Origin of the sequence: Pseudomonas sp. B3(2017), assembly GCF_002113595.1 — a bacterium.
Lineage (GTDB): Bacteria > Pseudomonadota > Gammaproteobacteria > Pseudomonadales > Pseudomonadaceae > Aquipseudomonas > Aquipseudomonas ekonensis.
The window spans coordinates 1-57,671 of the sequence record NZ_NEIU01000009.1 but is presented as its reverse complement, the minus strand read 5'-3'; the positions used below and the strand labels follow the sequence as shown (position 1 = coordinate 57,671).

Below are 57,671 nucleotides of genomic sequence, written 5' to 3'. Positions count from 1 at the left end.
CCGCGCCCATCACCACAACGAACTGAGCTTCGGCCTGGTGTACGCCTGGTCCGAGCGTTTCATCCTGCCGATCTCCCACGATGAGGTGGTGCACGGCAAGCATTCGCTGATCGACAAGATGCCCGGCGACCGCTGGCAGAAGTTCGCCAACCTGCGGGCGTACCTGAGTTTCATGTGGGCCCATCCCGGCAAGAAGCTGCTGTTCATGGGCTGCGAGTTCGGCCAGTGGCGCGAGTGGAACCACGATCAGCAGTTGGACTGGTATCTGTTGCAGTATTCCGAGCACCAGGGCGTGCAGAAACTGGTCGCCGACCTCAACCGGCTGTACCGCGAAGAGCCGGCGCTGCATGAGCAGGACGACGTGCCGCAGGGGTTCCAGTGGCTGATCGGCGACGACGCGATCAACAGCGTCTACGCCTGGCTGCGCTGGAGCCGGGACGGCACGCCGTTGCTGGTGGTGGCCAACTTCACCCCGGTGCCGCGCCAGTCCTACCGGGTCGGCGTGCCGTTCGCTGGGCGCTGGAACGAGTTGCTCAACAGCGATTCCGACACCTATGCCGGCTCCAACTACGGCAACGGCGGCGGCGCGTTCGCCGAAGAGGTGCCGAGCCACGGGCAGGCGCTGTCGCTGGAACTGAACCTGCCGCCGCTGGCGGTGCTGATCCTCAAGCCGGAAGGTTGAGCGAAGGTGTCCGGCCAGGCAGTACCGAGGCTGCATGTGCCGGCCTCATCGCTAGCAAGCTAGCTCCCACAGGTTTTGCGGATGTCCACAAGGCCTGCGAACGCCCGAGAACCCTGTGGGAGCTAGCTTGCTAGCGATTGCGACCTGTCAGCCACCGGAGATGTCTGTGGGGCTCACCAACGCATCCGCACACCCAGGCTGCCGATCAGTCCGTTCAGGTCGTTGTCGTCCACATCGCTGCTGTAGTCGGCGCTGACGTACAGGCTGACCGTCGGCGTCATGCGGGCCACCAGGCCCAACCCCAGTTCCACCGTCGATGACTTGCGGCTGCTGCTGATCTTGTCCACCTGATCCAGCGTCACGGTGTTGCCGGTGTACACCGTGTGCCACAGGTTGGTGCGCACGTAGGGTTCCACCGGCAGGCCGTTGAGGTCGTAACTGCCTTTCAAGCGGGCGCCGACCCGGCCGCTCCACGCCGAAATGTCGCTGGAGGACGCGTTGCCCGATCCCGCGTACGGCGTGTCGAGGGTGATGCGCTGGTTGATCAATTGCGCCTGCGGTTCGACCACCCAGTTGTCGGTCAGGCCGATGGGGAATCCGCCCTCGACCGAGAACGTCATCGCGCTGCCTTCGGTGGCCAGGCGTGCCCCTTGCTCGTTGCGGCTGAAGCCGCTGACCCGGCCGCCGCTGGCCGACAGGTCGACGTGCCAGCCTTGGGCACCGGTCAGGCTGTAGTAGGCCCCCAGGCTCTGGCCTTGCAGGTTGAGGGTGTCGCTGGTGGGGTCGGCGAGGGCGCGGCTGGTGACCAGCCCGCCGCCGTTGGCCTGGATCTGTTTGACCCCGCCGATCAGGCCGATCCGTTGGGTGTGGCCGTTGTCGCTTCGCACCGTCAGCACCGCAGGGCCCTTGAAGTCGCCGCTGCCGGGCGTCGCGAAGCCGGGCGAGAGCACATCCAGCTGCGCCTGGCGCGAACTGGCGCCGTACAGCCGGTCCCAGGCGCCGGGGGCCAGGTCTTCGGTGATCAGGTGTTCGCCCTGGCGGTCGGGGCGCGGGTTCAGGCGTTGCGCCTCAGGGGTGACGAGGGTCGCGGGCAAGGTCATGACCGGTACATCCTGGCGATACCACGGCGTGGTCTCGTCCTGCGCAGGGCCGGCCTGCGCCTCCATGGACGAGCACAGCAGGATAGAGCTTGAAAAGGTGCAGAAGGTGATTGTGATCTCATGTGAGGTGAGTGAGGTTTTCATGGAGGTCAACCTTGCTATCGCATGCGCTGTCTCGCCTTGGCGTCTCTCCTACCCCGAATGAGGGGCGACCGAATGGAGCGGGGCGAACCGTGGCCGCCCGTTTTCGCGAGTGTCCGAAGGCCCGCCCCGGGTAGTGATTCCGGGGGTAGTAAGGTAGAGATAAGAAGACCTGCGCCAGTGCGTCAAGAAATTGGACGATAAGCGGTAGGCGCAAAACGGGCGCCACAAGCGATTGTTTAATGTGACTTATATAAGTTCTTGTTTGTGCGGCGTATCGCTCCGCGAGCACCCGCAGAGAGGCGTCCGGACAGCCGACAACCGGTCACCATTCGATGCGCAAGCCGAGGTCGGCGCTCAGTTCCCGGCTGTCATTGCTGTCAATACTGCGGCTGTAGTCGGTGCTGGCGTAAACGGCCACCGACGGCGCCAGCGACACCGTCACCCCCAGGCCCACCTGCGCGGTGGACGCCGCCTGGCGGGTGTCGATGCGGTCGGCATCGTCGAAGGTCACGCTGTCGGTGCCGGCGAACGTGCGCCACAGGTTGGCCCGCAGATAGGGGTGCACCGGGCGTCCCCAGACGCTGCCGTTGCCCTTGAGCCGTACGCCGAGGCGCCCGGTCCACGAATCGTCCGAATGAAACGAAACCCGCGCGACTCCGTCGTCCTGGCTGTCGAGGGCGATGTTCTGGTGGATCACCTGCACCTGCGGCTCGACGGCCCAGCCATCGTCCAGCGCCATCGGATAGCCCGACTCCACCGAGAGCGTCAGGGCGTGGCCGCGGTTGTCCAGTTTCAGGCCCCGGTCGGAGCGGCTGTCGCCCGAGAAGCGGGTGCCCATGGCCACGGTGTCCACGTACCAGCCCTGCGGGTCGAGCAGCGTCCAGTAGAGGCCGCCGCTGTCGCCCTCAAGCCGGACTTTGCCTGCCTGCTTGCCGGATATGCCTTGGTTGAACCCATCGACATCGCCCCGCAAGCGGCTGTGGCCGATGAAGAACCCCACGCGGTGGGTTCGGCCTTCGGCAGAGACCGAGTCCATCAGGTCATGGCCGACCTGGAACCCGGTGAGCGAGCCGTCCAGGCGTGGCGCGACGGTGCCGGCCCACGTGCGGTCGATCTGGTTGCCGTAGGCCCTGGCCCACCCGGCGCCGAACGTGGCGGGTTGCCCGGTGAGGCGTTGGTCGCCCTGGCGCTCGTGGTAGGTGCCCAGCGCGTTGAGGGTCAGGAGCGCGGCAACCGGGGGCAGCACCGACCAGGTCGGCACCTCCGGGCGGTAGAGCGGAATCGGCGCGGCGCCCGGAACGGCGACCGGCAAGGGCACAGGCGTGAACACGGCGGGGGTGCCGGGGGAAGCGGCTGACGCAGTGACCGGTGCCGCGACCGGCACAGGCACCACGGGCACCGACAACGGCGGCAGCGCCGGGTCGGGATTGGGCACGCTGACGACCTGAGGCGCGACCACGGCCGAGCGCAAGTACCAGTTGTTTTCCGTCCCGGCGGTGACGCCGCCCTTGAACAGGAAGTAGTCGTAGGCGCCGGCGGACACCGGGCCGCGCAGGGAAAACGCCGTGTTGTCACTGGTGGCGGTGCCCAGGGCCTGCACCAGCTCGATGCCGTTTTCCCGGGTCAGTGCGCCTGTACCCTGGAGGTTGGTCACCGCGATGACCGTCGTGCCGGTCAGGCTGCCGTTGTTCACCACCAGTCGGTCGCTGGGCGAGCCGTCATCGGCGACCTGGCTTTGCAGCCGCAGTTGGCCGCCGTTGCCGGCATAGTTGCCCTGGATCGTCAGGGTGTCGTCGGTGCGGGTGTTGTCGCGGGTCAGGTCGATGGCGCCGGCATTGTTGACGGTCACGGCCCGTCCTGCGACGGCGGGCGCCACTTCGCCCTGTGCGGCGCTCAGCACGCTGCTGGCGTCGATGTTCAGCACACCGCTGCCGGTTTGCGGGTCGCCCAGCACCAGCCGGGCGGCCGCCAGATCCAGCTGCGAGCCGTTGCTGAGGTTGACCGTTTCCCAATTGACGGCGCGCTGGGCGAGGGCGGTCCGGGTGTTGTCGTAGGTCAGCGTGTCTTGGCCGAGGCCGCCGTCGATGCGCGGCGTCGGGCCGAGGAGGGTGTCGTCGAGGTTGCGCAAGGTCGCGCTGTCGTCATTGTCGCCCATCAGCACCGCGGAACGGATGATCCCGCCGCCGTCCCACAGGAAGCGGTCGTTGCCGAAGCTGGTGCGCACTTCACCGACGATTTCGCCGCCGCTGACGGTCACGCTGTCGTCGCCGCCGCTGACGCTGAGGTTGCCGCCGATGCGGCCGCCGGACACGACGATGGTGTCCCTGCCGAAGCCGGTCACCAGATTGCCCAGGATCTGGCCGCCGGAGAGGTCGAAGACGTTGTCGTCCAGCTTCATGTCGACCCGGCCGATGGTGCCGCCGCTCATGCGGGCGGAGTCGCCGTCCTCGAACGCCCCGGCGATCGTGCCGCCGGTCATCGTGAATTGGTCGTACCCGTCGCCCTGGGCCAGCGAGGCGATGGTGCCGCCGTTCATGATGAACGTGTCCACGCCGCTGTGCTGGTGCACCTCGCCGGTGATCCGCCCGCCGTCGATCTGCAGCACGTTGGCGCCGTCGCCCATGTCGAGGTCGCCCTGAATCGTACCGGACTGCATGAGCACCCGGTCGGCACCGCCGCCGAAGGTGACGTTGCCGGGCACGCTGCCGTTGCCGCCTGTGGGGAATGTCAGGCTGTTGTTGCCGGAAAGGTCGGTGAGCGGGCCGCTGCCGGGGCTGTCGCAGACGTAGCGGTCGTCTCCTTGCGTCGGGCTGAAGGCGCAGGCGGCGAGGGCGCCCTGCGGCAGGAGTGAGGCGAGCCCGATCGAAAGGGCCAGCCGTACGATGGCGTACGGTGCAGGAAAACCGGGCGATTTCATGCCGTATCCCCGTCCATTGGCGCCGGTGGACAGCGCAATGCCTGCACCCTAACAAGGCTTTCCCAAGGTGCCTACTGTCAGGTCTGACAGGTGCGGCGGGGTATCAGATGCGCACCTCCACGGCCAACGGCAGGTGATCCGACAGGTGCGTCCACGGTTTGTTGCCGAGGATCTGCGGGTCATGGCTGCTGGCGTTGCGCAAGTAGACGCGGTCCAGGCGCAGCAGCGGGAAGCGGGCGGGGTAGGTCTTGGCCGGGCGGCCGTGGTGGCGTTCGAAGGCTTCATGCAGGTAGTTGCGCCGGCCCAGGGCGGCGTTGCCTTGCAGCTGCCAGTCGTTGAAGTCGCCGGCGATGATCACCGGCGCGTCGTCGGGAAGGGACTCCAGCAGTTGGCAGAGCAGCTGCAGCTGCAATTGACGATGGCTTTCCAGCAGGCTCAGGTGCACGCAGATGGCGTGCACCGCCGGGTGCCCCGGCACGTCCAGCACGCAATGCAGCAGGCCGCGCCGTTCGGGGCCGGTGATCGAGACGTCGAGGTTGCGGTATTCGCGGATGGGATACTTGGAGAGCAAGGCGTTGCCGTGGTGGCCGTCGGGGTAGACTGCGTTGCGCCCGTAGGCGAAATCGCTCCACATGCTGTCGGCCAGAAACTCGTACTGCGAGGTCGGCGGCCATTCGTTGTAGCGGCTGGAATGGCGCTCATGCTCGCCGACCACCTCTTGCAGGAACACCAGGTCCGCCGACGTGCTGCGCACCGCCTCGCGCAGTTCCGGCAGGATGAAGCGCCGGTTCAGCGCCGTGAACCCCTTGTGCGTATTGACCGTCAGCACCCGCAGCCGGTGGATGGCGGGCGGGTCGGCGGGCTGGACATTGCGGCTGTGACGCTCGGGATCGCTGGACACGTTCGCTCCTCTGAATCATGGCTGCCTGTGCATGCGACTGAGCGCAGGCCAGGCAGTTCATTTTGCCTGCGCACGCCTTCGCGCCGCAGGCGGCTCAGACGAAGACGATTTCGTAGGGCAGGCGCATGCGTTCCAGGATCACCTTGGGCAGCAGCGGCTCCAGGCCCACCGCCGGCTCGCCGTTGAGCTGGCTGGCGTAGGCGTGGGTGGCGTGGCTCTTGCGCGCCACGGTCCAGGTGTCGAGCCGCAGCTTGCGCGCCCGCTGCCAGGGGATCAGCGCATGGTCGCGCTCCGGCCAGTGCCACGCCCAGACCGGCACGTCATGGAACGTGGCACCGGCCCTCTGGGCGGCCTGGGCGCTGGCGCGGCCCACCGCCTCATGGTCGGGGTTGCCGTCTTCGCACCAGGTGCTGAACACCACGTCGCCGGGGCGCAGGTAGCGGCTGATGAAGTCGGTCAGCTGGGATTCGTGCTCGATCAGGGCATTGTCGGCGAAACCGCCGCGCACCCACTTGAGGCTGTGCATCGGCAGGCCGAGGCGGCGCAGGGCCTCGACGCTTTCCTGCGGGCGGAACACGCTCAGGCGTTTCTCCGACCACTGGCGCGAGCCGGGGTGGCTGGCGCTGCCGTCGGTGATCGAGAGCAGTTGCAGGGGATGGCCCAGGCCGCTCAGCAGTTGCAGCAGGCCGCCGCAGGTCACCACTTCATCGCCCGGATGAGGGGCGATCACCACCGCGCGGGCGCCGGCGGGCACCAGGCTTTGGGTGTTGATGACGGGGATGTGTTCGATTTGCGGCGCGCTGTTCCAGATCTGCGCCGGCAGTCTCTGTTCACTCAGGGATAACGGTTTCATGGGTGCTACGTCCTTGTTGTGCGTTGCCCGCAGCCGAATGCGGCGCTTGAAATCCGGGTGCCGTCCGGTCTGTTGAGGCAGTGGGTTGCCGTGCGACGCTCCGAGCCCTGGATTGCCGCGATGCAGAGTATTGCTCAAGAAGCGCGGTTCGTCGCGCTGCAGATCAATCTGATCTGCTTTTTTTTGTCTTGCCTGTGTCGTGTGTCGCAGTTGGCCCCGTGAATCCGGGCGTTTGCTCATTCGTCTTGCTCATGCTGCAGCTCGAACAGCAGCAGCGAGCGGCCGGTGACCGAGTAGCGATGACCGAACGCGAACCGTTCCTGTCCGCGCACCTGCGGCTGGTGGGTGTCGACCAGGCAGATCCAGAAACTGCCTTCAGGCACGTCCGGCAGCGTGAAGTCGACGATGTCGTGGTGGGCGTTGACCACCAGCAGCAACGTCGCATCGCCGCCCTTGCGGCGGATCCCGGTTTCCTGGGCGCGGCCGTCGAGCAGCATGCCCAGGCAGCGGTTGTGCGCGTCGTGCCAGTGTTCGGTGGTCATCTCGCTGGCGTCGGGGGCCAGCCAGGTCACGTCCTTGACCCCGATGTCCTCGTTGTAGTTGCCCACCAGGAAACGTCCCCGGCGCAGGATCGGGTAGGTCAGGCGCAGTTTGATCAGGCGCTTGACGAACTTGAGCAGGGCCTTGCCGTCATCGCTCAGATCCCAGTTGACCCAGCCGATCTCGCTGTCCTGGCAATAGGCGTTGTTGTTGCCGTCCTGGGTGCGGGCGAACTCGTCGCCGGCCACCAGCATCGGCGTGCCCTGGGCCAGCAGCAGGGTGGCGAAGAAGTTGCGCATCTGGCGGTGGCGCAGGGCGTTGATCTCGGGGTCGTCGGTGGGGCCTTCGACGCCATGGTTCCAGGACAGGTTGTGGTTGCTGCCGTCCTGGTTGTTCTCGTCGTTGGCCTCGTTGTGCTTGTCGTTGTAGGACACCAGGTCGTTGAGGGTGAAACCGTCGTGGGCGGTGACGAAGTTCACCGACGCATAGGGCCTGCGCCCGCGCTGGTTGAACATTTCGCCGGAGGCGGTCATGCGGTTGGCGAAGTCGGCGAGCTGGCCTTCGTCGCCTTTCCAGAAGGCGCGCACGGTGTCGCGGAAGCGGTCGTTCCACTCGACCCAGCCCGGCGGGAAGTTGCCGACCTGATAGCCGCCGGGGCCGCAGTCCCAGGGTTCGGCGATCAGCTTCACCTCGCTGAGCAGCGGATCCTGGCGGCAGGCCACCAGGAAGCTGTGGCGTTCGTCGAAGCCGTCGTGGTAGCGGCCCAGGATCGTCGCCAGGTCGAAGCGGAAGCCGTCCACGTGCATCTCGCCGGCCCAGTAGCGCAGCGAGTCGGTGACCATCTGCAGCACGCACGGGTGGCTCAGGTCCAGGGTGTTGCCGGTGCCGGAATCGTTGATGTAGAAGCGCTTGTCGTCGGGCATCAGCCGGTAGTACGAGGCGTTGTCGATGCCGCGCATCGACAGGGTCGGGCCTTGTTCGTTGCCTTCGGCGGTGTGGTTGTAGACCACGTCCAGGATCACCTCCAGCCGGGCTTCGTGCAGGTGCGCGACCATCTCCTTGAATTCGGCGATCTTGCCGCTGGCCAGGTAGCGCGGGTCCGGGGCGAAGAAGGCCAGGCTGTTGTAGCCCCAGTAGTTGGTCATGCCCTTGTGCAGCAGGTGCTGGTCGTTGACGAAGGCATGGATCGGCAGCAGTTCCACCGTCGACACGCCGAGCTTGCGAATGTGGTCGAGCACGTCATCGACCATCAGCCCGGCGAAGGTGCCGCGCACGTTCTCCGGCACCGAGGGGTGGCGCATGCTGAAGCCGCGCACGTGGGTCTCGTAGATGATCGTCTTGTCCCACGGCACGTTGACGCGCTGATCGTGGCCCCAGGTGTGCGCCGGGTCGATGACCTTGCACTTGGGGACGAAGGGCGCGCTGTCGCGTTCGTCGAAACTGAGGTCGGCGTCCGGATGGCCGATGGTGTAGCCGAACAACGCCTCGGACCATTTCAGCTGGCCGATCAGCTGTTTGGCGTAGGGGTCGATCAGCAGCTTGTTGGGGTTGAAGCGGTGACCGTTGGCCGGGTCGTACGGACCGTGGACGCGGTAGCCGTAGATCAGCCCCGGATGGGCGTCGGGCAGGTAGCCGTGGAAAATCTCGTCGGTGTATTCCGGCAGTTCGATGCGTTCGAGCTCGACTTCGCCTGCATCGTCGAACAGGCACAGCTCGACCTTGGTGGCGTGGGCGGAAAACAGGGCGAAGTTGACGCCCAGGCCGTCCCAGGTCGCGCCGAGCGGGAAGGGCCGGCCTTCGCGGATGCGGGTGGGTTCGGTGTGTGTGGCGGGCTCGGTCTGCTTGGGACGGGTCATGCCAATGCTCCTGCAAAACGGGAAGGGGCGGTTCGGTCACCGTCTTCCCTGTGGGAGCGCGCCTGCTCGCGATGGCGTCGTGAATGGCGACATCGGCGGTGGAGGGCCGTCCGCAATCGCGGGCAAGCCCGCTCCCACAGTGATTGGGTCAGTGATCGATACGTCAGGCCACCGGCGGCTTGCGCGGGGCCCGAGGCTTTTTCTCGGTCGCCTTTTCGCCCGGCGGAAGGACTTTGGCGACGCCGGCCGGTTTGGCCTTGGCGGGGGCCTTGGGTTTGGTCGCGGCGGGTTTGCCGGCGGCCTTCGGCGGTTTCGTCGGCGCCAGCGCCTCGGCCTCCGCCAGCTTGCACGCCATCTCCCAGTGGCGCGCTTCCTGGCCTTCGGGTTTGCCTTCGGATTCCCAGATCTGATAGGCGAACTCGCGGATGCGTTTATCGTCGTTACTCATCGCAATGCTCCTGGACTGAACTCATGCTTTAGAAGAGTTGGATAAACAGATTGACCGGGATCTCCCCCAGCGCGGTGCTGACGTTCAGCTCCCTGTTTTTTGTGACTGCCCCGCTTGAGAAAAGTCCCTTCAGGTTTGTTTCCCCGGGGGCGAACGGCAGCATCACCCGGGTGTCGCCCCAACGCAGCGCGTCCACCTGGGGCACGGCACCGTTTTCCAGCAGGGCGGCGCAGCGGACCGGCACCACGATGATGGCCCGCTGTCCCTCATGCTCGCGGGCGAACGCGAGCACGTTGTGCGCCTGGCTGCCCAGCACCTCAAGGGCCTGATAGGAACCCCGGCGAAACAGCTCGGTGTGTTCGGCGCGCCGTTGCAGCGCCTGGGCGATCAACGCCTGCTTGAGGCGCCCGTCGCGCCACTGCGTCAGCAACTGCGCAACCGGCACGTCGGCCTGCAACGCCTGCTCCCGCGCCGGGTAGTCCACCGGCCGGCGGTTGTCCGGATCCACCAGGCTGAAGTCCCAGAACTCGTTGCCCTGATACAGGTCCGGCACCCCCGGCACGGTCATGCGCAGCAAGGTTTGCGCCAGCCCGTTCAGGGCGCCGGCGGCGGCGATGCCGTTGACCGACTTGGCCAGCGCGGTCCGCAGCAGTTCGCCTTCGGGGGCCAGCAGCAGTTGTTCGGCGAAGGTGTGCGCGGCGTGTTCGTAGGGCTCGTTCGGCGAACTCCAGCTGCTTTGCAGCTTGGCTTCGCGCAGGGCCTTGCGTTGCCACTGGACGATGCGCCCGGCGTACTCGGCCATGGACGCGTGATCGTCGAGGTCCAGCTGCAACGGCCAACTGCCGACCAGCGCCTGGTAAAGGATCAGTTCGTCGCCGGACGACGGCACCTGGTCACCGCTGCGCAGGGGTCGGGCCAGGGCGCGCCACAGCTCGACCTGTTCGGCGTACCACGGGCCGCGCTCGCTGATCGCCGCCAGGCGCGCGCGGGTGTCTTCGCCGCGTTTGTGGTCGTGGGTGGCGGTGGTCAGCAGGTTGTCGGGAAAGCTCGCCAGACGCTGTCGGTTCGCCTCGTGGAAGTCGCTGACCGGGGCGCTGAAGCGTTCGGTGTCGTAACCCACGTCGTTGCGCGACAGCAGCACCGCCGAGCGGTACAGCGCGGTGTCTTCCACGGCTTTGGCGGCGGTGGGGGAGGTCAGTTGCTGAAAGCGCACGCAGGCATGGCGCAGGATCTTGCGCGGGCGGCCCCGGGGCCTGCTGCGCCAAGGGTCGCCGCCGAGCCAGCGGGCCAGGCACTCGAGCACCGGCCAATCGCTTTCGCCCAGGCTTTGGCGTGCGCCTTCCAGGGCTTGCCCGAAGAACACCTCGTCGCGGGCCGGACGCCCCAGCGGGCCGATGTAGGTGCGGTACACCGGGAAGTGCACGATCAGCGCCTGCAACGCCCGGCGGATCGAGCCCAGGGTGAGGTCGCGGGTCATCAGGTCGTCCCGCGCCACTTGCAGCAGGGCTTGGGCGACGCTCTCGCAGTCGCTGGCCAGCGAACCGTTGAGGATCTGCTGCCGCGCCAGTTGCGCTTCTTCGGCGAACGCGGCGGGCCGCTCCGTGCGACGCTGCCAGAGTTCGCCGAGCACGTGCTCGCCGGCCGGGTCATGCTGCAGCAGCGATAGCTGGTTCATGAACTCGTAGCCGGTGGTGCCGTCCACCGCCCAGTCGGCGGGCAGCGTTTCGCCGGGGCCGAGGATCTTCTCGACATAGATCGGCAAGCGGCGCCCCGGCGTCAGCCGGTCCAGCCTTCTGCGCAGCTTGCGGCAGTAGCTGCGCGGGTCGGCCAGGCCGTCGATGTGATCGATGCGCAAACCGTCGACCAGGCCTTCGGCGATCAGGCGAAAGATCGTGCCGTGGGTGGCCTCGAACACCGCAGGCCGCTCGACCCGCAGGCCGCCCAGCTCGTTGACATCGAAGAAGCGCCGCCAGTTGATGTCATCGGCGGCGGTGCGCCAGCTGGCCAGCCGGTAGCTCTGGCGCTCCAGCAGGCGGTGCAGGCGGGCGAAGCCTTCTTCGGTCTTCGAGTCGTACAGCGTCAGGTTGCGTTCGATGGCCTGCAGGATCGGCCCGTCGTTCGCCAGTTCCGCCAGTTCTTGCTTGAGCGGGATCGACAGCGAGCGGGCGTCGCTCTGGTAACTGAGCGCCTCGAAACGGTCGGCCAGCGCCTTGAGCCGAGACCGGCGCTCCTCGTCCAGCGATTCGTCGGGCTTGAGCAGTTCGCCGTAGTCGCTGGGGCAGACCGGGAAGCGGTGTTCGTAGTGTTCGACGTGGAAGGCGCCGGCATCGAAGGCCAACGGCAGGGTGGCTTCCTGCAACGCGACGCCGTAGTCGCTGCCCAGGAACGGCAGCAGCAACTGGCCTTCCATCAACGGGTCGGGGGAGTGCCACTGGATGTCGAAGAACTCGCCGTAGGGGCTCAGGCGTCCCCATTCCAGCAGGTCGAGCCACCACGGGTTGTCGCCGCCGCCCACGGCCATGTGGTTGGAGACCACGTCCAGGATCAGGCCCATGCCGTGCTCGCGCAGGGCCGCCACCAACTGGCGCAGCGCCGCTTCGCCGCCGAGCTCCGGGTTGACCCGGGTCGGGTCGACCACGTCGTAGCCGTGCAGGGAGCCGGCCCGTGCGGCGAGCAGCGGCGAGGCGTACACATGGCTGATGCCCAGCCGGGCAAAATAAGGCACCAGCGGGATCGCCTGCGCGAGGGTGAACCCCTTGTGGAACTGCAGCCGCACCGTGGCGCGCAGCGGCCGGGCCGGCGGCGCGCTCATCGGTCACGCTCGGCGGCCTGCAGGCGAGCGCAGGCGAGCAGTTCCAGGCGCCGTGCGGCGTCCGCGCCGTCGAGCAACGCTTCGCCGAGGCCCGGCAAGCGCCTCGACCAGTTGGGGTGGGAGTCGAGGGTGCCGGGCAGGTTGGCTTGCTCGTCCAGGCCCAATGCATCTTCCAACGGCAACAGCACCAGCGGCGCCCGGGTATGGCCGAGGAAACGCACGCTGGCGTCCACCACCTGATCGGCCTCGTGGGATTCCTCGCGAAAGTTCTGCGGATCCTGGCTCAGGGCGGCGCGCAGGCCTTCGCGCTCCCGCTCGCGGTAGCGGCGCCAGTCGATTTCGCCGTTGGCGTCGATCAGCCCCAGGCGCGCGTTCCAGTCGATGTCGCGGCCGTGCCACCAGCCGTTGAGCGTCGGCAGGTCGTGGGTGCTGGTGGTGGCCAGCGCGTTGTCGGGCCAGTCGAGGATCGGCTTGAAACGGGTGTTGTCCTGTTCGAACAGCAGCACGCGCATGCCGAGCATGCCCCGGGCGCTGAGCTTTTCCCGCAGCCCGTCGGGCACGGTGCCCAGATCCTCGCCCAGCACGATGGCCTGATGGCGGTGGGACTCAAGCGTCAGCAGGCGCAGCAGGTCGTCCACCGGGTAGTACAGGTAGGCGCCGTCCGCCGGGGCCGAGCCGTTGGGGATCACCCACAGGCGTTGCAGGCCCATGACATGGTCGATGCGCAGGCCGCCGGCGTGGGCGAAGTTGGCGCGGAGCATGTCGATGAAGGCGCGGAAGCCGTTGCGCACCAGGCCCTCGGGGGAGAATGCGGAGATGCCCCAGCCTTGGCCGCTGCGGTTGAGGATGTCCGGCGGCGCGCCGACCGTCAGCGAGGCGAGCAATTCGTCCTGGAAGCTCCAGGCCTGGCTGCCCGCGCCGTCGGCGCCCACCGCCAGGTCGGCGATCAGGCCAATGCCCATGCCGGCGCTGCGGGCGGCGGTCTGCGCGCGCTCCAGGCCGCGGTGGATCAGCCACTGGCAAAAGGCGAAGTAGCCGATGCGGTCGGCCTGCGCCTCGGCGAACGCCTTCAGCGCCGCGCCTTGCGGGTCATGCCACTGGGGCGGCCATTGGCGCCAGTCGAGGCTTTCGCCGTTGGCGGCGCGCATGGCCTGGATCGCCTCGAACCGGCAGTGGTTCTCCAGCGCTTCGCCGCCGGCATGGCGGAAACTGGCGAAGTCCGGATGCAGCGGGTGCTGGCCGGCGATGAACCCGTCGTACAGGGCCTGCAGCAGCGTTTGCTTGGCGTCGGCGGCGGCCGGCCAGTCGATCAGCGTGAGGTCTTCCAGGTGCCTGAAGCGGTCGCTCAGGCCGCTGCTGTCGATCGCATCGCGCAGGGCCCGCTCGCCCAGGATCATTCCCGGCGCGGCGTACAGGGCATTGAGGAACAGGCGGCTGGACGGCGAATAGGGGCTGTAGCGCCCGGTGTCGGCACTGAACATCGCGTGCAGCGGGCTGATCGCCAAGGCATCGGCGCCGCGTTCGCCGGCCACCCGGGCCAGTTCCTCCAGGGCCTGGGTGTCGCCGAAGCCTCCGTCGCCGGGGCGGCGCAGGCCGTACAGTTGCACGCTCAGCCCCCAGGCGCGGGGAACCGGTTGGTCCACCGCGTCGGCGACGGTGTAGCAGCGCGGCGGCGCCACGGCCAGGGTGAAGCGCTGGCCGGCGATGTGCACGTTTTGGTAGCCCACCGGAACCAGGCCCGGCAGCCGGGCCTGGTCGTCGAGCCTCAGGGACAGGCGTGCGCCGTCTTCAAGGTGGATTTCGCAAGGTGTGTCGGCCTCGAAGTAGCGGGCCAGGTCCAATGGCGTATCGACATCGACGGTCAACAGGGGCGGCAGGCGGCGTTCCTGCTGGCGTTGCTGCAGTTCCAGCAGGCTGGCGTCGATCTCCTGGGCAGTGCCGGCCGGATGGCCGAGTTCGGTGAGCACCGCGCGCAACACCGCCGGGGCGACCTTCTGCGGGCGGCCGTTGGCGTCGATCCAGTCCACGGCGAGGCCTGCCCGGCTGGCGAGGATTTCCAGTTGCGCATCACTCATGCACGCTCTCCGTCAAAGGGGGCAAAGGGGTGGCGGCCGTGAGGCTGACCAGCGCGCAGTGCGCAGGCAGCAGGCCCGGTTCGGGCCACTCGTCGGCGGTTGCCGGGAACAACCGCCGGGCGTCAGGGCGTGGAGGGTTGACCTGCGGCGAGTCGCTCAGGTTCAGGTCGATTCGCAGTTCGCTGCCGTCGCCCAGCCGCCAGCGTGCGCTGACGGCGCCATGGCCGAGTACTTGAGTGCCCAGGGCCTGGGTGCCGGGCAGGTGCGGGATGATGTGCCGGTGACGCAGCTGCAGCAGCTGCCGGTACAGCGCCAGGGTGGCGTGTTGCCGGGGCGTGGCGGTGCCTGCCGGCCGTGGTTGCGAAGCGAGGAAGGTGCGTTCGGCGTTGGGGTCGGGAATCCGCTCCCGTGCGTGCGGGTCGGCGAACGCGCTGAAGGCGGCGAATTCGTTGCGCCGGCCTTCGCGCACAAGTTTCGCCAGTTCGCCGTGATGGCTGGTGAAGAACAGGAACGGCTGTTCGGCGGCGTATTCGTCGCCCATGAACGTCAACGGAATCATCGGCGACAGCAGGAGCAGCACCGTGGCGGCTTGCAGCGCCTTGGGCGCGGCCAATTGATGCAGGCGCTCGCCTAGGGCGCGGTTGCCGATCTGGTCGTGGTTCTGCAGGAACAGCACGAAGGCCGTCGAAGGCAGGTGTTCGCTGGGCTCGCCCCGTGGCGTGCCGTGGCGGGAGATGTCGCCCTGGAACACGAAGCCCTGGCTCAGGCACCGGGCCAACTGTTCGGTCGGGTGTTCGGCGAAGTCGGCGTAGTAGGCGTCGGTCTCGCCGGTCAGGAGTACGTGAAGGGCGTTGTGGCCGTCGTCGTTCCACTGGGCGTCGTAGGCCTCTTCGAGCAAGCTGGCCTGATTTTGTTCGTTTTCCAGGGTCAGCCAGACGTGGCGGGCCGGATCCACCTGCCGGCGCACGCGATGGGCCAGTTCCTGGAGGAAGTCCGGATCCTCGATGGCGTGCACCGCGTCCAGGCGCAGCCCGTCGAAGCGGTACTCAAGCAGCCACATCAGCGCGTTTTCGATGAAGAAGTCCCGCACTTCGCGGCGGCGGAAGTCGATGGCCGCGCCCCAGGGCGTGTGCTTGTCCTCACGGAAAAAGCCCTTGGCGTAGCGGTGCAGGTAATTGCCGTCGGGGCCGAAATGGTTGTAGACCACGTCGAGGATCACCGCCAGGCCATGTCCGTGGGCACTGTCGATCAGGTGCTTGAGCTGTTCCGGCGTGCCGTAGGACGCCTGCGGGGCATAGGGCAGGACGCCGTCGTAGCCCCAGTTGCGCTCACCGGGAAACTGCGCGACCGGCATCAGCTCGATGGCGGTGAAGCCGAGCCCCGCGAGACGTTGCAGGTGCTGCTCGACCTCGGCGAAACCGCCCATGGCGCCGACGTGCAGTTCGTGGATCACCGCTTCGTTCCAGGGCCGGCCGTGCCAGGTGGTGTGCCGCCAGGCATAGGCATGGGGGTCGACCACCACGCTGGGCCGCGTAAGACCACCGTCCTGCGCCCTGGAGGCCGGATCCGGCACCTCCAGTTCGCCGTCGATGCTGAAGCGGTAGCGGCTGCCGGCCGGACACGGGGTCTTGATCACGAACCAGCCGTCGGCCTGGGGCAGCATCGGCAGCGAGCGGCCGCCGTCCAGTTCGACGCTGACGTAGAACGCATCCGGCGCCCACAGGGCGAACTGCGTGTGCCCGGTCTCCAGCAGGGTTGCGCCGTGGGGCCAGGTTTCAAGGGACCGTGACGGCATCGCTGACAACCTCCCTGGTTATTTGTGGCTCGCTTTGCCCAGCGCCTTGGCCACCAATTGCTCGTAGAGTTCGGCGTAGGGCTCGACGGCCTTGCACCAGTTGAACGGCGCGGCCATCGCCCGGCAGCGCATGGCGTTGAGCAGGCCGGGGTAGGCGAACACCTTGAAGGCGCGGCTCAACGCTTCGCGGTAACTGTCGGCCGTGGATTCGTTGAACAGGAAACCCGTGACGCCGTTCTCGATGGTATCGGCCAGGCCGCCGGTGTTGCGCGCCACCGGCAGCGAGCCGAAACGCTGGGCGTACATCTGGCTCAATCCGCAGGGCTCGTAACGCGAGGGCATCAGCAGGAAATCGCTGCCGGCGAACATCCGCCGGGCGTCGGTCTCGTTGAAGCCGATGCGCACGCCGATCCGCCCCGGAAAGCGCAACGCCAGTTCACGCATGGCCTGTTCCTCTTCCGGTTCGCCGCGGCCGATGATCGCGATCTGGCCGCCGTTGCGTACGATGTACTCCGACACCGCCTCGGTCAGATCCAGGCCTTTCTGGTAGACCAGCCGCGAGACCACGGCGAACAGCGGGCCGTCGCAATCGTCCAGGCCGAACAGCTCGCGCACATGGGCTGCGTTGGTCGCCTTGCCGTCCCAGTCGCCGATGGCGAACGGCGCGAACAGGTGCGGGTCGGTCGCCGCGTCCCAGCTCTCGTCGATGCCGTTGGGGATGCCGCTGAGCAGGCCTTGCTGGGTCTTGGCGGCGAGGAAACCGTCCAGGCCGCAGCCGAAGTCCGGCGTGGTGATCTCCTGCGCATAAGTGGCGCTGACCGTGGTGATGTGGCTCGAATAAGCCATGCCGGCCTTGAGGAACGACATCTTGCCGTAGAACTCCATGCCTTCCTGTTGCAGGGCATGGGCGGGGATGCCCAGTTCCGGGCAGGAGCCCAGGCTGGTCACGCCCTGGTAGGCCAGGTTGTGGATGGTGAACAGGGTCGGGGTGCGCTGCCCGCGCCAGTGCATGTAGGCGGGGGCCAGGCCGGCGGGCCAGTCATGGGCGTGCACCAGGTCCGGGCACCAGTGGATCTGCGCCAGGTTGGCGGCGATGTCGGCGGCGGCGAGGCCCAGGCGGGCGAAGCGGATATGGTTGTCCGGCCAGTCGCGGCCGTTGTTGGCGCCGTAGGGCGAACCCTCGCGGGCATAGAGTTCGGGGCAGATCAGCACATAGATGACCAAGCCGTCGGGCATGTCCATGCGCCCGATCTTGCACGGCGGCAACGCCGCGTGGCCGCCCAGTTCGCCGACGACGTGGATCGGGTTTTCGCTGTTCATCACTTGCGGGTAGCCGGGGATCAGCACGCGGACATCGTGCAGGTGGGCCATGGCCCGGGGCAGGGCGGCGGAGACGTCGCCCAGGCCGCCGGTCTTGACCAGGTCGGCGATCTCCGAGGTGACGAACAGCACTTTCTTGCGGTTGGGGTTCTGGCCGGTCGCGGGCGTCAGCGGACGGGCCACCGGGGCGTTGATCGACCGGCTGCCGGAAACGGTCATGGCGTTCGCGTCGCCGAGGGACGAATGGGCACGCTCTCCCTGAATATCCAATGCCGCTCTGATCATTTGAATCTCCCGTGTCTTTGAACTGATTCTTGTCTGGAACAAGCGATGTCCATGGCCGGATCCTGTGGCCGGGCGCAAACGCGCCATGCATCGGAGAGCACACGCTACCCAACACGCGCAAGCAGAATGGGTGAAGAGGCCATTGCAAGAGTCGAACCAGCCGCCTTGGCCCTGTCTTTCTGATGACCTGTCGCGATCAGCAAAAGTTTCTATTGTTTTTCTACTTTGTGACCGGTCGGTCTTGTGCCGCGAAAATCAGTCTAGGCCAGATCCTAGAGCGGGCCATGACAAACGCATGAATTGTTTGACAATCCGTTTCCGGGCCTTGGAAACCGTGGGCTGCGGGGCGAGACGCACCGACGAAGTGCAGGTTTTGCGGCGGGCTTGGCCCCAAGTTGGTGACCGGTCAGTCACGATTCCGGGCGCGGGGAGGGGGCAGGTGCACTATTGCGGTGCGGTGGGCGGGGAGACAGTCAGGCATCATCGCGGGCAGGTTCGTGGCTACAGCATTCGACTGTAGACGCGTGCCTGCCCGCGAGGGCGGCGTCAGTTGAGCAAGCGCAGCGGTTCACCGGCGGCCCAGGCCTGAATGTCTTCGATCATCTGCGAAAAGAACAGGCTGTAGTTCTGCCGGCTGACATAACCGACATGAGGCGTGGCCAGTACGTTATCCAGCGTGCGCAACGGATGCAGCGCCGGCAGCGGCTCCTGGTCGAACACGTCCAGCGCGGCCCCGGCGATCTGGCGCTTCTGCAAGGCCTTGATCAGCGCCGCTTCGTCGACGATCGGGCCCCGCGCCGTGTTGACCAGCAACGCCGTCGGCTTCATCCAGCCCAATGCCTGGGCATCCACCAGGCCGCGGCTGCGCTCGCCGAGCACCAGGTGCACCGACAGCACATCGGCCTGTTCGAACAGTGCCTGCTTGCCGACCAGGGTGACGCCGGCCTGCGCCGCGCGTTCGGCCGTGAGGTTCTCGCTCCAGGCGATCACGCGCATGCCGAACACTTGACCGAACTGCGCCACCCGCTGACCGATGGCGCCAAGGCCCAGGATGCCCAGGGTCTTGCCGTGCAGGTCGCCGCCCAGGCCTTGCTGCCACTGGCCGGCGCGCAGGGCGTTGGCTTCGTTGACCAGGTTGCGGGTGGCGGCCATGACCAGCGCCCAGGTCAGTTCCGGTGCGGCGTGCCTGTAGCTGTCGGTGCCGCAGACCTTGATCCCCAGCCGGGCGGCAGCCGGCATGTCCAGCGCGGCGTTGCGCATGCCGCCGGTGACCAGCAGCTTGAGGTTCGGCAGGCGCCCGAGCAGGTCTTCGTCGAAGCGGGTGCGTTCGCGCATCACGCAGATCACGTCGAAACGGGCCAGGCGGGTGGCCAGGGTGGCGTTGTCCGCCGGGTAGTCGTGAAGGAACGTCACCTCGCCCAGCGGGTCCAGCACCGACCAGTCGACCACGTCGCGGGCCACGTCCTGCCAGTCATCGAGCACTGCAATCTGTACCGCCATCAGCCTTACCTCTTCAACGAACGGGAGGGGGGTTGTCCAGCCAGCCCAGCAGCGCCTGGTGGAACTGCGCGGGCTCTTCCATCTGCGGCGCATGGCCAAGGCCCGGGAACTCCACCAGCGTGGACTGCGGGATCAGCCGGGCGACCTGTTTGCCGAGCTCGTCGTAACGGCCGATCCGGGCTTTCACCGGCGGCGGAGCGATGTCCTTGCCGATGGCCGTGGTGTCCGACGTGCCGATCAGCAGCAGGGTCGGCATCTTCAGGTCCTTGAACTCGTAGTAGACGGGCTGGGTGAAGATCATGTCGTAGATCAGCGCCGAGTTCCAGGCGACCTGAGTCTTGCCCGGGCCGTTGCTCAAGCCCGCGAGCATGTCCACCCAACGGTCGAACTCAGGCTTCCAGCGGCCGCCGTAATAGGTGCTGCGCTCGTAGTCGCGGATGCCTTGGGCGGTGACCTTCAGTTCGCGCTGATACCACTGGTCCACGGTGCGGTAAGGGACGCCGAGGGCTTTCCAGTCTTCCAGGCCGATGGGGTTGACCAGCGCCAGCCGTTCGACCTGGTCGGGGTACAGCAGGGCGTAGCGGGTGGCCAGCATGCCGCCGGTGGAATGGCCCAGCAGCGTGGCTTTCTGCACGCCCAGCGCCTTGAGCAATTGCTGGGTGTTGGCCGCCAGTTGCTGGAACGTGTACTGGTACTGCGCGGGTTTGCTGGAGGTGCAGAAGCCGATCTGGTCCGGGGCGATCACCCGGTAGCCGGCGTCGCTCAGGGCCTTGATCGAGCCGTCCCAGGTAGCGCCGCAAAAGTTCTTGCCGTGCATCAGCACCACGGTGCGCCCGTTGGCCTTGCCGTGGGCGGCGACATCCATGTAGCCCATCTGCAGGGATTGGCCTTGGGACTGGAAGGCGAAGTGCTTGAGCGCGTAGGGGTATTCGAAACCTTGCAGTTCGGGGCCGTACTGCGGGGCTTCGGCCAGTGCGGTCAATGGCAGGGCAGTCAACGGCAGGGCGGTGCTCAGGAACAGGCCGGGCAACCAGCGGCGGAGCGGGACGGGCATGGGACGGACTCCGGTGGAAATCGGCCGATGCTGGAACGGCCGGATTAGGGCGACGTTAAACACAGGCAATACCCGCACGGGAACGTTCAACCGGCCCAGCCCAGGGTCAGCAGGGCCAGCACCCCGTAGCGGGCGCCCTTGGCGAACGTGACGATGAGCAGGAAACGAGCGAGCGGTTCGCGCATGGCGCCCGCCACCAGCGTCAGCGGATCGCCGATCACCGGCAGCCAGCTGAACAGCAGCGACCAGCGACCGAAGCGCCGGTAGTGGGTACGGGCGCGGTCCATGTGCCGTGGGCTGACCGGAAACCAGCGCCGGTCCTGATACCGCTCAAGCCCCCGTCCCAGCCACCAGTTCACCAGTGAGCCGAGGACGTTGCCCACCGTCGCCACCGCCAGCAGGCCCCAGAGCCAGTAGCGGTCGCTGGCCAGCAGGCCCACCAGCGCCGCTTCCGATTGCAGGGGCAGCAAGGTCGCCGCCCCGAACGCGGCCAGGAACAGCCCGACGTACGCCGTGGCCATCAGTGGGCCGGGTAGTCCGCCACCACCACATCAGTGCCGTCCTTTTTCAGGCCGATGACCTGATAGGCGTCGCTCATGCCGTCCATCTCCATGCCCGGCGAGCCCATCGGCATGCCCGGTGCGGCCACGCCGAGCAGGTCGTCGCGCTGGCTCAGGGCCCGCACCTGTTCGGCGGGCACGTGGCCTTCGACGAACTTGCCGTTGAGGATCGCCGTGTGGCAGGACGCCAGGCGCGGCGGTACGCCGTGCTGTTGCTTGAAGGCGCTCATGTCGGACTCGACATGATCCTCGACCTTGAAGCCGTTGGCCTCCAGGTGGCTGACCCACTTCTTGCAGCAGCCGCAGTTGGCGTCGCGGTGGACTTCGATCGGGATGAGGTCGGCGGCCTGGGCCAGGGAAGAGAAGAGCAGGACGCCCAAGGCGGTCAGACGCAGGAGGTTTGGCATGGCAGGTTCTCGACTCGGGTGACGGCCAGAAAAGGAACGCATTCTGACCGGTTTTTCCGGCTCGGCATCAACGGAGTGTTTCCAATTAATACGAAGCGGGCTGACAGCATGATCCTAGATCAAGGCTGTCAGCCCGCTGAGCGCCAGATGACAAATCCGTCAGCCGCGCAAGGTTCACCGCACCTTGAACCGCCCCATGATCGCGCTCACCCGGCCGTTCGCCTCTGCCAGCTGGCGGGTGTTGAGTTCGCTGGCCTGGCCGCTCTGCACCAGTTCGTCGACCATCTGCCGGATCTGCACCATGCTGCGGTTGATCTCTTCGGTCACGGCGCTTTGCTGTTCGGCGGCGGTGGCGATCTGGGCGCTGAGGCTGTTGATGTGGCCGACGGAGCCGGCCATCTCGTCCAGCCCGGCGTTGACCCGGGCGGTGGCGTCGGCGGCCGACTGGCAGCTGGCCTGGGTGTTTTCCATGGCGCTGACCGACGAACTCACGCCCTGGGTCAGGCGGGTCAGCATTTCGTTGATTTCCGAGGTGCTGGCCTGGGTGCGGGCGGCGAGGGCACGGACTTCATCGGCCACCACGGCAAAGCCGCGGCCCTGCTCGCCGGCGCGGGCCGCTTCGATGGCGGCGTTAAGGGCCAGCAGGTTGGTCTGGCCGGCGATGGCGCCGATCACCCCGAGGATCTCGGTGATGCGCTGGGCGTCCTGTTGCATGCTTTCGACCTTGTGGGTGGCGCTGGCCACTTCGTCGATCAGCGCCACCACGCTGCTGGAGGCTTCGCCGACGACGACCCGCGAGCGGTCGGCGTTCTCGTTGGCGCGGCGGGTGAACGCGGCGGTCTCGGCGGCGTTCTGCGCGACGCTTTCGGCGGTGGAGCTCATTTCATTGATGGCCGTGACGGTCTGGTCGGTTTCCGAGGCGTGGCGCAACAGGATCTGGCTGGTGTGCGCGGAGGTGCGTTGCAGGTTGTCCAGGCTCGAGGCCATGGCGCCGGTGGCCTGGGTCACTTCGCCGATCATGTTCTGCAGATAGGCGATGAACGCATTGACCGAGTGGCCGATGGCCCCCAGTTCGTCCTCGGCGCGGATGGTGATGCGCCGGGTCAGGTCGGCGTCGCCGCTGGACAGGGAATCGATGTTGGCCTTGAGGGCCTTCATGCGCTGAATCAGTTGGCGGATGGCATAGACCTGCCACAGCACCAGCAGGATCACCAACGGAATCTGCAAGAGGCTCAGGGTGCCGAGCACGTCGTCGCGCTGGGCGGTGATGGTGCTTGTCGGCAGGGCGGTGGCCAGGAACCACGGGGTGCCTTCGATCGGGCGCATGAAGAAGGTGCTGGCTTCGCCGTTGTCGTCGAACTCGCTGCGCTGGGTCCGGTCGCGCTGCTGCAGGCCGGCCTTGACCTGGCTGGCGAAGGGCGAATTCAGCTCGCTGATGTTCTTGAGCACGATCGGGCCGCTGATGCGCGAGCTGTTGCTGATGATCTTGCCGTCGGCCTCGACGATCAGCATTTGCGCGTTGAGGTCCTTTTCCTTGCGCGCCACCAGGTCGTTGAAGAAGCCCAGCGTCACGTCGATGGTCGACACGCCCCAGGCCGCGCCGTTCTTCTGGATGGCCATGGCGCAGTTGGTGCGCGGCTCGGCGCTGGCGTCGTCCTTGTAGGCGGCGGCCCAGGCGCACTGGCCGCGCGGGGTCTGCATGCCGCCCTTGTACCAGCTCTGGTCGTAGTAGTTGGGGGCCGCGTCGCTGTTCCAGAAGGTGTTCACAGCCAGTTTGCCCGAGGCGTCGCGGTGCCAGAACGTGCTGAATTTGTTGCGTCCGGCCTCACGCTGGCCCGGCAGCGGCCAAATACCGCCGCCGAACACCTTGAGTTCGCCGTACTGATCCACCAGGCCCGGCAGCACCGTGTCGATGGCCGCGCTGTCGAGCAGGGGGACGGTCTGGGTGATGCTGCGTTGCTGGGCCTGGACCTTGTTCAGTTCGCCCTGGATCTGTTCGGCGACTTCGGCGATCCGGTTGAGCGCCACTTGCTCCTCGGTCTGGCGCAGCTTGGGCGCGACCAACTGACTGATGCCGACCACGGTCAACACAGAGAGCAAGAGGATGAACAGAACCAGAAACAACGTGTAGCGAGCCTGAATGGTGCGGAATGCGGGCATGAAGACCAGTCCTTGAGCGGCGATTCTTATTGTGGGCAGCGAAAAAAACACGCAGGTGTCCTTAGCTATCGTCGGCGTTTCGCGAAGCTTTAGGTACTTTCGTGCCAGAACGGCAGTGGGCGACAAACGGGCGTATCCGAACTGTTACAGAGAAACTAACCGAACCGTACGTTAGAGCAAAATAACTACTTCCGCCGTTCGCTTATGCCGCTCTGGGTCAATGGATTCGGGGTGTCCGTCATTTGTGTCAAGAATGTACAAGAATTGTAAAAAAGGACAGAAAACGGTTGGTGCTATCACTTTGCCGGCCGATACTCGCGTCCAATCAAGTCGTTCACCAAGGACTTTCCATGTTCATCCCGCAAGGAGCCCAATCATGACCGTCGGCTATACCGGCGCCTGGCAAAGCAAGGCAGGCTTGTTGGTCAGAGACACCCGTTCATCGAGCAAGCCCGTCTCCCAAAGCGTCAAGGTCAAGCAGATGCTCGCCCTGGTGGGCAACGACCCCACCGCGCTCAACACGGCGGAGATGGACAGGCAGCGCCTGCACAAGAACATCAAGGGGTTCGATCCGGAAAACGTTTCGCCCAAGCAACTGGGCACCCTGAGCACGTTCCTGCGCAGCCGCGGGCTGATCTCCGACATCACCGCGATGACCTTGCTCAACGCCGGCGACAAGTTCGACCGCTTCGGCGTCCAGAAGGATCCGGATGCCAAGTTCAACGCACTGGAGTATTTTGCCACCCAACTGGACACCATCCAGAACAACAACCTCAAGGGCAACAAGTACGCCAACGGGTTGATTCCGGAATACAAGAAAGCCATTTACGTGCTGCAGAACCTGAAGACGTACGGACAGGGCGGCGAACGTGCCCTTCCGAGCGACAAGGGCGTCAACGCCAAGGCGTGACGAACGACAAAGGCCCGCCCCCTCAAGGCGGGCCTTTTTTGCGTCAAGGCCGGGCGCTCCGCTGCAGGTCGTCCTGCAGACCCTGCATGTAAGGGCAGTGCAATGTCAGCGCGCATTGCCGAACGCCCCGGTGGAACAGCGCCAGCCAGCCGTTGCTCCCGTCATCCGGCGTCACGCCGCAAAACACGAACCCGGCCTGCGACAGGGTCTGCAGATCCGAGGCGAAGTCCTGCCCCAACCTGAGCCTGAGGGAAATCCGCCAGCGTTCCGGGAGGCCGATCAACTGCCGGGCCAACTCCGCGTCGAGCGCCTCAAACACCCCATCGTAGCGGTCGCCGCGCAAGCGCAGGCGTGCCGCGGGGCCGACCCAGGGCTCCGCTCGGTGATCCGTGCCGAAGACATCGCACAGGTGCTGCATGAGGCGCCGAGAACTGTGTGGCCAACGTTGTGCAGGCAGAGGCCGCCGATGGCCGGCGAGGGGCCGGTAACCGATGACGACGGACTCCGGTTCCGGATCGCCGACGGGCGAGGGCGCGTAGTCCGCAAACAGGGCGGTGCCGTGAAAACCCAGCGTCTCGGCCATGCGCTGGGTGTAGGGGTGCCGGGTCACTTGCTTGATCGTCACGCCCCGGTAGCCCATGGCCTCGGCTTGGGTCAACAGCTCCCGGCCCAGCCGTGTCGCGATGCTTCGGCCGCGGGCATCGGGGTGCACCACGCTCAGCGCCAGTTCGGCGGTGCGCCCGCCCTCGTCGCGGATCAGCGCCGCATGCCCCACCACCCGGTCAGCGCTCACCGCCAGCAGGGAGTGCCAGCGGCCATCCGTTTGGTTCTGGGTGATCATGCGGGGCAGATACACCTGGGGTTGAACGTAATGGTGTGCGTAGACCTCGCGGAACAACTGAGTCACGGCGGCCGCATCGTCGCTGCGGTAGCGCCGCAGAGTGACCGGCTCCATCACGGCTGCTCCCGGGGCTGATTTTGGTAGGGGCGCAGATCCACCACCCGCCGGCACTTGCCCGAGCGCGGATGGCGCAGCAACTGCTGCACCGTGCAGCGGCCGATGCGCAGCTCCAGCAAACCGTCGGCGATCAACCGTTCGATCTGCGGGTTCTGTGCGGTCAGCGCATCGCGCAGCGACTGCCCGACTGTCTCGGTGCCGGGGCATGAGGCGTCCGGCACCCAGTTCAGGCTGACGACGTCCCGGCCTTCGCATTGCTCGATGAGCAGCTGCCAATCGTCACTGGCGGTGATGCGCCGCACGCACTCGCCGATGGCGTGCGGCTCCAGGCTCAGGATGCCGACCCGCACCCGCTGGCTGTCGCTGCTGCGGCCCGTCAGCGCGAACTTGCGCTGCGGCGTTCCGGGCGGCTCCCGCCAGCAGGCGCGGTCGCCGACCGGATAGCGGATCAACGGCATCAGGCGGCGGGTGAGGTTGGTGACCACCAGCCGGCCGGAGCGGTTGCAGGCTTCGATCGCTTCGCCCGTTTCCTCATCGAGGATCTCCAGCAGGCTGTGGCCGTCCGGCGTGCGGTGTTCATCCATCGCGCAATCGGGGTGGCGGGTGCCGATGAGCCCGGCATCGACGCTGGCGTAACCGATGGACGCCACGCGAGCCCGGGGAAAGGCCCGTTCGAGCAATCGCCGCTGGCCGGCGAATACGCTTTCGCCGCCGTAGAGCAAGGCCGTGACGCCCTCAAGCGTCTGGCCCCGGCCGGCGAGCCAGGCGGCGAACGTCAGCAGTTGCGCGGGCACGCCAGCCAATACGTTGATCCGATTGCGCACGACCGCCTCGGCCAGGGGCGCCGGATCCACGCTGCCGGTGAAGGGGTACTCGGTGATGGCGGTTCCGACGTGCGCGAGGGCATCGTGGACGAAAATGAAACTGGCATACAGATCGCCGACAAAGAACAGGTTGGCCACCCGGTCGCCGTGGTTCAGTTGCAGGGCCAGGCTGCGGCCGAAGTCCCGGGTCAGCATGTGCCATTCGTCACGGCTGAACACCGACAGCTTGCCGTCGCCGGTGGTGCCGCCGGTCTTGAACACCAGGGCGCCGTCTGCCTCACCCGTCAGCACCGGCCAGCGGTCAAGGTGTTGAGCGTCTTTCCAGTATTCGCCGGGATCGACGACCGGCAGTTGAGACAGTGAACCGAAGTCCCGGGGGGCGTCTGCATGAAGCAGTCGGTAGTAGCGCGAATGCCGACGGGCGAACGTCACCAGCCCGTTCAGCGTTGAAGTGCTCAGCATAATGTTCTCGACAGTGGATTCAGGGGGAGTGAGCGCTGCGCCAGCCATCAGCGGCGCGAGTCGATCAGCAATGGCGTCTTGCCGCTGTGCCGGTTGCGGGTGAACCGCTCGGCGGGGCACCTTTCGATCTCCAGCGTCAGCAATCCGGTGTCGATCAAGGTCGCCAGGATCGGGTAGCCCAGCAGTCGTTGGCGGGCATCCTCGACCGGCCGTTCGCTGCGGATCCGCAGGCGTTCGAGGCCGTCGGGGGCATGGTCGAGCAGCACCTGAAACGCCGTCTGCAGGTGCTGCGCAAGCTCGGCGAGGGAGATGAAGTCGGTGCCGATGCGAATGAGCTTGCCGTGGCGATCCAGCAGCTCGAAGCGCGGCGAAACCAGACCGCAGGCACAACGGCCTGGCACCCAGCGTCCGCTGTCGCCGATGTCATAGCGTTGCACGTCCTGGCTCTGAACCCCGATCGGGGTGAACAGCAGGCGCCCGGGCTCCTGACCGTCCACCGGCCGGTCGGCATCGAACGCGACGATCTCCAACTGTTGGGTCTCGCTCATCAGATGAAAGATGCCATCGCCCGTGGCGCGGCAGGCGTGCCCCAAGGGGCCTGCGTCGACGCTGCCGTAAATGGCCGAGCGGATCAGCGAGACCCCGCAGCTGCGCATCAGCGCTCGGCTTGGCTCGCTCAGGTGCTCGCCGCCGGTGAACACCTTTTCCAGGCCGCCGTAGGCCCGCAGGCGTTCCTGTCCGTCGAGAAACAGGCGGTGCAGGGTGCTGGGCATGCCGACCAGCACCGTCACCCGCAGGCGAATGATCAAGTCCACGATTTCGCGGTAATCGTCATCGGCCGGGGCGCCCATGGGCAGGTGGGTGACGTCGAGCAGTTCCAGGGCCTTGGCGAAACTGAAGAATCCGCCGTACAGCCCGCCGCTGAAGAACAGGTTCATCACCCGGTCGCGGGCCGGTTCCAGGCCCGCCGCAAACAAACCGTCGGCGGTGGCGCGCATGTGCCGGCGGAAGTCGCGGTGGCTGAAACCCGCGAGCGCCGGGGCGCCGCTGCTGCCGCCGGAGCGAAAGTACAGCTGCGCCGCCGGGTCGACCGGTCGCTGGGTGAAGGCGTCCTTGGACAGGATCGGCCGCTCGCCGGGCGGCGGCGCGGCGGGCCCCTCATCCAGCGTGGTGCGGCTGCCCGACAGGGCCGCGGTCAGGCTGACCGACACTCGTCGGCTCAGGCGCTGCAAGGCGTAGACGCCATCGTGGGGTTCGCCGGGGTAGCCGTCATGGATGGACGGGGCCGGCGCAAGGCGGGTGACGCCGGCGGTGAGCAGCCGGCGCGACAGGTCGGCCACGTCCTGTTCGGCACACTGCAGCGCGCAGCTTTGCAGCCTGTTGCGCCACGGCAGCAGGGTTTCAGTCAGCTGCGCACGGGGCACCGGGCAGAGGTGCACGGTGCGAAACAGCGGCGACGGTGTCAGCGGCTGGTCGTGGCTCCAGATCACCCGCCAATGCCGGCCGTCCCAGACGTGGCCGGTCTCTGCGGCGAAATGCCGGCCCAGCCGGGCCATCGCCGTCACGGTGGTGATTTCCGACGCCTCCTCAAGGGTCGGCTCAAGGATCGGCCAGTGCTGCGAGCGGCGTTCGAACGCCTGGGCCAGTGCGGCGCCGATCCGCTGCAGCACAGCCGGCTCGTCACTGTCCACCAGCAGCCATTGCGGGCTGGAGCAGGCCTGTTGGTCGAGACGGCAGACTTCGTCGACCACCGCCTCCAATGCTGCCGGCGAGGCGCTGTCCGGGGTCAGGTACGCGAAGCTGATGCGGTGGCCCCAGTCGATCCAGCGGCAGCCGGGCGGCAACTGTCGGCTGATCGCCTGCAACGCCGCTTCGCCGCCCCAGGCCGAGACGCCGTCGGCCCATTGGCACAGCTCGCGGGTTTGCGCGGTGGTGGCCGGCAGTACCGCCACATGGCCGGCGAGCAGGCCGTCGGGGGCGCAGTGCACCAGCGCGTGCAGCAGTTGTGCGGTCAGCCCCGTGTCGCTGGCGCTGGGGCGCAACCAGTTGACGTTGCCGGCCAGCAGGCTTTCGACCACGGCGCAGAAGGCCAGCAGCGGCGCATTGCCGGGGGTGATGTGAACCACCAGGCCCAGCGGGCTCCAGCGTTCAAAGCGCGATTGCCGGTAGTCGGTGCGGCGCAAGGAGTCCGGTTGCTCGCCGAGCTCGCGCTCGACTTTTTCGCGCAGCGCCGACGGCTGGCAGAAGTCGATCAGCGCCTGGCGTTGCTCGGCTTCCAGGATCGGCAGGGCAGAGACGTCCCGCAGACGTTCGGCAAGGGCGGCGGCTGCGGCGATCACGGTCGTTGATCGCACTGCGGTTGCCAGGCGTTGCGGCAGTTCGGTGCGCAGGTGTTCGAGTGCGTCGCTGAGGGTGCAGTCGTCGCGCAGGTGTCCGTTGATCAGGTACATGTCAGTGGGTCTCCAACAGTTCGGCGGCGGCCATGGCGCAACTTCTGCCTGGGCTGGTGCCGGCGCGTCCGTGCAGTTCGAACCAGTCGCCGGTCAGGCCGCAGCCGCAGTCGGCGCCGGGGTGCAGGGTGGCGAGGTCGCTCATGACCACGGCATGGGCCGGGCTTGAGGTGATGTAGGGGGAAACGAAGCCCAGCAGGCCCGGACGGCCGTAGGGCTGGACGCGCAAGTCCGCCGGATCGCGCACGAACGCCTTGGCGTACACCGGCACATGAAAGCGGTGCCGGGCGCATTCGATGTAGGGCACCGCGTGCTCGACCGCGCCGTAGCCGTCGCGGCAGCGGGCCGGCGTGATGCCCAACTGTTGCTGAATGCGTCGGTAGAACTGCTGTTTGGGGATCTCTTCGCTGGCACGGGCCTTCCAGCCGCCGCCGAAGAACGCCAACGAGTCCGGCGGCAGCTGCAGGTCAGGCAGGCCCTGGGCGCTCATGTGCTGCAACGCTTGCCAGAGAAACGCGGGAAAGCCCAGGATGCGCACCGGCAGGCCTTGCTCGGCGAACGACTGCAGCGCCTGGACGACGCCGAACAGATCGAAGCGATGGCCGTCGGCGGTCGGGCGCAAGGCGTAGGCCACCCGGTGGGCCGGGGCGAACCGGCACAGGAACTGATCGGTGTAGGAGGTGCCCAGGCTGATGCGGCCCTGGGGCTCGTAACTGAGCAGCAGGTAATTGCAGGGCGCGTGCGGCGTGTCCCACCCGTAATGGCTGAAGATCCGGCCGACCATGAACTGCGCGGCCTCCAGGCTGCGCCGGTCATAGCGCATGCGGCTTTTCTGGCCGCGGGTGCCGGACGAGGTGAGTTCCAGGGCGTCTTCGCCGGTCGGGCTGAGCAGCATGCGGCGCTTGAAGAAGTTGGCGAACACCGGCGGCAGCCGCGACCAGTCATCGAGGCTGTCCAGATCCGCGACGGTCAGGCCGTTGGCCTGGAGCCAGGATTCATAGCCGGGCGTGTGCCGGGCATGGAACCGCGAGACTTCGGCCATGGCCCGGTCGAACAGGCCCGGCGGTACGGATTGCGGGCAATAGGGCTGCGTCAACGCGCAGAGCGCATCGCTGTGGGGGAAATGGAACACGGATTGTCCTTATTGTGGTGCCGCAGAAGTTCGGCCGTTTGGCTGGCTGCGAAGGAAACGGTGGAGCAGGGGCAGGCTGAGCAGGCCGCCCAGCGCGGCCCAGAGGGCAAAGGAGGCCAGCCGGGTGCCGCCGCCGACGGCGACGATGAGGGCGCCGCCGGCCCCCATGACGCCAATGGACAGCATGCCGGCGGCGGCGGACACCAGGCCTTTGCTGTCATCGCTGGAGAACAGCGCCAGGCGATACAGGGCGGCGTTGCTCATGCCCACGCCGAGGGCGTAGACCGAAAGCCCGCCGATCAGCCAGACCACCGAGGGCGAGGTCGCGGCTGCGCCGGCCAGGATGAGGAGTCCAAGGCAGAAGGGCCAGAGCGAAAGGCGGATCACGGCGGTCAGGTCGCGGCTCGCCAGCAAGCGGTCGAGGATCAGGTTGCCGACGATGACTGCGCAAAACACCGGTATCTGCCACAGCGCGTACGCTCGGGTGGACAGGCCTGAAACCTCTACCAAAAGCAGCGGCGCCAGCCCGATCCAGGCCATCAGCGGCAAGCTCATCAGGCCCAAGGCGAGGCAAGCGCCCAGGAACCTGCGGTTGCGCAGCAAGGTCAGGTAACGGCGGCCGATCCGGCGCCAGCAGAACGGGGATGAAGCCTGTGGCGTGCGGCCGTGCCGCAGGCTGGCGACCGTTTCCGGCATGCACAGGTAGAGCCCGATCCATGCGACGGCGCCGATGATGCCCAACCCCAGAAACAGGTCGCGCCAACCGATCCATTCCAGCAAAAGACTGCCGAGCAGCGGGCCCAACAGGGGAGACAGCAAGGCGACGTTGCCCAGCAGCGCCATGAGGCGCACGGCGTCGGCCTCCCGGAACGCTTCCTGCAACGCCGGATAGCTGACGGCCACGACAAAGCCCAACCCGATGCCTTGCACAAAGCGCAAGGCATTGAAGGCTTCAATGCTGTGGGTGGCCCATGCCGCCGCGCAGGCCGCACTGAACAGCGCACAGCCGGCCAGCAGGGCGGGGCGTCGGCCGAACCGATCCGACAAGGGGCCGATCAGCCATTGCAGGCAGGCGCCGCCGATCAGGTAGAGATGAAAGGCATACGGAACATGGCGCGTATCGGCTTGCAGCTCGCGGGTGACGGCTGACATCGCGGGCATGACCACGTCGCTGGCCAGGTAGGTCAGGCTTTCGAACAGGGTGATGGCCAGGCAAAAGCCGAACACCTGTACGGGCCGAAGGGGGATGAGGGTTCTTTGCATGCGCGTCCATGGCGGTCAATCGATGAGGAGCGCAAAGAATAGGGGGCGGGGGCGGGAGGCTGCCACGCCGCAGGTGTGACCCGATGTTTGGCCGATTTGCAACGTGTTGCCAAAGAGGCCTTTTCTGCGCTGGCCGGTTTCTTTTCCGGTGCGTTTCAGGCCGGGTGCCCCACGAAAAATGCCCACATCCTCGTGGGCATTCCTTCAGGTGTTCATCAATTGGTTACAGTTGAATGGAGCGCGACAGGCTCCTGGGCGACGGGCTTATCGATGGTAGTAATAGCCGGGGCCTTGCGGAGCGTAGTAACGGTGACCGCCATGCCAGCCGTCGTGGGGAAAGATGATGCAGCCGCTGAGGGTCAGCAGTGCAAGAACCGGAATCAGCCAGGTGATTCGACGCAGCATTTCGAAAATCCTCATGGTTAAGGCCGCCTGCGAGCCAAAACTCGTCGTCGGCTGTAACATGAGACCCCGCCCGCTGCCGCGCATCCCCGCAATACGGTAAGCGCATGGCATGCAAGCCGATACAAACCGGATACATTCCAAGATTCAGGAACCCGCAATGACCCAGTCGCAACGCTTGAAATATTCGATTCTGATCGCCCTGGCCGTTCTGGCGATCATGCTCGGCCTGTCCTGGCTGCAGAACGCCGGCATGATCGGCGAGAAAACGTTCCAGTACATCGCCATCGGTGTGGCGGTGGTCGTGGTGGTGATCAATGGCGTGATGCGCCGCAAGGTCAAGCCCTGACGGCGATCGCAGGCGGCCTCACTCGGCGTTGAGCACGGCGCAGGCCTGAGGGTGCAGGCTGTAGCTCTTGTCGGCGTTGTAGATGACCACGCCTTCGGTGCACAGGCGTTTGAGCACTTCGCGCACGCTGAGGAAGGACAAGGGAATGTCCAGGTCCAGCAACTGGCTGTGCACGCCGCGCACACCCAGGCGGCGGTCGTTCTCGGCGGCGACCAGCAGGGCGTCGATGACTTTCAGGCGAATCAGGCTGGTGCGCAGGCCGAAGCTTTTGAGCAGCAGGCGGATGCGCTCGTTGCCGTGGCGCTCGGGGCGTTGACCGAAATTGCTCGCGAGGGGGCCCATCGAAGCGCCTTGCGACGCCAGGCTACCGTCCGTTGGTAGTGGTGGGTTGTACATGGGATTACTCCTTTCTCAGAGCCTGATCAGGAAAATGTGGCTGCTCTCTCTGTAACAAGACGAATCAGCACGCCAAATCATGAAGGTCAAAATGTAGAAAATTTGTCGCCGATTCGTTGTTTCTCCGTCATCACGGGGCGGAACGGGCGTCGGGCCGATTAAATTTTTTTTACCGGGCTCGTTCTCTGATAAGGCTCATTGCGCGTGGACGCGTGGGTGTTTCCGGAGCGGATCCGGTCTGTCCCGGTGCCCGGGCAAGACGATCGGACCTGCTCTTCGGCATTTGATCAGGAGCGAGCGTGATTATTTCCAGGCAGTTAACCGGACTGGCCCTTGCCGGTATGTTTCTCGGGCTGAGTCTGCCCGCCCATGCGTTGAGCCCCTCGGCCCAGACCGGCGCCGACATCCGCCGCACCGGTTTCGGCGTGCCGCACATCAGCGCGCAGAACGAGCGCGGCCTCGGCTTCGGCATCGGTTATGCCTACGCGCAAGACAACCTGTGCCTGCTGGCCAACGAGATCGTCACCGTCAACGGTGAGCGTTCGCGTTATTTCGGGCCGGAACAACTGACGGTCGAGGAACGGGAGAACCGCGTCAGCGACCTATTCTTCACCTGGCTCAATACCCCGCAGGCCGTGCAGGCGTTCTGGCAGGCGCAGCCGGCCGAAGTGCGCGACCTGGTGGAAGGGTATGCCGCCGGCTACAACCGATACCTGGCCGAACGGCGCCCGCAGGGGCTGCCGCAGCAATGCCAGGGCGATTGGGTGCGTGACATTTCGGCCCAGGACCTGGTGAAGCTGACGCGCCGTCTGCTGGTCGAGGGCGGGGTCGGGCAGTTCGCCGAGGCCCTGGCCGGCGCCACACCGCCTCAGGCGAGCGCCCGGATCGCCGACGATGCGCGGGCCTACCGGGTGGCCGACCTGCACATGCAACGCTTCGCGCTGGATCGCGGCAGCAACGCGGTGGCCGTGGGCAGCGAGCGCTCGTTCAACGGTCGCGGCATGCTGCTGGCCAACCCGCATTTCCCCTGGGTCGGCGGCATGCGCTTCTATCAGATGCACCTGACCATCCCCGGCAAGCTGGACGTGATGGGCGCGGCCCTGCCGGGCCTGCCGGTGATCAATATCGGCTTCAACCGTCACCTGGCCTGGACCCACACCGTCGACGCGTCCAAGCACTTCACCCTGTACCGTCTGCAGCTCGATCCGAAGGATCCGACCCGCTACTTGCTCGACGGCCAATCGGTGCCGATGGGCAAGCAGACCCTGACCGTGCAGGTCAAACAGGCCGACGGGCAGGTCGTGCCGGTGACGCGTGACGTCTACAGCTCGCAGTTCGGGCCGGTGGTGCAGTGGCCGGGCAAGCTCGACTGGGACAACCAGTACGCCTACAGCCTGCGCGACGCCAACCTCGGCAACGACCGGGTGCTGACCCAGTGGTATTCGATGAACCGCGCCGCGGACCTGAAAGCCTTCCAGGACTCGGTGCACAAGATCCAGGGCATCCCGTGGGTCAACACCCTGGCGGCGGATGACAAGGGCCAGACCCTGTACATGAACCTGTCGGTGGTGCCCAACGTCAGTGCCGACAAACTGGCCCGATGCAGCGATCCGCGTGCGGGCCTGCAAATGATCGTGCTCGACGGCTCGCGCCGCGACTGCGCCTGGGACATCGACCCCAAAGCGGCGCAGCAAGGCATCTACGCCTCCGGCCAATTGCCGCAGCTGCTGCGCAAGGACTTCGTCCAGCATTCCAACGATTCGGCTTGGCTGGCCAACCCGGCCCAGCCGCTGACCGGGTTCTCGCCGCTGATCAGCCAGGAAGGCCAGCCGTTGGGCCTGCGTTCGCGCTTCGCGCTGGACCGCCTGGCCTCGTTGGGCAAGAAAGGCAAGCTGTCGGTGCAGGACCTGCAGGCCATGGTGATGGACGACCAGGTGTACCTGGCGACCCAGGTCATGCCGGATCTGCTGAAGTTCTGTGAGGCGAGCGCCGACGGGCAAGCGCTGAAAACGGTGTGCGCGGACCTTAAGGCCTGGAATGGCCGGGCCGACCTGGATGCGGGCCTTGGGCTGGTGCACTTCCAGAACATCATGCAGGCCTTGCAGGAAGCGCCGGACGTCTGGCGTGTCGCGTTCGATCCCCAGCAGCCGCAGACGACCCCGCGCGGTCTGGCGGTCGAGCGGCCGGCGGTGGCCAAGGCAGTGGGTGAAGCGATGCAGGCGTCCGCCGAATCGGTCGCCAAGATGGGCCTGCCGGCGCAAGCCCATTGGGGTGACGTGCAAGTGGCCAGCAGCGGCGCGCATCACACGCCGATCCATGGCGGCCCGGGCACGCTGGGCATCTACAACGCGATCCAGAGCGTGCCGCGCGAAGATGGCCGGTTGGAGGTGGTGAGCGGCACCAGCTACCTGCAGGTGGTCACGTTCGACGACAACGGGCCCCATGCCCAAGGGCTGCTGGCGTTCTCGCTGTCGAGCGACCCTGCGTCGCAGCATTCGAAGGACCAGACCGAAGCGTTCTCGAAAAAGCGCTGGAGCGTGCTGCCGTTCACCGAACAGCAGATCAAGGCCGATCCGCAGTATCGGTTGCAGACGGTGCGAGATACCAACGAGAAGGCCGGGAAGGTGGCGGCGCAGTAAGCGCCGCTAAACGGATGCAGCATGAAGGCCGTACCCTTTGCGGGGTACGGCCTTCAGCTTTTCGGGGGTTGCTGCGGCATCGAGTTGATGACCGGATTGCCGTCCTGGTTGCGGGTCAGGTAGACCGGCAGCACCTTGGGCAGCGAGGTCACGAGGCTGTCGAGCTCTTTGACGTTGTAGATCCCGCCGACCCGGATCGTGCCGGTGGCGTTGTCGGCGAGCATCAGCGGCTTGGCCAGGTAGCGGTTGATCTGCGGCAGGGCTTCGGTCAGCGACAGGTTGTCCAGCACCAGCTTGCCGCTGCGCCAGGCCAGCGAACTGTCGTTGGCGTAGGTCTGGCTGATCTGCGGCATGAAGTCGCCATGATGGTAGCGGGCCTGCATCGACGGCCCCAGGCGCAGGCCGTCGCCCGGCAGCTGTGCATTGCTGGTGACCAGCACCGAACCTTCGATCAGGTTCACCTTCACCTGATCCTCGTACATCCAGACGTTGAAGCGGGTGCCGGTGACACGGATCCGCCCCTCGCCGGCACGGACGGTGAACGGGTGGTTCGGGTCATGGCTGACCTCGAAGAACGCTTCACCCTTTTTCAGGGTGACATGGCGTCCGTCCTTGTAGTTGGCGTAGGTCAGTTCGGTGTTCAGGTTCAGTTCGACCTGGCTGCCGTCCTTCAAGGTGACCTGGCGGACATTGCCGGAGGCTTCGACATGCTGGTAGCTGTTGGGCAGCCAGCCCAGGTTCCAGCCGGCCCAGGCCGCCAGCGGCACGGCCAGCGCGCTGAAGCAGGCGGCGGTGGCGTACTGGCGCCAGGTCCGGACGGGTTTGCCGAGGGGCACGACCACGGAGGGTTCCGGGCGCGGCAAGTGCTCGGCGATGTCCCAGATCTCCAGCATCGCCTCGTACTCGAACGCGTGCACGGGATCGGCATCGCGCCACTGCTCGAATGCGCGACGCTCATCGGCCGTGCAGTCGACCGCGTGCAGGCGCATGCACCAGTGCGCGGCGGCATCGGTGATCGCGTCGTATTCGGCTTCCGAAAGGGTGTTCTGGGTCATCGAGTCGTCCTGATTTGCTGCATTCTAACCTTGACGGGAAGGGGACGAGAACAGCCGTCATGGCTAATTCCCATCAATGAGGCCCGTTTTTCCCGTACGACATCCTGAAAACAGGCTGTATTGAGAACAGTATTCATACGCAGCGTGAAAAAATGATCAAAAGACGGGTCCAGTCGCCGGCGCTCGGCGCGTCTGGCGCGCTCATCACAGAAAACGCGCAGGTTCGGGGGGGCTGCGCGTTTGCACGTACGTTCGTCAGACCGGGCCGGCCGGACGCTGGGGGACGGGATCCAGTTGGCGGCCCATCTCGCAGATGAGGAAGGCGATCGAGTCGGCATTGCGCAAGATCGTGTCGATGCGCGGCACGGGGTTGGTCGGGTGAAGGAACGCGGTGCGTGCCTCATCCAGCGTGCGGCTCGATGTGGCGGCGAGCACGGCCTTGGCCACATGCTTGGTGGCCGTTTCCTGATCCATGTCGATCCAGGCGCTGTCTTCATCCTCCCAGCGGGTGAACAACTGCTCCCTGGGGGTGGAGCGGGACAGGGCTTTACGCTGAAACGCCACCTGATCCTTGTGCATTTTCTTCCCTGCGTGGGTAATGGTGGCGATCAGGTCCGAGAACGGTCGTCGCGCTTCGAGCGACGCGATATCCACGGCGCCGCTGACCTGATGGGCCAGCTCATGGAGCAGCGTTGCGGCTTGCGCGTGGCAGTCGACGTCGAACGGCTGAGTCAGGCCCGACTTGTAACAGTCCAGTTCCTGGTTGAAGAAGTGCTCGGTGAAGTGAATTCGATTGCGGTGATCGACATCGACCACGAATGCAATCACGTTTTCCTCCGCGTGTCGGCTGGATCCGATGACGAAACGTTCAGTGTCGAGCAGGTCGTCGGTCGGCTCCACCAGCGCCCGGCAGACCGGCTTAACGGCATTGGCGATCTTTTCCATCAGATCGGTGCCAATGGTGTTGAGGTCGAAGAATTCCTTGAGAAACCGATCGAGCCGGGGGGCGGACGCCAGTGTTTTGAACTGGGCCAGGTTGTGCAGGCTGTTGAAGGCGTAGTGTCGGGCCAGATACACCGCCTGCATCAACGCGCGGGCCTTTTCCGGATGGCAGGCGCGAATCTGCTCCATGCCCTGGGCTTCGACGTTCATCTTGAGCCCGACTTCGCGCTTGCTCGCGTACCGGTCAAGCAGTCTCGACATGGCCTTGCCGTAATGGACGGTATGCTGGTTCGGATCGATCGCCCACAGTCCGGATTTCGTCCTTTCCAGTGCCGGGCCCTCCTGGGTGTCATCGATGAGACGCCATCCCATTCCTGCCCGGGCGGCGCGGTACACCTTGCCGGCCACCGCCGCGTAGCGCTTCACGCTCGTCGGATCCGCAAAGGTGCCGCTGACCCTGTCGCGCTTGAGGTTCTGCAAGGACACCATGGGCGCCTCGAATGCCTTCAGGCAGGTACGGGCCGGCGCCGTCGACCTGATCTTGTCCCACTGCGGATCGGGCAGGGCCGGCGCAGGTTCCGCAGCGGCGGCCTCTTGGAGGCCGAACAGTGATTTCAGGCGCAAGCGTCTCAAAACGACCAGTTGCGCGGCCGCGTTGATGATGTCGCCCAGCGCTTGTTTCCAATGGTGGTGCTCCAGCGCCTCGACGGAGTGTCGCAGATCCTTGAGGCTTTGCCACAGGAACGGTATGGCGCCGATCTTGCCGGGCAGCAGCATGGCGAGGAGGTTGACGGTTTTCCCGAACATTCGTTTGACGGTTTCCCAGTCCGGCAGTGCGCCGGTCAGCGACTGCCCGGCGATCAAGCGCTCCAGCAGCAGGATGTTGTCGGTGAACAGCCGATCCAGCAGGTTACCGCCGATGGGGCTGAAAGCCAGGGACATCTCGCTGGTCTGTCCGGCACTGTCCTTGAACAGTGAAGCGAACACTGATCGCTGGGCCTCGGGCAGGCGTCGTACCAGCATATCCTGCAGTGTGCCGGGCACGTTGAACGCGGCGATGACAGCCGCTTCGTCGGCGAACTCGCGAAACACCTGTTCGGCATGGTAAGGCGCATACAGCACCTGCGGCCCGGCGATTGCGCGGGGTGGACCGATCAGGTAAAGGCCCAGCGCCTGTACCGGCTCGGCGCCGGCGGTCTTGACCAGCTCCAGCGGGCGCACCAGGGCATGTGCGCCCTGGACGAGGCTCCGGGCGACCGCATCCGGCATGTCCAGCACTTGATGCACGAGGTCGAAGGCGACGGCAGAAAGGTATTGCTGCAATTTCAGCGCATGGGCGTGCTGAAGCAATTGCCAGGACACTTGCCGGGCGAAGCGTTGCTTGCGCACGCCTGACGCATCGGTCGACAACGCTTCGCTCACCTGCCTGGCAAACGTGGCGGGGATCTCGAGCGAGAGCAACAGTTGCCGGATGGCTTGGCGGTTCAGGCCGGCCGGCACAGGTTCGAGTGAGCGCAGGGCAACCGTGAAGTCGCCTTGCGTTTCGTCGACATGTCGCAGGGCATATTCCGTCAGGCTGCACGCCGGCCCGGCCAATGCCAGCACCGGGGCGATTTCGATCTCGTCCGGATTGAGCCCAGCGCCGGGGAAGCGGCGCGCCAGCAACCGGTTGAGGGTTTCGCGCACCTGGTCGGTCAAGGACGGCAGTCCGTGCAGATAGTCTTCGTTGTCCAGGATCCTCAGTTGTTCGAGCAGTTCGATCTGCAGTCGCTGATCCTCGACGGCAGCCATGCCCAACCAGGCCGGCAAGGTCTGTTGCAGGGCGATGGCACGGGCCAGCGCAGCCGCCCGTTGCAGGTTCGTGTGGGGCTGGGAGCCGGCCAGCGTCTGCAGGGCGCGCTGCAGTGAGGCGGCTTTCGGTTTGAGCTCGCGCCAATAGGTGCATTCTTCCATGAACCGGTCGAGGGACGATTCGGCCCGGTCTTGCCGCACGTCGCCGTCGATCAACCGTAGCGGGCCGAGTATGAAGTCACGGTGGAAGCGGTCGGCGGACGGCGCGAGGTTTTCCAGCAGGGTCAGACGTGCGCTGCTGTCCTGCAGACGTTGACTCAGCGCCGCCTTGGCCTGGTCGAGTGTGTCGAACACTTCCAGGCCCAGGGCCGGCGTCCACAGCAGGGCATGGCCCGAGTGTTGTGCGTCGAGTCCGCCGCGTTCGGTCAGCAGGATGCAGTTGGCCAGCGGCACGGTGTGCATCGCATCGGCGTATTGCAGGGTCAGGCGGTAGGCGTCCGGCCTGAAACCGCCAACCGCGCGACGGGTGCGCCGGTTCGGGTGCTCAGCGTTGAACACCGCTTTGACGATCTCCTCATCCTGGTGCGTCAAGTTGCCCGTGAGGGTCGCGAGATAGGCCTCCCCGCTGAGGCCGACGAACAGGGCGTGGGCGAGCCGCGGCACCATGTCGAGCAGATAGCTCTGCTGATCTTGCGTGGGATACAGTGGCTGACGGGAAAACTCCCGGGCGATGGGTATCTGTACGCTGGCGAACTTCTTGGCCTCGGCCTTCGCCCGATCCGCCAACACTTGCGACGGTTGCAGGCTGCCCGTCAAGACCGGCCGGGTGCTCCAGCGGCCTCGGGGATCGAGGCCCATGAGTCTCTCGTCGACCATTGAGCGGATATCCAGGGCCTTGTCGTAAAGGGCCTCCAGATTCACTGTGCCGTCGCTGTGGCGGTACACCTGCAGGATGTATTCGAGGTTCTGCCGTTGCTTGGTGATGATGGCCTCGAACAGCACCTTGAAAATGTCCCCGGCGATGACGTCGCCGGAAACCGTCGGGTACTTGAAGCCCAGGAAGCGCTGGCGCTCCTCCAGGCTCAATAACCCGTAGAGCTCATCCTCGTGCCCGGCGGCCTTGAACTTGGCCAGCAGCGTATCCTTCAGATCCGCATGATCCTTCAGCACCTGCAGGCCCTGGGAAGGCGTATACAGGAACGCCTCGGTCCGGCTGGTCATCAACGATCCGGCCAGTTCCACCGGTCTGGCCGGGTTCTCCCACAACCGTACGGTCTCCAGCGCGACGCTGCGGGAGGGGCCGATGGCCGTGTCGGGCCGGATCCAGCGCAGCAGATCCGTGAATTGCACGTCGTCGATGATGCGGGCCTCCCGCTTGAGCACAAGGTCGTTGAAGGCCTGCTGCGCCAAGGCGCGGGCGAAGTATTCACGGCGCGAGTGACCGTCTGCCGAAGGCTCGTCCCAATATCGCTCCATGCGATCGAACAGCAGCGGCAGCAGCATGCCGGCGATTTGCGTCAGCGATTGCTCCCAGGCTTTCGCCGACGTGGCGTCAGAGGCTTGAGACGGGTGGGTGAAGCGCACCTGGGCGTCAGGCTCCAGCGGATGACAATAGACCAGGAGCGCGGCTTCGCTCAGGGGCATCGGCGCCGGCCAGCGGGCGCCCGGGAAGCTTACGCGGGTCAGGCGCTGGTCGATGCCCGGAAACACTGTCCGCAACCGCTCGGCGAACATGTCCTGTATCGCATCCGCCAGCGTGGGGAGCCGCAGCAGTTCATCCAGCATGGCCTTGGCGTTGTCTGCCGGGCCTTGCTCGATCACCGTGCGCTGGTCATCGAAGATGTCGCCGTTGATCAGGGCGTAGGAGACTTGCACTGGCTGCCCGGAGACCAGGCGCTTGCGTTGCGCGAGTGACATCAGCGCGAGCAGCGGATCGTCCTCCTTGGCCGTTTGGATGTAGTCGTTCAGGTGGAGGGTGAGGGCATTCAGATCGAAGAACTTGCGCACGCCGCCCAAGGGTGTGTAAAGCACGGCGGCAGCGTCGTCAGGCGTGCCGTCCAAGGCAAAGCTTCCGGCCAGCGGCACCGCCGGGGCGTCTTTGGCCTTGAGCATGATGCGGTAAGCGAACATCGGCGAGCTTTCCCGGCTGCGGCGCTCATGGCTGGCCAACTCCACATGGCACAGCCATTTCAGGTCATTTTCGGACAGCCCGAGCGGCGTGCCGAGCTCTTTCCAAAGGGAAGGGGTTTCCAGGATCTGGGAAAACAGCAGCGGTGCGGGGGAAGCGGTCATCGTTGACACTCGATCGGGGCGCGGGCGCCGTGAATGGAGCGTCAAGGTTAGGTGCCGTGTCGCGTTGCAGGTGGTACACCGTTATATACGCCGCCGAGACAGCGGTCGTTCCACGCAAGGGTTGACAGCCTGTCGTCGGGGCATGGTTAATCGGCGGGCGAGTTGTCCGAACGCTGTCGTTCCCTCCAATAATTACTCTGGAGCTTCAGATGTCTGCGCCACACGATCCTGCTGTCTCGTCCACCCTGTCCCTCGATGAACTGACTCATTTGCTCGAAACCATCTTCGTGCGTCACGGCACCTCGGCCGAAGTGGCCCGGACCCTGGCCGCCAACTGCGCCGGCGCCGAACGGGACGGCGCCCACAGCCATGGCGTGTTCCGCATGCCCGGTTACGTCTCGACGCTCAGCAGCGGCTGGGTCGACGGCCGGGCCGTGCCCCAGGTCGAGGACGTGGCGTCCGGCTTCGTGCGGGTCGATGCCGGCAAAGGCTTCGCCCAGCCGGCGCTGGCCGCCGCCCGGCCGTTGCTGGTGGAAAAGGCCCGCTCGGCCGGCATCGCGGTGCTGGCCATCCGCAACTCCCATCATTTCGCGGCGCTGTGGCCGGATGTCGAGCCGTTCGCCGAAGAAGGTCTGGTGGCCTTGAGCGTGGTCAACAGCATGACCTGCGTGGTGCCCCATGGCGCCGACCGGCCGCTGTTCGGCACCAACCCGATCGCGTTCGCCGCGCCCCGGGCCGACGGCGCGCCCATCGTGTTCGACCTGGCCACCAGCGCCATCGCCCATGGCGACGTGCAGATCGCCGCGCGCCAGGGCGAGAAGCTGCCGGCGGGCATGGGCGTGGACAGCCTCGGGCAGCCGACCCAGGATCCGAAGGCGATCCTGGGCGGCGGCGCGCTGCTGCCGTTCGGCGGGCACAAGGGCTCGGCGCTGTCGATGATGGTCGAGTTGCTGGCGGCGGCGCTGACCGGCGGAAACTTCTCCTTCGAGTTCGACTGGTCGAACCATCCGGGCGCGAAAACCCCGTGGACCGGTCAACTGCTGATCGTCATCGACCCCAGCAAGGCGGCGGGGCAGAGCTTCGCCGAGCGCAGCCAGGAACTGGTGCGGCAGATGCACGGGGTGGGGCTCAAGCGTTTGCCGGGCGATCGCCGGCACCTTCAGCGGACGCGGTCGCTGAGCGAGGGGATTGTGCTGGACGGCGCGACAATGGCGCAGCTGCGCGAATTGGCAGGCCTTTGAACGGACTGTGGCCAGGGAGCACGCTCCCTGGCCACGTGTTCAGCGACGGCCGAGCAGCAGTCCCACCACCAGGCCGAACCCGGCGGAGATCGCCACGGTCTGCCACGGATGCCCGCCGATGTAGTTCTGGGTGGCTTCGACCGCCGGTTGCGTGCGGGCACGCACGTTCGTGACCGAGTCCCGCGCCTGCTGCAACTTCTGGGCGATCTGCCCGCGCAGGGTCTCCGCTTCTTCGCCGACCAGCGCGGCGCTGCTCTTGAGCAGTTTTTCCGATTCTTCGATCAGGGCTTGAAGGTCGCTGAAGGCTTGATCCTTGATCTGGTCTTCGGCGGTGTGCGCGGCGGTTCTACGGGCCATTGGGTGACTCCTTGCAGGTGAATGGACAGTGATCAATGGAGTGTGGCGCAAACTGAAAAGTTGCAGCGATTTCATCTGCGGCAGAAAAACCGCCGCCGGAGAATTCCGTCCAGCGTGTAAGATGTCGCCATTTCATGCAGCAGGTAATTTCCGATGAGTTTCAATCTGGCCGACAAATCCCTCGCAGAGCGCGCCGCGCTGGAAGACGAGAAATCCCGACTGTTCGAACTCTGGAAGACCAACCTGGGCAAGGCCAAAGGCGAAGCCGCGCGCCTGTTCGGCGAACGGGCCAAGCGCAAAGGCAAATGGGCCGAGTGGGTGCGGTCGGAGCTGGACGGCATGTCGCCGCCGGAGTACTCCAACATGGTGCGCAGCGAAGTCAACCGGCTGATGGCGGCGAACAAGTAACCCGCCGTCACGCGTTGGCGAAACAGGCGATGATCGCCTCGCGCACCTTCAGCACCACCGGATCGGTCTGGGGGCTGGTGCGCCAGCCCAGCTCCACCGGGTAACGCGGCAGCGCCAGGGGGCAGGGCAGCAGCGCCAGGCCGCTCAGCGACGCGATGGCCTCGGCGGCATGAGCCGGGATCGTCGCCACGGCGCCGCTGCCCTTGAGCAGGTGCGGCAACGCGGCGAAATGAGTGGTCGAGGCGCCTACCCGGCGGCTCAGCCCCAGCGCCGCCAACCCTTCGTCGGTGATGCCGATGAAGCCGCCCGAGGACACCAGCAGGTGCTCGCGGGCGACAAACTCCTCCAGACCGATCTGCCCCTGGCCGGGCGCCAGGCTCGCCGGATCCGCCAGACAGGCATACCCCCCTTCACCCAGCACCTGACGGCTGAGCAGCCGCTCGGCAAACCCGCCGGCGGTGATCGCCAGGTCGAGGCTGCGCTCCATCAGGGCGCGGGCGACGATCTGGCTGTGGGTCTGGCGGAAGATCACCCGCAGTTTCGGCGCAGCGTCGGCGATCGCGTCGATCAGCCGCCGGCCGTAGGCGATCTCGAAATCGTCCGACAGCCCGATGATCACCGAGCGGCCGTCGTATTGATCGGCGGCCGGGTCGACCATCGCCAGGCTTTGCCGGCATTTGTTCAACGCATCGCTGACCACCGGCTTCAGCTGATTGGCCTTGAGCGTCGGCGCCAGGCCCCGGCCGGTGCGAACGAACAATTGATCCCCGTACACCTCGCGCAAACGCCGCAGCGCCGCGCTGACCGCCGACTGGGTCACGCCCAGGCGCAGGGCGGCGCGGCTGGCGCTGGACTCTTCGTGGAGGGCTTCGAAGGTTTTCAGCAGGTTGAGGTCGAGGGTCGCGATATTCATGTGGCTCATATCATTCAGCAGCGGGCAGGGCTTTATTCATGATCCCGTGCGGCCGGATAATCGGCAACACCTGATCCTCACGGAGTGAACGCAATGCCCAAATCCATCGTTGCCGCGCTGCAAATCGGCGCCTTGCCCGGCGGCAAAGGCGAAACCCTGGAACAGATCCTGAGCTGGGAGGCGGCCATCGTGGAGTCCGGCGCCGCGCTGGTGGTGATGCCCGAAGCGCTGCTCGGTGGCTACCCGAAAGGCGAAGGTTTCGGCACGCAACTGGGCTATCGGCTGCCGGAAGGGCGCGAGGCCTATGCCCGCTACTTCGACAATGCCATCGATGTGCCTGGCGCTGAGACCGAGGCGCTGGCGGGCCTGTCGGCGCGCACCGGGGCGAACCTGGTGATCGGCGTGATCGAGCGTGCCGGCAGCACCCTGTACTGCACCGCGCTGCATTTCGACCCTCAGGCGGGCCTTGCGGCCAAGCACCGCAAACTGATGCCCACCGGCACCGAACGCCTGATCTGGGGCAAGGGCGACGGCTCGACGCTGCCGGTGCTCGACAGCCAGGTCGGCAAACTGGGCGCGGTGATCTGCTGGGAAAACATGATGCCGCTGCTGCGCACGGCCATGTACGCCAAAGGCATTGAAGTGTGGTGTGCGCCGACGGTGGACGAGCGCGACATGTGGCAAGTGAGCATGCGCCACATCGCCCATGAGGGGCGCTGCTTTGTGGTCAGCGCGTGCCAGGTGCAGGCTTCGCCGAACGAGTTGGGCGTCGAGGTCGCCAACTGGCCGGCGGACCGTCCGCTGATCGCCGGCGGCAGCGTGATCGTCGGACCGATGGGCGATGTGCTGGCCGGCCCGCTGAAAGGCGGGGCAGGGCTGCTGACCGCCGAGATCGATACCGACGAGCTGGTGCGCGCCCGTTACGACTACGACGTGGTGGGTCACTATGCGCGGCCGGACGTGTTCGAGTTGAGCGTGGATGAGCGGGCCAAGCCCGGAGTGCGCTTTATCGCCTGATCCGCAAGCCCTGCGGTGCCTTCACTGACGCCATCGCCAGCCGGATCGGCGCAGAACCCGGCCAGCGTCACCAGGTGGCAGCGCTGGCCCTGGGCAGGCTGAGCTTGCCGCGGTCGGTGAAGCGCATCGTGCCGAACGCGCCGCCCGCCAGTTTGCCCCGCAGCACGTAAGGCAGGTTGTCGAGGTTCTGGGTCTGGCTCAGGCCCAGGGTCTGGCGCAGCACCGAGAACGCCGAAACGCTCACCGGCACGCTGACCACCGCCTCGGAGAAGCGCGGGATCGAGCCGGACTGGTCGCTCACCCCCGAGGCCAGCGGACGGCCGTTGACTTCAAGATCCAGCGCGATGCCGTTGTAGTCGATGGCGGTCTCGTTGGGGTTCTGCACCCGCAGCTTGAGGGCGAAGCGCATTTCCAGATCCTGGCTGGGCAGCGGTTCGAGGCCGACCACGTTGATGTTCACCGGGTCGCGGGAAGGGAACAGCGCACAGGCGCTGAGGGACAGCACAAGCAGGGACAGCAGCAGGGCGGGGAGACGGCGCATGGGGCGTTCTCTCGATGAAGAAAAAGGGCCGGACCGCCAACGGTCCGGCCCTTTGATTGTGCGGCGGGTCGCTTCAGCGGTTCAACGGTGCGACCGCAGGCGGCTGCGCAGGTTCAGCCTTGGCCGGCATTTCCGGGTTTTCCATGACTTGCAGGATAGACGCCTCCGGGTCGAAGTCGTCCTCTTCCAGCTCGATGAATTCTTCCGGCAGGAAAATGTTCAGCACGATCGCGCACAGGGCGCCGACGGTGATCGGCGACTCGAAGATGTTGCGCAGGGCCTGCGGCAGTTCGCGCAGCACCTCCGGCACGGCGGCGATGCCCAGCCCCATGCCCACCGAGATGGCCACGATCAGCATGTTGCGCCGGTGCAGCCCGGCCTCGGCGAGGATCTTGATCCCGGCCACGGCCACGGTGCCGAACATCACCAGCTCGGCGCCGCCCAACACGGGCTTGGGCATCAGTTGCAGCACTGCGCCGATCATCGGGAACAGGCCCAGCAGCACCAGCAGACCGGCGATGAAGAACGCCACGTAGCGGCTGGCCACGCCGGTGAGCTGGATCACCCCGTTGTTCTGGGCGAAGGTCACCATCGGCATGCTGTTGAACACCGCCGCCATGGCCGAGTTGAGGCCGTCGGCAAGCAGCCCCGACTTGATCCTGCGGATGTACAGCGGGCCCTTGACCGGCTGGCGCGAGATCATCGAGTTGGCCGTCAGGTCGCCGGCGGCCTCCAGCGGCGACACCAGGAAAATCACCGCCACCGGCACGAAGGCCACCCAGTCGAAGTTGAAGCCGTACTTGAACGGCACGGGAATGCTGACCGCCGGCACCTGCGGCAGGTTGGCGAAATCCACCTGGCCCGTCAGCCACGCCACCACGTAGCCGAGGGTCAGGCCGATGACGATGGCGCCCAGGCGCAGGAACGGCACATCGACCCGGTTCAGCACCACGATGGTGCCCAGCACCAGCGCGGCCAGGAACACATGGCTGGCCGCCCCCAGGTCCGGTGCGCCGAAGCCGCCGGCGATGTCGGTCATCGCCACCTTGATCAGCGACAGGCCCATCAGGGTGATGATGGTGCCGGTGACCACCGGGGTGATCAGCATGCGCAGCTTGCCGATGAACTGGCTCAGCACCACTTCGATGAACGCCGCGAAGAAGCAAACGCCGAAGATCGTCGACAGGATCTCGTCGGTGCCGCCGCCCCGGGCCTTGACCATGAAACCTGCGCTGAGGATCACGCTGATGAAGGAAAAACTGGTGCCTTGCAGGCACAGCAGCCCCGAGCCCACCGGGCCGAAGCGCCGGGCCTGGACGAAGGTGCCGAGGCCGGAGACGAACAGCGCCATGCTGATCAGGTAAGGGATTTCGCTGTGCAGGCCCAGGGCGCTGCCCATGATCAGGGTCGGGGTGATGATGCCGACGAAGCTGGCCAGCACGTGCTGCAGGGCGGCGAACACCGTGGCGGTGAAGTCCGGACGGTCGTTGAGGCCGTAGATCAGGTCGTTGTTGCGCGGGGCTTTTTCGGAGACGGTCATGGTGGTGTGCGCGCCGCAAGGCGCAGCCGGGTCAGAAAATGGGTGCGCAGGATGCCGGAAGCGAGCGGTGAGGGCAACGCAATAAAATTGCCTGAAAGGTCAGGTTTTACGCGGCCCTCAGGCAAACGCCGCCAACAGATCCTCCTCGAACGCCTTCTGCGCGTCCCCCGGCACCTGGGCCCGGTGCCGGGCCAGGTGAAACGCCACCTCAAAGCTCAATGCGCCTTCGCGCACCGGTCGCAGCAGGCCTTTGTCCACCCATTGGCGGGCGTAATGGCTCGGCAGGTAGCCGACGTGCTTGCCCGACAGGATGAACGCCAGCGTGCCTTCGACCTGTTCCGAGCGCGCCGAGCAGACCTGGCCCTGGAACGGCTCGTCGCTGCGCAGGAACCGGTACGGATGGTCGACCCGGTCGCAGGCCTGCAGCGCCGCGTCGTCCGGTGCGTCGTCGGTGAACAGCGGATGGCCGGGGGCGCAGTACAGGTGTTGGGTCTCATGGAACAGTTCGCGGTAGTCGAACGCAGTCTGCACCTGGGAAAAGTAACCGATGGCCAGATCCAGCCGCTGCTGCAGCAGCAGGCGCTCCATTTCCCCCGGCATGGCGCTGATCAACTCGATGCGCACCGCTTCGTCCCGCGCGCGAAAGCGCCGGATCGCCGCGGCCACCCGGTGCAGCACCGAGTGATCCACCGCTTCGGACAGCCCCAGGCGCACCTCGCCGATCAGCCGCCCGGCCACGCCGTTGGACTCATGACGGAACGCTTCGATGGACTGGAACAGCGCACGGGTCGCGGCCAGCAACCGTTCGCCCTTGGGCGTCAGGCTGAAGCCGGCCTTGCCGCGGTTGCACACCCGGTAGCCCAGGCGCGTCTCAAGCTTGGCCATCTGCTGGCTGATGCTGGACTGGCTCAAGCCCAGTTCCCCTTGGGCGGCACTGAAACCGTTGCATTCGACCACGCCGACGAACAGGCGCAGCAGTTGCAGATCCACGTCGTGGAGTTGACCGAGCATCACATTGTCTCCGGCTAATGTCAGGTTAACGAACTTGAGATTTTTGTAATGTATCCGCCGGCGCATCCTGCCACCACTCCCCTCGGTCAGGTGTTCGTCATGGCTTCTGTGTTCAAACTGGGCTTGCCCGCGCTGTTGATCTCTGCTGTGTTCACGGCCCACGCCGAGGACAAGACCCTCAACCTCTACAGCTGGGCCGATTACGTGGCGCCGCAGACCTTGCAGCGCTTCGAGCAGGAAACCGGCATTCATGTGCGCTACGACACCTTCGACACCACTGAAGTGCTGGAGACCAAGCTTCTGACCGGCGGCAGCGGCTACGACGTGGTCGTGCCGTCCTCCACCGTGCTGGCCCGCGGGCTGGCGGCGGGCGCCCTGAAGGAAATCCCCCGTGAAGGGCTCAAGGGCTACGCCAACCTCGATCCGGATCTGCTGGAGAAACTGGCGGCGGTGGATCCCGGCAACCGCTACGGCGTGCCCTACACCTGGGGCACCCTGGGTCTGGGGATGAACGTGGAGGCGGTCAAGAAACGCCTGCCGGATGCGCCGCTCAACAGCCTGGATCTGCTGTTCAAACCGGAATACGCCGGCAAGCTCAAGGACTGCGGCATCGCGATCCTGGATTCGCCGCAGGAGGTCATCGGCCTGGCCCTGCATTACCTGGGCAAGGATCCCTACAGCAGCGACAAGGCAGACCTGGCCGCCGCCGAAGCCCTGTTGCAGCGGTTGCAGCCGTCGGTGCTGTACGTCGCCACCGGCCGGCAGATCAACGACCTGGCCAACGGCAGCGTGTGCCTGGCGCTGACCTACAACGGAGACGCAGGCATGGCCGCCGACCAGGCGCGCAAGGCCGGCAAGCCGTTCGAGATCGCCTACCGCATCCCCCGTGAGGGCACGCTGGTGTGGCAGGACAACCTCGCCATCCCCAAGGACGCGCCGCACCCGGAGGCCGCCCGGGCCTTCATCGAATTCATGCTGCGGCCCGAGTCCGTGGCGGCGCTGACCAACACCCTGTTCTTCGCCACCGCCAACCAGGCCGCCACGCCGCTGGTGGACGAGGCGGTGCGCAACGACCCGGACATCTACCCGCAGCCTGGTGTGCGTGAGCGGCTGTATGCCGACCGCAGCATGAGCCTCAAGGACATGCGCCAGCGCACCCGCCTGTGGACCGCTTTTCGCAGCCATCAATAAAAAAGGAGAGTCACCGTGGACGTGCCGATGCAAAACGATCAAGCCATCACCCGCGACAGCCTTTTCGGCACCGCCGCCGAAAGCACCTACGCCGGCATCACCAGTTTCATGCGCCGGCGCTACAGCCGTGACCTGCGCGGCGTGGACGTGGCCGTCAGCGGCGTGCCGTTCGACACCGCCACCAGCAACCGCCCGGGCGCCCGGTTCGGGCCTCGGGGGATCCGCGCGGCGTCCGCCGGCATCGCCTGGGAACGCCACTGGCCGTGGACGTTCGACCCGTTCGATCATCTGGCGGTGATCGACTACGGCGATTGCGACTTCGATTACGGCGCGCCGCATTCCATCCCGGAAAGCATCGAGGCCCATGCCGAGCGAATCCTTCAGAGCGGCAGCGCCATGCTCACCTTCGGCGGCGACCACTTCATCAGCTACCCGCTGCTCAAGGCCCATGCGCGCAAGCACGGCACGCTGTCGCTGATCCACTTCGATGCCCACAGCGACACCTGGCCGGACGAAGGCGGCAAGCGGGTCGACCACGGCACCATGTTCTGGCATGCGGCGCGGGAAGGGCTGGTGGATCCGGCGCGTTCGGTGCAGATCGGCCTGCGCACCACCAACGACGACCCTCAGGGCTTTCAGGTGCTGGATGCGCGGCAGGTGCACCGGCGCGGCTGCGAGGCCATCGTCGAGGCCATCCGTGCGCGGGTCGGCGAAAGCCCGGTGTACCTGACCTTCGACATCGACTGCCTCGACCCGGCCTTCGCCCCGGGCACCGGCACCCCGGTGTGCGGCGGCCTGAGCACGGTGCAGGCGCTGGAGATCCTCGGCGGCCTGCGCGGGATCAACCTGGTGGGGATGGACGTGGTGGAAGTGGCGCCGGCCTATGACCACGCCGAAGTCACGTCCCTGGCGGCGGCGACCCTGGCCATGGAGATGCTGTGCCTCTACGCGGCCCGTCATAAGGTCGATGCCTGAGGCAGGTTTGTCCCTGAGGTGCCTGGGCTGAAGCCATCGCCAGCAGGCTGGCTCCCACATTATTGGCTACACCGCATAACCCATGCGGGAGCCACCTGCTGACCTGTGGGAGCCAGCCTGCTGGCGATGGCGGTCTGTCTGACACAGTGATGTCGGATGTGCCTCCGTCATCGCGAGCAGGCTCGCTCCTGCAGGGAATGGGGTCGGTCACATGAGCGCAGAGACCTGCTGACAGAATCTGACAGTGCCCGGTGCTAAGCTTCGGCCATTTTCCGGACGGAGCCTGCACCGTGTCGCGTACCACCCGTTTACTGACCCTGCTGCAAGTGCTGCGCGGCAAGAAGCGCCCGGTGACGGCGGCGACGCTGGCGGCGGAGCTGGAGATCTCCGAGCGTACGCTGTACCGCGACATCGCCGAGCTCACCGCCCTGGGCGCGCCGATCCACGGCGAGGCCGGCGTCGGCTACGTGCTGCGCAGCGGCCTGTTCCTGCCGCCGCTGATGCTCAATGCCGATGAGACCGAAGCCATCGTCCTCGGCCTGCGCTACGTCGATCAGCGCGGCGACGAGGTGCTGGGCAAGGCCGCCGCCGATGCCCTGGCCAAGATCGCGGCGGTGCTCGACCCCAAGGCCCGGGACGCCTTGCTCAACCCCACCGTGATGCCGGGGCCGGCGGGGTACGGCTTCCCGCAGAACGTCGTGCCGCTGAGCGTGCTGCGCCAAGCCATCCGCGAGCAGAGCAAACTGCGGATCGACTACGCCGACGCGCAGCAGACGCCCAGCCAGCGCTCGATCTGGCCGCTGGCGCTGGGCTTTCTCAATGAAGTGCGGATCCTGGTGGCCTGGTGCGAACTGCGCGGCGCCTACCGCACCTTCCGCACCGACCGGATCGCCGCCGCCACGGCCGCTGACGGGCGCTATCCGGGCCGGCGCAGCGACCTGCTGCGCACCTGGCAGCAGCAGATGCAACAGGACGAAACCCGGCGCTTCACTCCTGACAAGAATTGACGCAGGGCTGTTCTAGGATGGCGGCAGAACCACTCAACAAGGAGTTGCAACCATGTCCCATCCGACTCTGGCCCCGGCCATCGCCGGGTACATCAACGCAGCGAACGCCCGTGACACCACGCAGATCGCGAGCTTCTTCGCCGAGAACGCCAACGTGTTCGACGAGGGCCACCATCAGGTCGGTCCTACGGCCATCGCCCACTGGATCGAGGACAGCGGCCGGCGCTACCAGCCCCGCGTCGAGGTGCTGGACGTGCAGCACCGCACCGGCAAGGTGCTGGTGCACGGGCTGGTGTCCGGCGACTTTCCAGGCAGCCCGCAGCCGCTGCGCTACATGTTCCGGCTCGACGAACAGGGCAAGATCGCCCGACTGGACATTTCCCTGTAGCGCTCATGGCATACTGCCGCGCATGACATTCGACTCTCCGCTCAGCGCCTGGCAGTACGCCATCGAACACGACGGTTTCATCCAGGATGAAGCCCAGGAACATGCCGTCTTCGCACTGCACAAGTGCCACGAGGCCTTGCACGCCGGTGTCCGTTCGGTCACCGGCGTTTACTTGTGGGGCCCGGTCGGGCGCGGCAAGACCTGGCTCATGGACCGTTTCCACCAGAGCCTGCGGGTGCCGGCCCGGCGTCAGCACTTCCACCACTTCATGGGCTGGGTGCACCAGCGCTCGTTCCAGTTGACCGGCATCGCCGACCCGCTGCGGGCGCTGGCCCGGGAATTGGCGGCCGAGGTGCGGGTGCTGTGCTTCGACGAACTGTTCGTCAACGACATCGGCGACGCCATCATTCTGGGGCGGCTGTTTCAGGTGATGTTCGATGAGGGCGTGGTGGTGGTCTGCACCTCCAACCTGCCGCCGGACCAACTGTATGCCGACGGCTTCAACCGCGACCGCTTCCTGCCCGCCATCGCCGCGATCCAGGCGCACATGCAAGTGGTCGCGGTGAACGGCGCCGAGGACCATCGCCTGCACCCCGGCGCGCACGCGCAACGCTACTGGGTCGCCGCGCCGGGGCAGAGCAGCGCCCTGGGCGACGTGTTCAAGGCACTGACGGCCGGGCAGGCTTGCCATGCCGGCCCGGTGGCCGTCGGTCACCGGAGCCTGCCGGTGGTGCAGGCCGGCGGGTCGGTGGTGTGGTGCCGTTACGCCGACCTTTGCGAGCAGCCGTTCGCCGCCATGGACTTCATCGCGCTGTGCGACAGCTACCGGGCTATCCTGTTGAGCGAGGTGCCCAACCTCAGCGCGAAGAAGCGCGAAGGCCGGATCGCCCGCGGCACCGAGGATGGCGCCGAACGGGTGGCCGCCGGCGACCGCGAGTTGCCGCAGCTGTCGGTGCACGACGACGGCGTGCGCCGCTTCATCGCCCTGGTGGACGAGTGCTACGACCGCAAGGTGCCGCTGTACATCGAGGCGCAGGTGCCGATGGAGGCGCTGTACACCGAGGGCTATCTGGAATTCCCGTTCCGCCGCACCCTCAGCCGCCTTAAGGAGATGCAGCTGCAACGCTTTGCCGAGACCTGAAGCGAGGAGGGCGCGCGATGACGCAGCCACTGTCCCACCACTTGCTGACCATGGCTTACCAGAACGCCTGGGCCAACCATCGGCTGGCCAAGGCCTGGAGCCGCCTCGACGCCGCGGAGCTGGCGGCGCCACGGGTGAGCTTCTTCCCGAGCATCCGCCTCACGCTCAATCACATCCTCACCTGCGACGGGTTCTACGTCGATGCGCTGGAGCGCGAATTGCGCGGCGATGAGCCGCATCCCGATTGCTATGCGTTCTTCGCCGTCGACGAACCGTTTACCGAAGGGCATTCCCTGCGCCTTGAGCAGGCCCAGGTGGACCGGCGCCTGATCGCCTATTGCGAGCAACTGCGCGACGCCGATCTGGGCCGGGTGGTGACCATCGCCCGGGACACGCCGCAGCACGACACCCGCCTGCGCCTGCTCTCGCACCTGTTCGAGCACCAGATCCACCATCGCGGACAGGTGCATGCCATGCTCAGCGGCACCTCTGTGGAACCGCCGCAGCTTGACGAGTTTTTCTGCGCCGGCGAGTCGGCCCTGCGGGCCGAGGACTTCGCCGAGCTGGGCTGGACCGAGGAACTGATCTGGGGGCGCTGACCGCGACTGACTGCGCAATGAAGGCGTTGAATCAGGCACCAGGGATGTCGGATGTGGCGGCCCTATCGCTGGCAAGCCAGCTCCCACAAGGATCGTAGACATTCGCAGGATCAGCGGCCAGCGCAAAACCTGTGGGAGCTGGCTTGCCAGCGATGGCGTCGGGCCAACCGGCACATTCATTCCCTGACACGCCGCCTGCACAGTCCTCTGGGAGCAAGCCAATGTTTGTCTTGTCGCCCGTGCCGCCGCCACGTTATGGTCTCCGGGCCTTTCAACGCGCAAGACGCGCGCCGGGGCCCCGTGCGATCGAGGATGGAAATGGATTCCGCAGAAATTCTTGTGCTTCAAGCCAGCTATACCAATCCGGTGCATGCCGAGGCCATCGGTGTCGTGCTCAATCACTATGCCGAAGACCCGATGGGCGGCGGCCAGTCGCTCGCGCCCGACCTGCTGCGGCGTCTGCCTGAGGAGCTGGCCAAACGGCCCCACGCCTTCAGCGTGCTGGCGTTCGTCGGCGGCGAGCCGGCCGGATTGGTGAATTGCTTCGAGGGGTTTTCCACGTTCGCCTGCAAACCGTTGGTCAACGTGCATGACGTGGCGGTGATGACGAAATTTCGCGGCAGGGGCCTGAGCCACAAAATGCTGCGCAAGGTCGAGGATATCGCCCGTCAGCGCGGCTGCTGCAAGATCACCCTTGAGGTGCTCGAAGGCAACGACGTGGCGAAGGCGTCCTATGCCAAGCTCGGGTTCGTGACCGGCACGCGGGATCCGGCGCAGGGGCCGATGTTGTTCTGGTCCAAATACCTTCAGGCATAAAAAAAGGGCGCCCGGGAGGCGCCCAACTGTCCACTGCGGATCCGTCGCAGGGTCATCGGTAGATCATCGGGCCATCAGGGGCGATAGGACTCGGTCACTTGCGCGGTCTGGTCGTCCGGAACCTTCAGCTCATCGGCTTTGCTGTCGGCCTGTTGCCCGGCGGCGTCGTGATGCACCGGGAAGTTCTGGTAATAGTGCCGCATGCGCTCGGCGCCGCCTTCGGCGAACGCGCTGGCGGAACCCAAGGCGAGCAGTGCGGCGAGGATTGCGGTGGTGATGTTCATGGTGCCTCCCACTGTGAATGTCGGAGCCTTTCGTCCATGAATCGAGGTCTCGGCGCGCAGTGTCCGCCGGAGGCATTAACTAAGGGTTAACGGCTGCCTGTGACGAGGGAACCCGCCACAGGGGATGCCCAACTACCTTGGGGTCAAAGCTTCCAGTCCAGGCTCAGCGTCACCGTGCGCGGGTCGCCCCAGAACACGCCGTTGTAGAAGCCGACGTTGTCGTAGTACTTCTTGTCGAACAGGTTGTCGACGTTCAGCGACGCCGACAGGTGCCGGTCGAACTCGTAGCGCGACATCAGCTTGACCACGGTGTAGGCGTCCTGGCTGATCCGCGTGCGGCGCGTGACGATCTCGCCGTCGGCGTCGCGCCCCACGGGGCGGTTGGCCTTGCCGTAGATGTCGCTCTGCCAGTTCACCGCGCCGCCCACCGTCAGCGCGTTCCAGCTGCCCGGCAGGCGATAGGCTGTGGACAGGCGGAACAGGTTCAGCGGCTGGTTGGTGTTGGTGCGCCGTTTCTCGCCGTCGGCGGAGTGGGTGTAGGTGTAGCCGGCGGTCAGGTTCCAGCCGTCCAGCACCTCGCCGGACACCTCCGCCTCGAACCCGCTGACCTTGTTGCCCTTGCCGCCGCTTTTGTAGAACTCTTCGCCGGTCTTCGGGTCCGGCGGCACCGAATCGTCCACCTCGGCGACGTTGTCCTGCTTGCTCCAGAACAGCGCCGTGGCCAGGTTCAGGCGCTCATCCAGCAGGCTGCCCTTGAGCCCCAGTTCGTAGTTGCTGCCCACCACCGGCTCCAGGTATTTGCGGTTGGCGTCGCGGTTGGTCTGCGGCTTGAAGATGTCGGTGTAGCTGACGTACACGGTGTATTCGGGCGTGATGTCGTAGAGCAGTCCGGCGTAGGGCGTCCACTGGTCGTTGTGCTTCTGGCGGGTGGTGTCCACGGCCGTCACGTGCAGGTCGTCGCCGAAGGTGTTGCTGGTGCTGGACGACTCCCAACTGCCGTAACGGCTGCCGAGCACCGCATGCAGACGGTCGGTGAGGCTCAGGCGGGTGGCCAGGTAGCCGGCCTTCTGCCGGGTATCGTCCTCGGATTCGGTGAGCCCGGTGACGGTGTCGGGGAACTTGGCGATGTTGCCCATGTATTTCCAGTCGCGGATGATGCCGTAGTCGTCTGACCGGGGGCCGGCGATCGCGTAGGGCGAATCGGAGCGCCGCTCGGCCTCGCCGTACCCCAGCATCAGTTCGTGTTCGCGGCCCAGCAGCATGTAGGGACCGGAGACGTTGAAGTCATAGGCGGTCATCTTCTGCGTGCCGAGCATGTGCGAGGTGTAGGCCGTCATGCCGCTGCGGTCCGCCTCGGGGAACCCGGCGCCGCCGTAGTAGACCTTGCCGTCGGTGTCGCTCTGGCGGTGGGTGTAGGCGGCCTTGAGGTGCCAGCCGTCGGCCAGCGCCTGGTCGAGGGTGGCGAAGGCGGTCTTGTCCCTGATCGGCCAGGAGCTCCAGGACGTCGCCATGTTGGTGGAGCGGCCCAGGCCGGCCTTGCCGCCGTCGGCGTTCCAGTACGGCACGGTGCCCCAGGAGGTGCCTTGCACGTGCTTGTCCTGGTAGTCGTAGCCGACCGCCAGCACGGTGGAGTCGGTCAGGTCGGCTTCGAGGATGCCGTAGCCGACTTCCCGCTGCAGCGCGTACTTGTCGCGGAACGACTGGCTGTCGCGGTAGGCCAGCACGCTGCGCCCGCGCAGGCGCCCGTCGAACGCCAGCGGCCCGCCCACGTCCACGTAGCTGTAGTAATCGTCGTAGCTGCCGCCGCTGACCCCGGCCTGGGCCTGCCATTGGGCGGTGGGGCGCTTGCGCACCATGTTGATGGTCGCCGACGGATCGCCCGCGCCGGTGGTCAGGCCGGTGGCACCGCGCACCACCTCGATGCGGTCGTAGATGATCGTGTCCGAGTCCGACTTCATGAACGTGAACGTGTTGAGCATGCCATCGACCTGGAAATTGTTGATCGAATAGCCGCGCGAGGAATAACTGATCCGGTCCGAGTCGTTGTGCTGCACCACGATGCCGGTGGTCTGGCTCATGGCCTCGGACAGGGTGCCGAGCTTGAAGTCGTCCATTTGCTGGCGGGTGACCACCGACATCGATTGCGGGGTGTCCTTGATCGACAGGTTGAGCCGCGTCGCCGTGCTCATCGCGCCGGTGGTGTAGGCGCCGGTGTGTTCGGTGGTGCTGCCCAGGCCCTGGGCCGTGACGCTGGTGGCGGCCAGCTCCAGGGCCGGCGCGTCGGGTTCCGGGCGCTGTTCGGCCTCGGTCTCGGCCAGAAGGTCCGGGCTCAGGGCGGCACTGCACAGGCCCAGGGTGAGGGTCATGGAACGGGTAATGGGCGCGAACATCGCAGCCGACTCCTTGTCATCGAGGGAAAATTTCCGTTTGCTCAGAGACGAAGGGGAAGGGCGCGATTTAGGGTTAAACGAGAAATATTGTTATTTGGAGGGCCCAGACGTGAGGCCGGTGTTCACCGCCAGACCGTGTGGGAGCCAGCCTGCTGACGATGGCGGCAGGTCAGCCGAATGTGATGTTGGCTGGCCCACCGCGATCGCCAGCAGGCTGGCTCCTACAGGGGTTTGCGTTTGGTCAGAGGGCGGCGTCGGCCTTCAGCTCCAGGCTGTCCAGCACCCGGTTCACCGCCAGCTCGCTGAGCATGATCAGCTGCGCAATGCCTTGGGCCGTATGCCGGTGCTGGCCGTCCAGAAGCCCGGCAAAATTGGTGGCCATGACCTTGGCCGAAGTCAGGGTCTCGCAGGCGTCGGCCAGCAGCTCCTCGTTGTCGGCGGCAGGGGCGATGGCGTAGAGCTTGCTGATCTTGAGCGCAGGTTCAGGGACGAACATCGGGTTGAGGTAATGGTCGAGGGCGCGCTCGGCGGCTTCGTTGAGCTTGCGCGAGTCGGGGGATTCGTAGGGGGAAGTGGGG

Annotated in this window: 45 protein-coding genes and 2 pseudogenes (1 of these 47 running past the window's edge); 14 read left to right on the top strand and 33 right to left on the bottom strand. The window is 66.2% G+C overall.

Going from position 1 to position 57,671, the window contains the following annotated elements; genetic code table 11:
* Positions 1 to 682 carry the 3' portion of a 1,4-alpha-glucan branching protein GlgB gene (gene glgB / locus CAG33_RS15060; RefSeq protein ID WP_085639059.1) on the top strand. Its footprint begins 1,550 nt before the window's first position, so the window shows 682 of its 2,232 coding nt (coding positions 1,551-2,232); its start codon lies beyond the left edge, outside the window; it ends in the stop codon at positions 680 to 682.
* Positions 683 to 855: 173 nt separating this feature from the next.
* On the opposite strand, the gene CAG33_RS15055 is transcribed toward glgB, so the two are convergent.
* From CAG33_RS15055 to CAG33_RS29050, 16 genes and pseudogenes are all read right to left on the bottom strand, one after another.
* Positions 856 to 1,926 (bottom strand): autotransporter outer membrane beta-barrel domain-containing protein, encoded by a 1,071-nt coding sequence (locus tag CAG33_RS15055; RefSeq protein WP_085633167.1) that lies wholly within the window; start codon positions 1,924 to 1,926, stop codon positions 856 to 858.
* 322 nt (positions 1,927 to 2,248) lie between these two features.
* The gene (locus tag CAG33_RS15050; protein WP_085639056.1) at positions 2,249 to 4,843 is read right to left on the bottom strand and encodes an autotransporter outer membrane beta-barrel domain-containing protein; all 2,595 of its coding nucleotides are present in this window, start codon (positions 4,841 to 4,843) and stop codon (positions 2,249 to 2,251) included.
* 103 nt (positions 4,844 to 4,946) lie between these two features.
* Positions 4,947 to 5,744: an endonuclease/exonuclease/phosphatase family protein gene (locus tag CAG33_RS15045; protein ID WP_085586103.1), complete on the bottom strand. Its 798-nt coding sequence runs from the start codon at positions 5,742 to 5,744 to the stop codon at positions 4,947 to 4,949.
* A 94-nt stretch (positions 5,745 to 5,838) separates the two neighbouring features.
* Entirely contained in the window at positions 5,839 to 6,597 is a 759-nt protein-coding gene (locus CAG33_RS15040) for a PIG-L deacetylase family protein (protein WP_085633171.1), read from the bottom strand.
* A 236-nt stretch (positions 6,598 to 6,833) separates the two neighbouring features.
* Positions 6,834 to 8,993 (bottom strand): glycogen debranching protein GlgX, encoded by a 2,160-nt coding sequence (glgX, locus tag CAG33_RS15035; protein WP_085586099.1) that lies wholly within the window; start codon positions 8,991 to 8,993, stop codon positions 6,834 to 6,836.
* A gap of 163 nt (positions 8,994 to 9,156) precedes the next feature.
* Positions 9,157 to 9,441 (bottom strand): DUF2934 domain-containing protein, encoded by a 285-nt coding sequence (locus CAG33_RS15030; RefSeq protein ID WP_085639052.1) that lies wholly within the window; start codon positions 9,439 to 9,441, stop codon positions 9,157 to 9,159.
* 28 nt (positions 9,442 to 9,469) lie between these two features.
* On the bottom strand, positions 9,470 to 12,253 hold the full coding sequence (locus CAG33_RS15025; protein WP_085639049.1) for a malto-oligosyltrehalose synthase: 2,784 nt from the start codon (positions 12,251 to 12,253) through the stop codon (positions 9,470 to 9,472).
* Positions 12,250 to 14,328 carry a 4-alpha-glucanotransferase gene (malQ, locus tag CAG33_RS15020; RefSeq protein WP_085586092.1) on the bottom strand — a complete coding sequence of 693 codons (2,079 nt, stop codon included), beginning with the start codon at positions 14,326 to 14,328 and terminating at the stop codon, positions 12,250 to 12,252. The genes CAG33_RS15025 and malQ overlap by 4 nt, the downstream gene beginning before the upstream one ends.
* Entirely contained in the window at positions 14,321 to 16,123 is a 1,803-nt protein-coding gene (gene treZ / locus CAG33_RS15015; protein WP_085639046.1) for a malto-oligosyltrehalose trehalohydrolase, read from the bottom strand. Before treZ ends, malQ begins: the two co-directional genes overlap by 8 nt.
* A gap of 18 nt (positions 16,124 to 16,141) precedes the next feature.
* Positions 16,142 to 17,728 (bottom strand): glycogen synthase GlgA, encoded by a 1,587-nt coding sequence (gene glgA, locus CAG33_RS15010; RefSeq protein WP_085586088.1) that lies wholly within the window; start codon positions 17,726 to 17,728, stop codon positions 16,142 to 16,144.
* Positions 17,729 to 18,274: 546 nt separating this feature from the next.
* Positions 18,275 to 19,228 carry a D-2-hydroxyacid dehydrogenase family protein gene (locus CAG33_RS15005; protein ID WP_085639043.1) on the bottom strand — a complete coding sequence of 318 codons (954 nt, stop codon included), beginning with the start codon at positions 19,226 to 19,228 and terminating at the stop codon, positions 18,275 to 18,277.
* Positions 19,229 to 19,241: 13 nt separating this feature from the next.
* Entirely contained in the window at positions 19,242 to 20,282 is a 1,041-nt protein-coding gene (locus tag CAG33_RS15000) for an alpha/beta fold hydrolase (RefSeq protein ID WP_085639040.1), read from the bottom strand.
* Positions 20,283 to 20,368: 86 nt separating this feature from the next.
* Positions 20,369 to 20,803, bottom strand: a complete 435-nt coding sequence (locus tag CAG33_RS14995) for a YqaA family protein (RefSeq protein WP_085586081.1) — start codon at positions 20,801 to 20,803, stop codon at positions 20,369 to 20,371.
* A complete protein-coding gene (locus CAG33_RS14990; RefSeq protein WP_085586079.1) occupies positions 20,803 to 21,249 on the bottom strand; it encodes a DUF411 domain-containing protein in 447 nt (148 codons plus the stop codon). The genes CAG33_RS14995 and CAG33_RS14990 overlap by 1 nt, the downstream gene beginning before the upstream one ends.
* Before the next feature lie 174 nt (positions 21,250 to 21,423).
* Positions 21,424 to 21,951 (bottom strand): annotated as a pseudogene (locus CAG33_RS29055) (methyl-accepting chemotaxis protein); the annotation flags it as partial.
* 333 nt (positions 21,952 to 22,284) lie between these two features.
* Positions 22,285 to 23,409, bottom strand: a pseudogene (locus CAG33_RS29050) (cache domain-containing protein); the annotation flags it as partial.
* A gap of 376 nt (positions 23,410 to 23,785) precedes the next feature.
* On the opposite strand from CAG33_RS29050, the gene CAG33_RS14980 reads away from it, so the two are divergent.
* Complete coding sequence (locus CAG33_RS14980; protein WP_085586075.1) at positions 23,786 to 24,319, top strand: hypothetical protein; 534 nt, start codon at positions 23,786 to 23,788, stop codon at positions 24,317 to 24,319.
* A 43-nt stretch (positions 24,320 to 24,362) separates the two neighbouring features.
* Here the strand turns inward: CAG33_RS14980 and CAG33_RS14975 are convergent, their stop codons facing one another.
* From CAG33_RS14975 to CAG33_RS28505, 6 genes are all read right to left on the bottom strand, one after another.
* Entirely contained in the window at positions 24,363 to 25,274 is a 912-nt protein-coding gene (locus CAG33_RS14975) for a GNAT family N-acetyltransferase (RefSeq protein ID WP_085586073.1), read from the bottom strand.
* Positions 25,274 to 26,563 carry a phenylacetate--CoA ligase family protein gene (locus CAG33_RS14970; protein ID WP_085639034.1) on the bottom strand — a complete coding sequence of 430 codons (1,290 nt, stop codon included), beginning with the start codon at positions 26,561 to 26,563 and terminating at the stop codon, positions 25,274 to 25,276. The genes CAG33_RS14975 and CAG33_RS14970 overlap by 1 nt, the downstream gene beginning before the upstream one ends.
* Before the next feature lie 47 nt (positions 26,564 to 26,610).
* Complete coding sequence (locus CAG33_RS14965; protein ID WP_085639031.1) at positions 26,611 to 29,013, bottom strand: aldehyde dehydrogenase family protein; 2,403 nt, start codon at positions 29,011 to 29,013, stop codon at positions 26,611 to 26,613.
* 1 nt (position 29,014) lies between these two features.
* On the bottom strand, positions 29,015 to 30,145 hold the full coding sequence (locus tag CAG33_RS14960; RefSeq protein ID WP_085639027.1) for an acyl-protein synthase: 1,131 nt from the start codon (positions 30,143 to 30,145) through the stop codon (positions 29,015 to 29,017).
* A 9-nt stretch (positions 30,146 to 30,154) separates the two neighbouring features.
* On the bottom strand, positions 30,155 to 31,408 hold the full coding sequence (locus tag CAG33_RS14955) for an MdfA family multidrug efflux MFS transporter (RefSeq protein WP_085639022.1): 1,254 nt from the start codon (positions 31,406 to 31,408) through the stop codon (positions 30,155 to 30,157).
* A 264-nt stretch (positions 31,409 to 31,672) separates the two neighbouring features.
* Positions 31,673 to 31,813: a hypothetical protein gene (locus tag CAG33_RS28505; RefSeq protein ID WP_170930006.1), complete on the bottom strand. Its 141-nt coding sequence runs from the start codon at positions 31,811 to 31,813 to the stop codon at positions 31,673 to 31,675.
* Positions 31,814 to 31,970: 157 nt separating this feature from the next.
* On the opposite strand from CAG33_RS28505, the gene CAG33_RS14950 reads away from it, so the two are divergent.
* Complete coding sequence (locus CAG33_RS14950) at positions 31,971 to 32,159, top strand: hypothetical protein (RefSeq protein WP_085586062.1); 189 nt, start codon at positions 31,971 to 31,973, stop codon at positions 32,157 to 32,159.
* Positions 32,160 to 32,177: 18 nt separating this feature from the next.
* Here CAG33_RS14950 and CAG33_RS14945 read toward each other — a convergent pair whose 3' ends face one another.
* A complete protein-coding gene (locus CAG33_RS14945) occupies positions 32,178 to 32,555 on the bottom strand; it encodes a fe2+ zn2+ uptake regulation protein (RefSeq protein ID WP_085633190.1) in 378 nt (125 codons plus the stop codon).
* Positions 32,556 to 32,854: 299 nt separating this feature from the next.
* On the opposite strand from CAG33_RS14945, the gene CAG33_RS14940 reads away from it, so the two are divergent.
* Positions 32,855 to 35,194, top strand: coding sequence for an acylase (locus CAG33_RS14940; RefSeq protein WP_085639019.1), 2,340 nt, complete (start codon positions 32,855 to 32,857; stop codon positions 35,192 to 35,194).
* A gap of 53 nt (positions 35,195 to 35,247) precedes the next feature.
* On the opposite strand, the gene CAG33_RS14935 is transcribed toward CAG33_RS14940, so the two are convergent.
* Complete coding sequence (locus CAG33_RS14935) at positions 35,248 to 36,249, bottom strand: FecR family protein (RefSeq protein ID WP_085633194.1); 1,002 nt, start codon at positions 36,247 to 36,249, stop codon at positions 35,248 to 35,250.
* Between the two features lie 255 nt (positions 36,250 to 36,504).
* Entirely contained in the window at positions 36,505 to 41,274 is a 4,770-nt protein-coding gene (locus CAG33_RS14930) for a DUF6543 domain-containing protein (protein WP_085639016.1), read from the bottom strand.
* A gap of 209 nt (positions 41,275 to 41,483) precedes the next feature.
* Between CAG33_RS14930 and CAG33_RS14925 the strand changes: the two genes are divergently transcribed.
* Complete coding sequence (locus tag CAG33_RS14925) at positions 41,484 to 42,515, top strand: Ldh family oxidoreductase (protein WP_085639013.1); 1,032 nt, start codon at positions 41,484 to 41,486, stop codon at positions 42,513 to 42,515.
* Positions 42,516 to 42,554: 39 nt separating this feature from the next.
* Here the strand turns inward: CAG33_RS14925 and CAG33_RS14920 are convergent, their stop codons facing one another.
* Positions 42,555 to 42,872 (bottom strand): YqjD family protein, encoded by a 318-nt coding sequence (locus CAG33_RS14920; RefSeq protein WP_085586050.1) that lies wholly within the window; start codon positions 42,870 to 42,872, stop codon positions 42,555 to 42,557.
* Between the two features lie 153 nt (positions 42,873 to 43,025).
* Between CAG33_RS14920 and CAG33_RS14915 the strand changes: the two genes are divergently transcribed.
* Positions 43,026 to 43,280 carry a hypothetical protein gene (locus tag CAG33_RS14915; RefSeq protein ID WP_085586048.1) on the top strand — a complete coding sequence of 85 codons (255 nt, stop codon included), beginning with the start codon at positions 43,026 to 43,028 and terminating at the stop codon, positions 43,278 to 43,280.
* Between the two features lie 7 nt (positions 43,281 to 43,287).
* Here the strand turns inward: CAG33_RS14915 and CAG33_RS14910 are convergent, their stop codons facing one another.
* Positions 43,288 to 44,202 (bottom strand): LysR family transcriptional regulator, encoded by a 915-nt coding sequence (locus tag CAG33_RS14910; RefSeq protein ID WP_085586046.1) that lies wholly within the window; start codon positions 44,200 to 44,202, stop codon positions 43,288 to 43,290.
* A gap of 84 nt (positions 44,203 to 44,286) precedes the next feature.
* Here CAG33_RS14910 and CAG33_RS14905 point away from each other — a divergent pair, with 84 nt between their 5' ends.
* Positions 44,287 to 45,210: a carbon-nitrogen hydrolase family protein gene (locus CAG33_RS14905; protein WP_085586044.1), complete on the top strand. Its 924-nt coding sequence runs from the start codon at positions 44,287 to 44,289 to the stop codon at positions 45,208 to 45,210.
* Positions 45,211 to 45,277: 67 nt separating this feature from the next.
* Here the strand turns inward: CAG33_RS14905 and CAG33_RS14900 are convergent, their stop codons facing one another.
* The 3 genes from CAG33_RS14900 to CAG33_RS14890 form a co-directional block, all read right to left on the bottom strand.
* Complete coding sequence (locus tag CAG33_RS14900) at positions 45,278 to 45,751, bottom strand: LEA type 2 family protein (RefSeq protein WP_085633203.1); 474 nt, start codon at positions 45,749 to 45,751, stop codon at positions 45,278 to 45,280.
* A gap of 73 nt (positions 45,752 to 45,824) precedes the next feature.
* Positions 45,825 to 47,291: a nucleobase:cation symporter-2 family protein gene (locus CAG33_RS14895; protein ID WP_085586040.1), complete on the bottom strand. Its 1,467-nt coding sequence runs from the start codon at positions 47,289 to 47,291 to the stop codon at positions 45,825 to 45,827.
* A 117-nt stretch (positions 47,292 to 47,408) separates the two neighbouring features.
* Complete coding sequence (locus CAG33_RS14890; protein ID WP_085639010.1) at positions 47,409 to 48,302, bottom strand: LysR family transcriptional regulator; 894 nt, start codon at positions 48,300 to 48,302, stop codon at positions 47,409 to 47,411.
* 99 nt (positions 48,303 to 48,401) lie between these two features.
* Between CAG33_RS14890 and CAG33_RS14885 the strand changes: the two genes are divergently transcribed.
* The 7 genes from CAG33_RS14885 to CAG33_RS14855 all read left to right on the top strand — a co-directional run bounded on the left by CAG33_RS14885 (position 48,402) and on the right by CAG33_RS14855 (position 54,419).
* Entirely contained in the window at positions 48,402 to 49,493 is a 1,092-nt protein-coding gene (locus CAG33_RS14885; protein ID WP_085586202.1) for an extracellular solute-binding protein, read from the top strand.
* 15 nt (positions 49,494 to 49,508) lie between these two features.
* A complete protein-coding gene (gene speB, locus CAG33_RS14880; protein ID WP_085586036.1) occupies positions 49,509 to 50,468 on the top strand; it encodes an agmatinase in 960 nt (319 codons plus the stop codon).
* A gap of 290 nt (positions 50,469 to 50,758) precedes the next feature.
* A complete protein-coding gene (locus CAG33_RS14875) occupies positions 50,759 to 51,475 on the top strand; it encodes a YafY family protein (RefSeq protein ID WP_085633209.1) in 717 nt (238 codons plus the stop codon).
* A gap of 52 nt (positions 51,476 to 51,527) precedes the next feature.
* A complete protein-coding gene (locus CAG33_RS14870) occupies positions 51,528 to 51,863 on the top strand; it encodes a nuclear transport factor 2 family protein (RefSeq protein ID WP_085586032.1) in 336 nt (111 codons plus the stop codon).
* A 22-nt stretch (positions 51,864 to 51,885) separates the two neighbouring features.
* Positions 51,886 to 53,004: a cell division protein ZapE gene (gene zapE / locus CAG33_RS14865; RefSeq protein WP_085586030.1), complete on the top strand. Its 1,119-nt coding sequence runs from the start codon at positions 51,886 to 51,888 to the stop codon at positions 53,002 to 53,004.
* Positions 53,005 to 53,021: 17 nt separating this feature from the next.
* Positions 53,022 to 53,603 (top strand): DinB family protein, encoded by a 582-nt coding sequence (locus CAG33_RS14860; protein WP_085633211.1) that lies wholly within the window; start codon positions 53,022 to 53,024, stop codon positions 53,601 to 53,603.
* Positions 53,604 to 53,921: 318 nt separating this feature from the next.
* The gene (locus CAG33_RS14855) at positions 53,922 to 54,419 is read left to right on the top strand and encodes a GNAT family N-acetyltransferase (protein WP_085586026.1); all 498 of its coding nucleotides are present in this window, start codon (positions 53,922 to 53,924) and stop codon (positions 54,417 to 54,419) included.
* 74 nt (positions 54,420 to 54,493) lie between these two features.
* On the opposite strand, the gene CAG33_RS14850 is transcribed toward CAG33_RS14855, so the two are convergent.
* The 3 genes from CAG33_RS14850 to CAG33_RS14840 all read right to left on the bottom strand — a co-directional run.
* On the bottom strand, positions 54,494 to 54,703 hold the full coding sequence (locus CAG33_RS14850; RefSeq protein ID WP_085586024.1) for a hypothetical protein: 210 nt from the start codon (positions 54,701 to 54,703) through the stop codon (positions 54,494 to 54,496).
* Positions 54,704 to 54,846: 143 nt separating this feature from the next.
* Positions 54,847 to 57,093 (bottom strand): TonB-dependent siderophore receptor, encoded by a 2,247-nt coding sequence (locus CAG33_RS14845; RefSeq protein ID WP_085639007.1) that lies wholly within the window; start codon positions 57,091 to 57,093, stop codon positions 54,847 to 54,849.
* A 241-nt stretch (positions 57,094 to 57,334) separates the two neighbouring features.
* Positions 57,335 to 57,671: DUF6124 family protein (locus tag CAG33_RS14840; protein WP_139835917.1), on the bottom strand; the 337-nt coding region annotated here is incomplete at its 5' end.

Coding starts and splice junctions, on each gene's coding strand:
- CAG33_RS15055 (WP_085633167.1), bottom strand. CDS start 1,926: ATGAAAACCTCACTCACCTCACATGAGATCACAATCACCTTCTGCACC.
- CAG33_RS15050 (WP_085639056.1), bottom strand. CDS start 4,843: ATGAAATCGCCCGGTTTTCCTGCACCGTACGCCATCGTACGGCTGGCC.
- CAG33_RS15040 (WP_085633171.1), bottom strand. CDS start 6,597: ATGAAACCGTTATCCCTGAGTGAACAGAGACTGCCGGCGCAGATCTGG.
- glgX (WP_085586099.1), bottom strand. CDS start 8,993: ATGACCCGTCCCAAGCAGACCGAGCCCGCCACACACACCGAACCCACC.
- CAG33_RS15030 (WP_085639052.1), bottom strand. CDS start 9,441: ATGAGTAACGACGATAAACGCATCCGCGAGTTCGCCTATCAGATCTGG.
- CAG33_RS15025 (WP_085639049.1), bottom strand. CDS start 12,253: ATGAGCGCGCCGCCGGCCCGGCCGCTGCGCGCCACGGTGCGGCTGCAG.
- malQ (WP_085586092.1), bottom strand. CDS start 14,328: ATGAGTGATGCGCAACTGGAAATCCTCGCCAGCCGGGCAGGCCTCGCC.
- treZ (WP_085639046.1), bottom strand. CDS start 16,123: ATGCCGTCACGGTCCCTTGAAACCTGGCCCCACGGCGCAACCCTGCTG.
- glgA (WP_085586088.1), bottom strand. CDS start 17,728: ATGATCAGAGCGGCATTGGATATTCAGGGAGAGCGTGCCCATTCGTCC.
- CAG33_RS15005 (WP_085639043.1), bottom strand. CDS start 19,228: ATGGCGGTACAGATTGCAGTGCTCGATGACTGGCAGGACGTGGCCCGC.
- CAG33_RS15000 (WP_085639040.1), bottom strand. CDS start 20,282: ATGCCCGTCCCGCTCCGCCGCTGGTTGCCCGGCCTGTTCCTGAGCACC.
- CAG33_RS14995 (WP_085586081.1), bottom strand. CDS start 20,803: ATGGCCACGGCGTACGTCGGGCTGTTCCTGGCCGCGTTCGGGGCGGCG.
- CAG33_RS14990 (WP_085586079.1), bottom strand. CDS start 21,249: ATGCCAAACCTCCTGCGTCTGACCGCCTTGGGCGTCCTGCTCTTCTCT.
- CAG33_RS14980 (WP_085586075.1), top strand. CDS start 23,786: ATGACCGTCGGCTATACCGGCGCCTGGCAAAGCAAGGCAGGCTTGTTG.
- CAG33_RS14975 (WP_085586073.1), bottom strand. CDS start 25,274: ATGGAGCCGGTCACTCTGCGGCGCTACCGCAGCGACGATGCGGCCGCC.
- CAG33_RS14970 (WP_085639034.1), bottom strand. CDS start 26,563: ATGCTGAGCACTTCAACGCTGAACGGGCTGGTGACGTTCGCCCGTCGG.
- CAG33_RS14965 (WP_085639031.1), bottom strand. CDS start 29,013: ATGTACCTGATCAACGGACACCTGCGCGACGACTGCACCCTCAGCGAC.
- CAG33_RS14955 (WP_085639022.1), bottom strand. CDS start 31,408: ATGCAAAGAACCCTCATCCCCCTTCGGCCCGTACAGGTGTTCGGCTTT.
- CAG33_RS28505 (WP_170930006.1), bottom strand. CDS start 31,813: ATGCTGCGTCGAATCACCTGGCTGATTCCGGTTCTTGCACTGCTGACC.
- CAG33_RS14950 (WP_085586062.1), top strand. CDS start 31,971: ATGACCCAGTCGCAACGCTTGAAATATTCGATTCTGATCGCCCTGGCC.
- CAG33_RS14945 (WP_085633190.1), bottom strand. CDS start 32,555: ATGTACAACCCACCACTACCAACGGACGGTAGCCTGGCGTCGCAAGGC.
- CAG33_RS14935 (WP_085633194.1), bottom strand. CDS start 36,249: ATGACCCAGAACACCCTTTCGGAAGCCGAATACGACGCGATCACCGAT.
- CAG33_RS14930 (WP_085639016.1), bottom strand. CDS start 41,274: ATGACCGCTTCCCCCGCACCGCTGCTGTTTTCCCAGATCCTGGAAACC.
- CAG33_RS14925 (WP_085639013.1), top strand. CDS start 41,484: ATGTCTGCGCCACACGATCCTGCTGTCTCGTCCACCCTGTCCCTCGAT.
- CAG33_RS14920 (WP_085586050.1), bottom strand. CDS start 42,872: ATGGCCCGTAGAACCGCCGCGCACACCGCCGAAGACCAGATCAAGGAT.
- CAG33_RS14915 (WP_085586048.1), top strand. CDS start 43,026: ATGAGTTTCAATCTGGCCGACAAATCCCTCGCAGAGCGCGCCGCGCTG.
- CAG33_RS14910 (WP_085586046.1), bottom strand. CDS start 44,202: ATGAGCCACATGAATATCGCGACCCTCGACCTCAACCTGCTGAAAACC.
- CAG33_RS14905 (WP_085586044.1), top strand. CDS start 44,287: ATGCCCAAATCCATCGTTGCCGCGCTGCAAATCGGCGCCTTGCCCGGC.
- CAG33_RS14900 (WP_085633203.1), bottom strand. CDS start 45,751: ATGCGCCGTCTCCCCGCCCTGCTGCTGTCCCTGCTTGTGCTGTCCCTC.
- CAG33_RS14895 (WP_085586040.1), bottom strand. CDS start 47,291: ATGACCGTCTCCGAAAAAGCCCCGCGCAACAACGACCTGATCTACGGC.
- CAG33_RS14890 (WP_085639010.1), bottom strand. CDS start 48,302: ATGCTCGGTCAACTCCACGACGTGGATCTGCAACTGCTGCGCCTGTTC.
- CAG33_RS14885 (WP_085586202.1), top strand. CDS start 48,402: ATGGCTTCTGTGTTCAAACTGGGCTTGCCCGCGCTGTTGATCTCTGCT.
- CAG33_RS14870 (WP_085586032.1), top strand. CDS start 51,528: ATGTCCCATCCGACTCTGGCCCCGGCCATCGCCGGGTACATCAACGCA.
- zapE (WP_085586030.1), top strand. CDS start 51,886: ATGACATTCGACTCTCCGCTCAGCGCCTGGCAGTACGCCATCGAACAC.
- CAG33_RS14860 (WP_085633211.1), top strand. CDS start 53,022: ATGACGCAGCCACTGTCCCACCACTTGCTGACCATGGCTTACCAGAAC.
- CAG33_RS14855 (WP_085586026.1), top strand. CDS start 53,922: ATGGATTCCGCAGAAATTCTTGTGCTTCAAGCCAGCTATACCAATCCG.
- CAG33_RS14850 (WP_085586024.1), bottom strand. CDS start 54,703: ATGAACATCACCACCGCAATCCTCGCCGCACTGCTCGCCTTGGGTTCC.
- CAG33_RS14845 (WP_085639007.1), bottom strand. CDS start 57,093: ATGTTCGCGCCCATTACCCGTTCCATGACCCTCACCCTGGGCCTGTGC.